The sequence below is a fragment of the Pseudomonas sp. ICMP 8385 genome, from assembly GCF_002699915.1.
Classification (GTDB): Bacteria; Pseudomonadota; Gammaproteobacteria; order Pseudomonadales; family Pseudomonadaceae; genus Aquipseudomonas; species Aquipseudomonas gessardii.
This window is the reverse complement of record NZ_LKBY01000001.1, coordinates 1-55,985: the sequence shown is the minus strand read 5'-3', so window position 1 is coordinate 55,985 and position 55,985 is coordinate 1. Positions and strand designations below refer to the sequence as shown.

Genomic DNA, 55,985 nt, shown 5'->3' with positions numbered 1-55,985 from the left:
GCCTTCGCCGGCAGCCGCGAAGAAGCCCGCGAATACATCAAGCTGGGGTTCAAGCTGGGCCTGGGCGGTGCGCCGACCTGGCCCCAGGCCCTGCGCATGCACAAGGTCATCGCTCAGTTGCCGCTGGACTCGGTCGTACTGGAAACCGACTCGCCGGATATGGCGCCCGCCATGTACCCCGGCCAACGCAATAGCCCGCAGCACTTGCCGGCGATCTGCGGGGCCCTGGCCGCACACATGGGCATCAGCCCTTCAGTGTTGGCCGAAGCGAGTACCCGCAACGCCTGCGAAGTGTTCAACTGGCCGCTCGACAACGGGGTTGACCGCCTGTAGCGTCAGGGTCATGCGATGCCGATGCCGGGCGTGGCGCAGGGTCAGGAAGTGAATCAGGATCGCCACCAGCGACACGTTCAATTGCCCGACCTTACTGATCAAGCCGACCCACTCCACCACCAGGGCCACCAACAAGGCCACGCAGGTCAGCACCAGCATGCTCGGGCGGAGCAGAGCCAGGTTGTCCAGGGACCTCAACTGACGCAGTTGCCTGGGACAATTGAGCAGCAGGACTTTGTGGCAATACGGGCAGTCAAAGGGCTCACTGATAGCAATGGCATTGAGCTGCCAGGGCTTGAGTACAAAGGTGATATCACAATGGGCGCAATGCCCTTTCACGCCTGGAGTTGTCGCGGTCATGGCCCTGCCTCCCGGAAGCGCTGGATGGGGTGTGAAACAAATTCTCACCCAATCCCGCGACAAAAAAAGCTCACACGGGAAAACAGGACATGCACTACATCACCAACAAACAAAACCTACAGACATGCCTTACACGCGAAAGGCGCCGATCAGCTTTTTCAATTCAATCACCTGCAAAGACAATTGCCGGCTGGCCTCTTCGGTCTGGTGCGCGCCTTGGGACGCGTGCTCGCCAGCCCGATTAATCTCAACGATGTTCTGGTCGATGTCATGGGCCACCGCCGTTTGCTGCTCCACTGCCGCGGCGATTTGCTGGTTCTGATCGACAATCATGCCCACTGCGCCGAGGATATTTTCCAGGGCCAACTGGACCTTTTCCGACTGCCCGACCGTACCGCTGGCCATGGTATGGCTGCTGCCCATGGCCTTCACGGCCGCGCCAACGCCCAGGTGCAACTTGGTAATCATCTGCTCGATTTCTTCGGTGGACTGCTGGGTGCGCCGGGCCAGGGTGCGTACCTCATCGGCCACCACGGCAAACCCACGGCCCTGCTCACCCGCCCGCGCCGCCTCGATGGCCGCGTTCAGTGCCAGCAGGTTGGTTTGTTCGGCAATGCTCTTGATCACTTCCAGCACGCTGCTGATCGATTGGCTGTCGATGGCCAGTTGGTTGATCACCAGCACGGACTGGTCAATCTCCGAGGCCAGTAGCGCGATGCTGCCCTGCTGGGATTGCACCAGGCCCCGCCCGTTGAGGGTTTCATCGTTGACACTGTGGGCACTGCTGACAGCCGCCGCCGCACTGCGCGCCACTTCATGGGCAGTCGCCGACATCTGGTTCATGGCCGTCGCCACCTGCTCGATCTGGCAGCGCTGGCCCGACACCGCCTGGTTGCTGCGCGCCGACACCGACTCCACTTGCTCGGCCTGATGCTCGACTTCCTGGACGGTCTGCCCGACCCGCTCGATCAGGTCATGGATTTTCGCCACGGTGCCATTGAACACCTCGCCCAATTCACCCAGCTCATCGCGACTCTGGGATTTGAAGCTGACGGTCATGTCCCCGGCGGCGACCTTATCCATCATCGCGCCCAGGTGGCGCAGGGTGGTACGGGTCGACGCGTAGAAACCGCCGTACAGATAGAAGATCAGCAGGAACACCGCCGCCAGCGCCGCGACCAGCACCACCATGTGCGTGCGGTTCTGGGCCAGGCGCTGTTGCAGTTGCTGGTCGAGGAAGGACAGAGTCGCGTCGTCCAGTTGATAGGTCTTGGCCATCAAGGCCGTCACTTCGTCATAGAAGGTCTGCCACGGGGCCTCCAGGGTTTCGGCCATCACCACCTGCTCTTCAAACAACTCGCTGGCCTGCTTGAGGCTGGCCTGGCTGGCTTGGGCCAAGGCATCCAACGAGGCATGGGCGGCCTTGCTGGAACCGAGGGCGTCCTGCACTTTCAAGCCGTATTCGGCTTGGAGTTTTTCCAATTGCTGCAGCAGTTCGTCAAAGCGCGTGCTGGACGATGAATTGAGAAAGCCCTGACCCAGGGAGTACGCGCCCATGGCCCGGCCTTCGCCCAGGGTCTGGGTGACTTGCGGGGTGACGCTGGTCACCAGTTCGCTGAGTTGGCGTACATCGCCCTGGGCATCGCGGCTCAACCCCGAGTGGCTGGCGATGATCTGGCTGAACATCTGCGCCGTGTTCAGCAATTTGCCGATCAAGGCACTTTTGCTCAACAGTGAAGATTCCGTTTGCTGGGCCTTGAAGGCAGCGATCATCTCATCGCGCTTGCCCTCGAACACCGCAACCTGCTCGGGGTCGGCGGTCATCGCCTGGAAACCCTGCATGCGCTCAAGTACGCGCTGCTCCAGGGCGGTGATGCGGCTTTCGATATCCCCCGCCTTGCCCGCCTGGCCGAGGGTGGCGTTGATCTGCACCTGATTGTTCAGGGTTTCCAGGTCGCGGCGCAGGATCAGGCTGCTGCCCAGCAGGTCCAGGCTCTGCAACTCAACCTGCGTGCCCTGGAACTCACGCCAGGAGTCGCGTACCAGGTAATAGTTGGTCACCAGCATCGGCAGGAAAAACAACACACTGATCAGGCTGAACTTCATGCCGAAGCTCAGGCGATTCATCAGGGCGATGGCGGGATAGAGCAAGCTCTTCACAGATGAACTCCCTTTTCTTTTATTTTTATTGACGGCGCAGGGCAGCGGCAGAAAGCCACTATTGGGCGCGCTGTCTGTATAGCTTAAATCGGCGGGGAGTTTTGTAACTTAAGGTTAACGCGATCAGCGGGGCCTGGCGGCCGACCGATTTTTGAAGCCACTACGGGCTCTTTGTGGGAGCGGGCTTGCCCGCGATAGCGGTGTGTCAGTACCGGATTTTTTGACTGCTACACCGCATCGCGGGCAAGCCCGCTCCCACACAAGCCCGCTCTCACAAGAGCTGTTTTTCAGGGCAAGACAGTCCAGATCGCAAACCCGGCGTACCACAACACGGCGGCGCGCAGCAGCAGTTCCCACAACCGGTCCAGACTATTGATCCCTTCGGCACCCACCACCGGCGCAGGAATTTCGCCGGCCACCAGGCCCACTTTTTCCACCAGTTGCGCCGCACTGATATCCCAGCTCAGTAGCTCATGCAGCATCACCCGGCTGACCGCGACAAAGTTGCCGACCAAGGCAAAGCTCGCCGCCAGCAACCGCACCGGCAACCAGTCGAATGCATGGCGCAATTGCCCGGCACGCTCGACCACCAGCGGGTTCTGCCCGTGCTCACTGGCCAGCGCCAGCAGGCGGTAGGCCAGGGCCACCACCGGGCCAAGGAGGAAGTACCAGAAAATTACCGCAAAAAAGCTCTGGTAGGCCTGCCACAGCAAATGGCCCTGGACCCGCTCCAGCAGTTGCTCGCCGCTGTCCGCGCCAATGCCCAGGTCACGTTCGGCAACATGTTCCGCCGCTTGCAGGTCCCCCCGGCGCCAGGCATCGCGAAACGGCCCCAACTGGCCCAGCAGATCGCCGCGGCCCAGGCTGTAGATCACCACCAGCAGGTGCACCGGCAGCGCCAGCAAGCCATAGGCCACTGGCTCCAGGGCCAGCAGCAACAGCCCCAGCAGCGCCACCGGCAGCAATACCAGCAGCACCAGGATCAGCCAGGGTTGTTTGCCCAACCGCGCGCTCGATTCAAGCCGGGCCAGTTCGCGCAACCAACGGCCATCGCGCTGTACCCGCGAACGCAAGGCCGAGAACTTCTCGATCCACACCGCCAGCACCAACACCAGGAAACTCATTGTGCATGTCCTCCATCCTGCAAGGCGCCGCGAAAACGCGCCCAATCAAAAGCCGGTCCAGGATCGGTCTTGCGTCCTGGGGCGATGTCACTATGACCGCAAATGCGCTGGAGCGTGATACCCGGGTAAGCGGCCAGCAATTGGCGACTCAGTTCAATCAGGGAGTGGTACTGGGCATCGGTAAAGGGTTGCTCGTCAGTCCCTTCAAGCTCGATCCCCAGGGAAAAGTCATTGCAGGTCTCGCGCCCCTCGAAACAGGAGACGCCAGCATGCCAGGCACGGTCCTGGCAGGAGACAAACTGCGTCACCGCACCGTCGCGCTCAATCAGAAAGTGCGCAGAAACCCGTAAGTCGGCAATGCCTTCAAAGTAGGGATGTTCCGTGACATCCAGGCGATTCTGGAAAAACGCCTGCACTTTGCCTGTGGCGAACTGGGCCGGTGGCAAGCTGATGTTATGCACCACCAACAGGGAAATCTCGCCGCCCGGGCGTTCATTGAAGTTGGGCGATGGGCAATGGGCAATGCCCTGGCACCAACCGCTGGTGGGGTCCAACTGCATACAGGTTCCTTGCGCAAGACTTGAGAGCGCTCAGTATGCCGTGATCCGCCGGGTGGTTGCGATCACTTGGCACGATTGAGTTGGCGCAGGCTGCCAATCACCGACGCCAGCGCACGGTCGAACAACAAGGCATCATCCAGGGTGCGGACCGCGCCACGCTTGAACTCCAGAGCCAGCTCGGTGCAGGTTTTCTCCAGCACCTTGAGGCCGGTACGATTGACAAATATATAGCTGTTGGCCGGCGCGATAATCGCCGTCAGCTTGCAGCGCAGGGTGTTTTCCTCATCTTCGCGAAACTCCACCCAACTGCCGATGCGCAATTGGCGGACCTTGAGCAGGTCGGGATCATCCTCCGCCAGGCTGACCGTCTCGCACGGCAGCGCCGCGTTCGAGTCCTCGCGCACCTCGACCAGCGCCACGCTGGGCAGCGTCGCCCCCTGGAACGCCTGGGTATGCAAGGCCTGTAACTGGATAAAAAACTCGCGGGTGACAAAGGAATCAAACGCCGCCTCGCTCAGCCCATCACGCAGGGCCTTGAGCAATGCGGGCAATTGCTCCAGCAAACGACGGCCGGCCTCGGTGTCCTCACTCAGGCCGACACTCCAGATCAATTCGTCCATGGCCCGCAACCGCGTCTGCCATTGCGGCGAGTGCTGCCCGTGCTTAAGGCATTCGAGCAACAGGACCTGGCTCCAGGCCTGTTGCAGGAACTGCACCACGACATGCGGCAAGACCTTACCCAGCAAGCGCTGGTTGACCGCATCGGCGACCCGCTGCCGGGCCTGCTCGGTGCGGGCGCGCCCTTCCTCGGCGTCGCGGGTACGCTGTTCCAGCAGCTCACTGCGGCGGCGCTCGTCCTGGGTAAAGGCGGTGAACTCGTGCAGGAGCACGGAGAAAATCGCCGGGTCATCGACAAAATCGTTCAACAGGCGCTGCACCACCTGCTCGATGCGCACGTACAGGCTGTCGCGCTGATAGTCGTCACGCTTGCCCCACCCCATGGCGGCGGTCCCGATTTCATTGAGCAGGCGCCGCGCCGGATGGCTGCCACGGCTGAAAAAACTCTTGTCCAGCACGGCCACTTTCAACATGGGAATCTGCAGGCGCGCAATCAGCACCTTGAGGGACTCAGGCAAGGTGCGGTCGTCGAGGATAAACTCGAACAACATGGCGATCAGGTTGATCACATCCTCGTCGGCCTCTTCCACTACCCGCGACTTGCCACTCTTGACGCTAACCCGGGTGAGCAGTTCTTCCAATTGGCGGCGCAGGTCAAAATCGTCCTCGACCGCCGGCTCCGGCACATATTGCTGCAGATGGGACAACAGGCGCAGTAGGTCGCGGGTCGAAATGGGCTGGGCCTGGGCGCTGGCCTCCAGGGTCGGGGCCACGCTGCCGCGTACCGTCAGCAGCAGTTCTTGCAGGGCGGCGAAGACTTGTTGCTCGGCCTCGTCGGCCTGGCCGGCCGCCGGGGCCGCCTCGACGGGCGGACGGGCCCGGCTGGCGCGCTCGCCGGCCCGCCGTGACGGTACGGCCTTGAGTTCAGGCAGCACGCCGGTGGCGACCAGCAACTGGTTGGCCTCGCCGTACAGCAGGTCGGCATCGCTGAGGACGTACTTTTCAAACAGTTTCAAAATGATCAGCTTGACCCGGATCTCCACCCCCAGGCTGCGTCCGGCCCGCAGGAAGAACTCGCAGAGCATCGCCGGGCCCAGGGGGTTTTCCCGGTCATCCAGGCGCTTGCCCAACAACGCGCCCAGACGGGCGGTCAATTGCCCCAGGGCCAGGCCGTCACGGTGCATGACCTTGTCGAGCATGGCCTCCAGGGCCACGGCTTTTTCCAGGTCGTCGGCCGACACACCCGGCGCCGCGTCGTAGGAGACCGTCGGCAACAGCAACTCACCCTGCCCCGCCTGCCCCAGGTTGGCGAACGCGGCAAAGAGCTGCTCCATGAACACACGCTCGAAGTTCTTGCGCTTGAGGCGCAGGTCGCGCATGGCTTCAAAGAAAATATTGTGGTCGGCACTGTTGCGGGCCTTATCGGCCATTTCAAACAGGGTGTCGTCGGCGTTATCGAACAGCTCCTGCAAACCCCGGTCGAGCTGCTGCGTGGCCTTGTCCCGCACCTGGAGCACGATCACGGGCAGGCGGGCGAGCGGCGACGGCATCGCTTGTGCGGCGATCTTATTGATCGGCACCACCTTTGCGTCATTGTGCATGCTGGCCTCCTGGAACGACGGGTTCGGTTTTGTGAACGCTCGCGGCAACCGCCGATGGAATACTGGCGGGGGCTGCGATTATCTGTAGATCACCGAGACGTCAAAGCTATGACGCCAATTGCAAGGCGCGAGATTATCTTGCAAATAGCCCCTCTAGCGCCAGCAAACTCTGTAGGCGCTTTGTAATCAGGCAGGTTATGGCGGCATACCTTGGGTTCGGCGCTGCCATGCCCCTATAATCGAGGCACTTTGTATGTGGAGCCCGCTATGCCGAATCTACGCCTCGCCGACCTCACCGCCGAAATCGAAGCCAACGTGCGCCGCGCACTGCTGGAAGACATCGGCAGCGGCGATATCACCGCGCAATTGATCCCGGCCGAACGGCTGGCCAAGGCCACGATCATCACCCGTGATACCGCCGTCATCAGCGGCACCGCCTGGGTCGATGCCGTGTTCCGCCAGTTGGACCCACGGGTTGCTGTGCATTGGCAGGTGCGCGACGGTGAACGCGTCAGCCCCAACCAGGCGCTGTTCCACCTCGAAGGCCCCGCCCGCTCATTGCTGACGGGGGAACGCAGTGCGCTGAATTTTTTGCAGCTGTTGTCGGGCGTGGCCACGCGCGCGCAGTACCTGGCGGACTTTGTCGCCACCACCCAGGTCAAGCTGCTGGATACCCGCAAGACCCTGCCGGGCCTGCGCCTGGCGCAAAAATACGCGGTGACCTGCGGCGGTTGCCACAACCACCGCATCGGCCTGTATGACGCGTTCCTGATCAAGGAAAACCATATCGCCGCCTGCGGTGGCATTGCCCAGGCCATTATTGCCGCCCACAAGATCGCCCCAGGCAAGCCGGTGGAAGTCGAAGTGGAAAGCCTGCAAGAGTTACGCGAAGCCCTGGCGGCAGGCGCCGATATCATCATGCTGGATGAGTTGAGCCTGGACGACATGCGCGAAGCCGTACGCTTGAACGGCGGCAAGGCCAAGCTGGAAGCCAGTGGCGGGATCAATGAAAGCACCTTGCTGCCCATTGCCGAGACCGGCGTGGACTACATCTCCATCGGGGCGATGACCAAGGATGTGAAGGCGGTGGATTTGTCGATGCGGCTCAGTCTCTGAGTCGCTGCACGCCTCAAGCTGCAAGCGCGCCTGGCGACACTTGCGGCTTGAAACCTGCCACTGCTTTTAGACCACCAAATCATTCATCTCGCAGTACTCTTCCCACTCGACACCCAACACCTCGGCCGCCTCTTTGTGTAGGGCCAGGCGTGCCGTCTCGAACTCTTCCGGCGTGGACGTGTACTTGAGGGTCAGTTCCCAAGGCTGGAAGCCCTGGCTCTCGGCCTCGTCCTCGAATGCCCACTGGATCTGGTCGCGCTGGTCATCAGCGCTCAGGTCCTTGATCTCTTCCTTAAGCTGCGGCGACTCCTCGAGGTACTGCTTGAGGGCTGCTGCGTGCCGCACTTCCTGGGTCATTGCTGTCGTGGTCATGTCGTTCTCTTAAGATCGAGGAATGGGGATGCATCTGGGTCATCAAGGTTGCGCAGATACAAAAGAACGGGCATGAATACCGGTTCATCTGGCCTTCAGAACCATTCTGGGATCATCTGAAAACTGTGGTGCCTTTTTGCCCGAGACAGGAATCGAACCTGCGACCTTCGCGTTACGAGTGCGCTGCTCTACCAACTGAGCTACACGGGCGGTGGGCTAAAGCTAGCACTGCATTGGGCGCCCGGCAACTTACCGGATGTGCGGCGCAATGACGCCCTGGACCCAGAAGCGTGGCTGCAGATGGCCTTTGGCAATATCGATGTAGTGTTGGCTGCGCTCGGTGGCGCCTGGCAGGTCGCGGAACACGACCAATACCAGCAACGCCACCGAGAACACCGCCGACGCCTGCCAGGCCCGGTACAACAGCGGTATCGGCTCGATAGCCGGCGTGCGCCACGGATGCAATGCCATCAACCAGCCCACCACCAGCGCCAACCAGAGTTGCGAATAGGGCATCACCATCACCCCATCGACCATGGCCTGCAGCGTTGCGCCCAGCAGCGCGGCAAACAGGCATAGGCGCAGCAGGTCTTGCGCTGACCCTACCGCCCCTTGCCGATAAATGACCATCAACGTGGCCCAACCGCCGCGCAGCGCCAGCAGCGCCACACATAGGGCCGAGGGCACGCCCCATTCGCTGGCCCACTGCAGGATTGCCTGGTGCGGGTGGGCGGCAATCGGGTTGGGGATATCAGCAAAGTGCATCGGCCCGAAACCGAGCCATGGCCGTTCGCGGATCATCTCCCAGGCTTGCCACCAGATCACTTCACGACCGGAAAGGCTGGTGGTGAGCCGGTCATTGGAAAGGCTGGCAATTTCCAGCCCCAGGTAACGCGCCAGGACCGTGAACAACAACCAGTACAAGAACAGCCCGCCGCACAGTGCAGCCAACTGCCAGATCAACCAGCGACGCCCCGCCGCCCCCAGGCAAGCCAGGACGATTGCCGCAACGCCGATGCCCAGCCAGGTGCCACGGGTACCGCCACTGATTGCAATCAACCACCAGGCACACAACAGGGCGAACACCAGCCCACGCGCCAACCGCGAGGTACTCGCAAGCAGCAGCGGCAACGCCAGCAAGGGCAAGGTAAAGGTCTGGAACTGGCCGTAGAAGCGCTTGTTGGAGAACCCGGAAAGCAGCAGGTCGGTGTCCAGTGTCGGTTCGCCACTGGTAAACGCCAGCACGCCTGCATACCCATATTGCAGGACCTTGATCAGGCACAGCAGCAACACAAACAGGATCAGCACCTGATCCAGGGTTTGATCGCCATTGCGCCGCAACCGGGCAAAAGCCGCGGCAATCACCCCGCAGGTGATCATCAGCGCCCACTCGATCAACGCCCAGAGTGGCTGGTGGGCCCACCACGCAGAGACCAGGCCCAGGCCAAACACCAGTGCCAGGCCGATAGCGGTGGGCTTGTCGACCAGCCGCCCGGCGGGAGTCGCCAGGCCATAGAGCAACGCACACACGCCGACGCCGACCTGCATCACACGCTGCCAGTCATGCCCACTGAAGGACAGGGTGATGCCCAGTAGCAAAAGGCTCAGCGCCACCACCAGGAACACGCTGCCTCGTTGTTGCACGGATAACGTCATGGGCAACCTGTACTTGGGGGCCCGTCATGCCGGGCTCCCGTCACTGATGTGGGCGGCCGGGGCTCAGTTGCCAGCAGCGCAACCCTTGGCCACATACTGCTCGTCAGCATTGGTGGTGCACGTCCAACCGTCACGGGCACTGCGTGCCAGGGTAATGAGCTTGCCCTGGATCGGAGCAGGCGCATCGAGGATCTCGCAGGCGATCGAGCCCGTCCCCGCAGCCACATCACCCGCCACGCTGATCACGCAGTTGGCGGTCGGGCTGGTGCCGCCGATCAGCGCCAGCGTGGGCACCGTGCCCTGGTTGAAGGTGTCTTCAAAGCCCGCCTTCAACGCCGAGATTTCCGCCAACCCCGCCGTGAACTTGGCCTTGGCCTGGTGCTTGGTATACATGGGCAGGCCAATGGTGGCCAAGATGCCAATGATCGCCACGACGATCAACAACTCGATCAAAGTAAAGCCGTTCTGACGCATCACACTCACTCTCCAGAATAAAACCCCATCGCAAGGCACATCCTGCGCCCTGCCCTCAACAACCGCGCCAGTGTACTCATCCACGCCGGGCCAGGCCCTCATAAGACGCACAATCTGACATTTTTCCCCTGCCCAATAGCCTGACAGACACAGAGGCCTGGCTAAGCTGTCAATCGTCACTTGCCGATGAGCTGTCGCACCCGATGAAGGATGTCACCGTGAACCCCACCGCCACCTACGCCTGGGAAGGCACGCTGCGCAATGGCCGCAAGGTGTCCGGCGAAACCCGTGGCCATAGCCCGGCCGTGATCAAGGCCCAATTGCGCCGACAAGGTATCAACCCGGTGCGGGTGCAAATGCGCTCCAGCCTGCTTGCCGGCCTGCGCGACCCCATCACCCCAGCCGATATTGCGCTGTTCACCCGTCAACTGGCGACCCTGCTGAAGGCAGGAATCCCCCTGCTGCAAGCCTTCGATATGATTGGCGAAGGCTTTGACAGCCGGGCCATGCGCACGATGGTCCAGGGATTGAAGCAGGAGATTGCCGCCGGCAACAGCCTGAGCGGCGCCCTCTTGAAACAGCCGCAGTGCTTCACCCCCCTGTATTGCAGCCTGATCGCGGCCGGCGAACAGGCCGGCACCCTGGAAACCCTGCTGGAGCGGGTCGCCACCCACCTGGAGAAGAGCCAACGCCTCAAGGCGCGGATCAAGAAGGCCATGACCTATCCGCTGGTGGTCCTGCTCGTGGCTACGCTGGTCAGCAGCATCTTGCTGATCCACGTCGTGCCTCAATTTGAAAGCCTGTTCGCCGGCATCGACACACCGCTGCCGCGCTTTACCCTGCTGGTTATCATGCTGTCCGAATTCATGCAGGGCGCCTGGTGGATGCTGTTGCTGGCCCTGGCCGCGACTGCCTGGGGGATACGCCACGGCTACCGTCGACATAGCAGTTTTCGCCTGTGGCTGGATGCTGGTTTGTTGAAACTGCCGTTGGCAGGCACACTGCTGAAAAAAACCGCAGTCGCCCGCTACGCCCGTACACTTGCCACCACCTTTGCCGCCGGCGTACCGCTGGCACAGGCACTGGACTCAGTGGCCGGCGCCGCCGGCAACGAGCGCTTCACACGAGCAATCACGCGGATGCGCCAGGACGTGGCAATAGGCATGCAATTGAATCGAACCATGAGCGCCAGTGGCCTGTTCCCAGGCATGGCGGTCCAGATGACGGCCATCGGCGAAGAGTCGGGCGCGCTGGACAGCATGCTGGAGAAGGTCGCTGACCATTATGAAACGGACGTCGACCATCTGGTGGACAACCTGACCAGCCTGATGGAGCCGCTGATCATGGTGGTGCTGGGCAGCATTGTCGGGGCGCTGGTGATCGCCATGTACCTGCCGATCTTCCAGCTTGGCACGGCGTTTTGAACATGACCCTTGGCCAACTCCTGATCCTTCATCCCTGGCTGTTCGTCTGGGCTTCCCTGGTACTGGGGCTGATCGTCGGCAGCTTCCTCAACGTGCTGGTGTGGCGCCTGCCAACCATGCTCGAACGGGACTGGCGCGCCCAGGCCCATGAAATACTCGGCCTGCCCCCCGAACCCAGCGGCCCGACCTATAACCTGCTGCACCCCAACTCCTGCTGCCCACACTGCTCGCAGCCGATTCGCCCCTGGGAAAATATCCCGGTGCTCAGCTACCTGCTGCTCAGGGGGCGCTGCGCACGGTGCCACGGCTCCATCAGCCCACGCTACCCGCTTGTCGAACTGGCCTGCGGGCTGCTCTCGGCCTTTATTGCCTGGCACTACGGCTTCGGCTGGCCGGCCGCCGGGGTGCTGTTCTTGAGCTGGGGCCTGCTGGCCATGAGCCTGATCGACGCCGATCACCAACTGCTGCCGGATGTGCTGGTGCTACCACTGCTGTGGCTGGGGCTGATCCTCAATTATTTTGAACTGTACGTAACCTTGCCCGATGCTCTGCTGGGCGCGGTCGTTGGTTACCTGAGCCTGTGGTCGGTGTTCTGGCTGTTCAAGTTATGCACAGGCAAGGACGGCATGGGCTATGGCGACTTCAAGCTCTTGGCCATGCTCGGCGCCTGGGGTGGCTGGCAGATCCTGCCACTGACGCTGCTGCTGGCCTCGCTGGTAGGCGCGATAGCCGGGGTGATTGTGTTGCGCCTGCGTCATGCGCAGACGTCGACGCCCCTGCCTTTTGGTCCCTATCTGGCAATTGCCGGCTGGATTGCATTGCTCTGGGGTGGTCAAATAACCGACTTCTATTTGCAGTCTGTCGGTTTCAGATGACCACTTCTGTCGCAACACCCTGGATTCTTGGCCTGACGGGCGGCATCGGCAGCGGCAAAAGCGCTGCGGCCCAGCACTTTATCGACCTTGGCGTGGACCTGATCGACGCCGACCACGCCTCACGTTGGGTGGTGGAGCCCGGCCGCCCGGCGCTGGCCAAGATTGCCGAGCACTTCGGCGGCGCGATCCTGCGGCCCGATGGCCAGTTGGATCGCGCGGCCTTGCGCCAGCGCATTTTCCAGGCACCGCAAGAACGCCGGTGGCTGGAGGCCCTGCTGCACCCGCTGATTGCCGACGAGATCCGCAACCACTTGGCCCGCGCCCGCTCGCCCTATGCGATCCTGGTATCGCCGTTGTTGATTGAGTCGGGCCAGTCCGCCATGACCCAGCGCATCCTGGTGATCGATGTGCCGCAAGCAACACAGATTCAGCGTACCCTGCTGCGCGATGGCATCAGCGAAGAACAGGTGCAGGCGATTCTCAAGGCCCAGGCCTCCCGGGAAGAGCGCTTGCGCCATGCCGACGATGTACTGGTCAATGACCAGGACCTGGCCTGGCTACAGGCCGAGGTCGAGCGACTGCACCACTTTTACCTTACTTTGCGTGGAGGCCGAACATGAGCCAACCCTTGACCGTCGAATGCCCAACCTGCGGCGCACCCGTGGAATGGAAAGCGACCAACCTCAACCGGCCATTCTGCTCGGATCGCTGCAAACTGATCGATCTGGGCGCCTGGGCCGCGGAGGAACACAAGATTCCGGTCAGCCCGGACGCTGAAGACGAACTGTTCTCCGAAGACCTGCCACCGCGGGCCCACTAAGGTCGCATAAAGCCGTAGTCCTGCTGGTCGTCGAGGTTTTCTGCAAGAAACAGCAACTCGTCGGCCAGGTCTTCGGCACTGCGTACGCCCTTGCTCTGCTGCACCACCGCACTGAGCAAGGCGCGCAGGCTCAAGCCCGGGTCAAAACCGATTTCCTGTGCCGCATCCTGGCTTCTGCGCAACTCCTGCCGTGCCCACTCGTACACACTCATGATCGTGCTCCTGGAAGTTTCGCAGAGCATGCGACCACTTTTGCGTCCCGCCTTTGATTTGGATCAAGGGCGTGAATTGTCATCCTTCCAGGGCGCCGAGAGGTAGCGCGTCCGGTTGAACGTCTCCAGCCACTCCGGGCAAAACACCACCAAGGCACTGATCACCATGCCGTTGATAAAGGCTTCGGGAAAGATGATCAGCCACAGGTAACCGATAAAATCCTCGATCCACTCGGGCATGGCGAAGCGGCCGTCCAGCCACAGCAGGCCCAGGCCGGCCAACAGGCACAGCAACGCCGACAAGGCGGCGGCAAAAAAACCGGAACAGAAGATATACACAAAGGGATTGCGCGGCTGCGCCCGCTCCACCAGCAGCGCGCACGTCTCGGTCACCAGTACCGGCAGCAGGACCAGCAGCGCGCCATTGACCCCGACCGCCGCCAAGTCCTGGCGCCCGAGCAGCACCAGGCCCAATTGCGCCGCCAGCCCACCGACAATTGCCAGGGGCCAGTCGAGTAGCAGGGTCACGGCGGTCATGCCGATAAAGTGGTAGGACACCCCGCTATCGAAGTCCCGGCGCACCAGCCACAACATAAACAGCGCGAACACCGTGCCAAACAACAGATGCTGGCGCCGCCGGTCGGCAAACAGCTCGACCCAGGACGAGCGCAGGATCGCCCAGACAATCACCGGTGCATACAGCAGCCAGCCCAGCCACAGGGTTTGCGGCGCCAGCATGGCGGCACTGATCACGGCTGTACCTGCTCCAGGGCCTGGCGCAGTTCGGCGGCAGAGGCGTACTCATGGCGCGCGACCAGCTTGCCGTCCTCCAACTGCAACCACAGCACTTTATCCACAGGCGCCGGATAACGCACAGCGATCCGCGCATCACGGTCGAGCATCACCCGGTAGTTATAGGCCTGCATCGCCGGGACGGCGAAGAGCTTGGCAATCAGCCTTGGCATGCGCTGGATATCGGCGACAAACACCACATGGCGTGCCTCCAGATACCCCTTGGGCTGGCCCTGCAAGGCCGCATCCACCTGCTTGGCGGCGTCCATGCTGCGCGCTACCAGCAAGACCTGCGCCTGGTTATCCAGGGTATAGGCCTGGTCGAACTGGTCGAGCAGGGTCCAGGGCGTCAGCCGCTCCCCCAGCTCAACCGCTTGGGCCCAAAGGGGCAAAAAGCTCAGCAACACCGCAACCCAAAACTTCACCGCGAACTCCTTGTGTAAACCGTCAACTGAAGCGCCAGTCTACACCGAGCCTTTTCACACGGGACTTCCTGCGGTCATCATTTGAACGCTAAGCTGCAAGCATGGATGACTCAGATTATTTGCGCCTGCTCACCATAGCGGCCGAACAAGCCAACGCGTTCCTGTCCAATGCCCGCAAATGGGAGCGTGAGCGTTGGGTCTGCCAGCGCCTGCTGCAAGGCCTGAATGTGCCCTACCGTGCCGAAGAGTTTCATGCCGCCGGTCAAGAACCGCCGGACGTGCTGTTTCGCGATGCCAGTTTCGAGGTGTTTTTTGTCCTCGACGAAGGCCGCCGCCTGAATGACGAATGGCGCGACGAACTGCTGCGCCGGCGCAGTGCTTTTTCCCTGAGCCAACTGGTACGGCGCGAGGCCAAGCCCAGGCGCATTCCCGCCCATGAGTTTCTCCTGCGCCTGGCGCCGACCTTGCGCAAGAAGGCCCATAACTACAAAGAGCGCGGCATGGACCTGGGGGAGCTGGATATCATCGCCTTTGCCAGCCTCAAGCGTGAAGTGCTGGACCTCAACAGCCATTTCCCACCGCCCACCGAATACCTGCGCCAGGGCTGGCGCTCGCTGTCATTGGTCGGCCCGACCTTTGCGCGGGTGTTATTCGCCCACCCGGACGCACCGGATTTCTTGCGCAACAACCTGGGGCGCAGCATAGTGTTCGACGTGGGTATCAGCCTGTAACGTGATCCCCCTCAGCAACGTCTACCTGACGAGGCCTTTATGACCAGCCGCCTGAACCCTGACGACCAACAACATGTCGAAGAGTACCTGCAACTGTCCCAGCACCAGGTTGAGCGCAAGCCTTTCCGGCCGTGGCTGCTCCTTGGGGTGGTACTGGTTGTGGTGATTGCCCTGGGCTTTCTGAGCCGCCTTTTGAGTTACCTGACGCTATGAGCTGCCTGGCGCTCGCTCGGGTAACCGCACCGATTTCTTTTAGCCTTGCGAGATACCCCCATGACCCATCGTATTATTATCGTCGGCGGCGGCGCCGGCGGCCTGGAGTTGGCTACCCGTCTGGGTAAGACCCTGGGCAAGCGCGGCAGTGCCAGTGTCACGCTGGTAGACACCAACCTGACCCACATCTGGAAGCCCCTGTTGCATGAGGTGGCCGCCGGTTCGCTGAACTCCTCTGAAGACGAACTCAATTATGTTGCCCAGGCCAAATGGAACCACTTCGAGTTCCAACTGGGGCGCATGAGCGGGCTTGATCGTGAACAGAAGAAGATCCAGCTGGCCGCGACCCTTGATGAAGAAGGCCGCGAGCTGGTGCCCGCGCGCGTGCTGAGCTATGACACCCTGGTGATTGCCGTCGGCAGCACCACCAACGACTTCGGCACCGAAGGCGCGGCACAGCACTGCCTGTTCCTCGATACCCGCAAGCAGGCCGAACGTTTCCACCAGCAATTGCTCAACCACTACCTGCGCGCCCACGCCGGGCAAACCGATGTGGTGGAACAGATCAGCGTGGCAATCGTTGGCGCCGGCGCCACCGGAGTCGAACTGGCCGCCGAACTGCACAATGCCGCCCACGAACTGGCGGCCTATGGCCTGGACCGGATCAAGCCGGAAAACATGCACATCACCCTGATCGAAGCCGGGCCCCGGGTCTTGCCGGCCCTGCCAGAGCGGATCAGCGGGCCTGTGCATAAAACCCTGGAAAAGCTCGGGGTGACAGTCATGACCAACTCGGCCGTGAGCGAAGTCACCGCCGAGAGCCTGATTACCAGCAGTGGCCAGGTGATTCCCGCCAGCCTCAAGGTGTGGGCTGCGGGGATTCGCGCACCGGGCTTTCTCAAGGATATCGACGGCCTGGAGACCAACCGCATCAACCAACTGCAGGTGCTGCCAACCCTGCAGACCACCCGTGACGAGAATATCTTCGCCTTCGGTGACTGCGCCGCCTGCCCGCAGCCAGGCACCGACCGCAACGTTCCACCACGGGCGCAAGCAGCGCACCAGCAGGCGTCGCTGCTGGCCAAGTCCCTGAAATTGCGCATCGAAGGCAAGGCACTGCCCAGCTACAAGTACACCGACTATGGCTCCCTGATCTCGCTGTCGCGTTTTTCGGCTGTGGGTAACTTGATGGGCAACCTGACCGGCAGTGTGATGCTCGAAGGCTGGCTGGCGCGGATGTTTTATGTGTCGCTGTACCGCATGCACCAGATGGCGTTGTACGGGTTCTTCCGCACGATGATGTTGATGCTGGGCAGCAAGATCGGCCGGGGCACCGAGCCGCGGCTCAAGCTCCACTGACAATACGGTCCCGGGTGGGGCTGCTCAATGTGGGAGGGGGCTTGCCTCTTCCCACATTTGATCGAGGTAACTTCAGCTTTTGCACAGGCAAAAAAAATCCCCGTATCTTTCGATACGAGGATTTTTAATATGGTCGGGGTAAGGGGATTCGAACTCCTGACATCCTGCTCCCAAAGCAGGCGCGCTACCGGACTGCGCTATACCCCGGTAAAAAAAAGGCGACCTTTTCAAGTCGCCTTCTTCGATCAGGACTTTTGGCCTCTGATCTTAAGATTCGATTCCAGCGTTAACTGGTCTCAAAAATGGTGGGTCGTGTGGGATTCGAACCTACGACCAATTGGTTAAAAGCCAACTGCTCTACCAACTGAGCTAACGACCCAAATATGGTCGGGGTAAGGGGATTCGAACTCCTGACATCCTGCTCCCAAAGCAGGCGCGCTACCGGACTGCGCTATACCCCGGTTTGAAATTGGCTCCGTGACCAGGACTCGAACCTGGGACCCAATGATTAACAGTCATTTGCTCTACCGACTGAGCTATCACGGAACTACATATTTCAAATGTACTACGGTGTTGCTTGCTACCTTCTCTTCGGCCCGTCCGTATCGCTACGTTCGCGTCTCTGAGGCGCGCTATTCTACAATCTTAAAAACCCCTGTCAACCCTTTAAATTGCTTTTAAGACAATGATTTGCGCTTCTTTCTGATTTCTCCTTGGGGAGAAGAAACCCGTGGGCTGACGTTGCTGCGGGGCGCACTTTACAAGCCTTTGCCTTACAGTTCAACGCCCTATCGAAAAAAAAGGCCCCGCAATGCGGGGCCTCTGCTTATAACCACCCAATCCGGGCTTAGTGGAAGACGATTTCGTCGTTTTCTACCGTGGCCTTGACGCTGGTCCCCGGCACAAAGCTGCCCGACAGGATCAGTTGCGCCAGCGGGTTCTCGATCCAGCGCTGGATCGCCCGTTTCAAAGGCCGTGCGCCATACACCGGGTCGTAGCCGACGGCGATCAGCTTGTCCAAGGCCTCGCTGCTCAGCTCCAGCATCAGCTCGCGCTCTGCCAGACGGCTGCGCAGGCGGCCCAGCTGGATCTCGGTGATGCCAGCGATCTGATCCCGCGCCAAAGGCTCGAAGATCACCACTTCATCGACCCGGTTGATAAATTCCGGGCGGAAGTGGCTGGTCAGCGCATCCATGACTGCAGCACGCTGGCCCTCACGATCCCCGACCATCTCCTGGATCTGTACCGAACCCAGGTTGGAGGTCATCACGATCACCGTATTACGGAAGTCCACGGTACGTCCGTGGCTGTCCGTCAGCCGGCCATCTTCCAGCACTTGCAGCAACACGTTGAACACATCCGGGTGGGCCTTCTCGACCTCGTCCAGGAGGATCACCGAGTAAGGCTTGCGCCGTACCGCTTCGGTCAGGTAGCCGCCTTCCTCGTAGCCCACGTAGCCTGGTGGCGCCCCGATCAACCGCGCCACGGAGTGTTTCTCCATGAACTCGGACATATCAATACGCACCATCGCCTCTTCAGTATCAAAGAGGAACTCGGCCAGGGCCTTGCACAGCTCGGTCTTACCCACACCGGTCGGGCCGAGGAACATGAACGAGCCGCTCGGGCGGTTCGGGTCGGACAACCCGGCCCGGGAACGCCGTACCGCGTTGGACACGGCCACCACGGCCTCTTCCTGACCAATCACGCGCTGGTGCAACAGGCTTTCCGTACGCAACAGTTTGTCACGCTCGCCCTCCAGCATCTTCGACACCGGAATACCGGTCCACTTGGACACCACCTCGGCAATTTCTTCCTCGGTCACCTTGCTGCGCAGCAACTGGTTTTCACTGTGGCCATGCTGGTCAACCATTTGCAGGCTGCGCTCCAGGTCCGGGATCACCCCGTACTGTAACTCGGCCATGCGGTTCAGGTCGCCTTTACGCCGGGCAGCTTCCAGTTCCTGGCGCGACTGCTCGATCTTTTGCTGGATCTGTGCGGAACCCTGCACTTCGGCTTTTTCCGAGGTCCAGATTTCTTCCAGGTCCGAATACTCACGTTCCAGGCGCAGGATTTCTTCCTGGAGTTTTTCCAGGCGTTTCTTCGCCGCGTCATCGTCTTCTTTTTTCAGCGCCTGGGATTCGACTTTCAGTTGAATCAGGCGCCGCTCCAGACGGTCCAGCACTTCAGGCTTGGAGTCGATCTCCATGCGGATCCGGCTGGCCGCTTCGTCGATCAGGTCGATGGCCTTGTCCGGCAACTGACGATCAGTGATATAGCGATGGCTCAATTTGGCCGCCGCAATGATCGCGCCGTCAGTGATCGCCACGCGGTGGTGGACTTCATAGCGCTCTTTCAAGCCACGCAGGATCGCAATGGTGTCTTCTTCGCTCGGCTCTTCCACCAGGACTTTCTGGAAGCGCCGCTCAAGGGCCGCGTCCTTTTCAATGTACTGGCGGTACTCGTTGAGCGTGGTGGCCCCGACGCAATGCAACTCACCCCGGGCCAGTGCCGGCTTGAGCATATTGCCGGCGTCCATCGAACCTTCGCCTTTACCGGCGCCGACCATGGTGTGCAGTTCGTCGATAAACAGAATGATCTGCCCTTCCTGCTTCGACAGCTCGTTGAGCAGGGATTTGAGGCGCTCTTCAAACTCGCCACGGAACTTGGCACCGGCGATCAACGCCCCCATGTCCAGGGACAGCAAGCGCTTGCCCTTGAGGCCGTCCGGCACTTCACCATTAATGATGCGCTGGGCCAGGCCTTCGGCGATGGCGGTTTTACCCACCCCAGGCTCACCGATCAGCACCGGGTTGTTCTTGGTGCGACGCTGCAGGACCTGGATGGTGCGACGAATTTCATCGTCACGCCCGATCACCGGGTCCAACTTGCCGTCTTCGGCGCGCTTGGTCAGGTCAACGGTGTATTTGTCCAGGGCCTGGCGCGACTCCTCATGGTTGGGGTCATTCACCGCCTCGCCGCCGCGCAGGTTGTTGATGGCATTTTCCAGGGCCTTTTTGCTCACACCCTGGCCCAGCAACAACTTGCCGAGCTTGCTGTTGTCATCCATGGCGGCGAGCAGCACCAGTTCGCTGGAGATGAACTGGTCACCCTTTTGCTGGGCCAGGCGATCGGCCTGGTTGAGCAGGCGCGCCAAATCCTGGGACATATTCACGTCGCCCGTCGGATTCTGGATTTTCGGCAGTTGGTCGAGCTCTTTGCTCAACTCCTTGCGCAGGCTGTTGACGTCGAAGCCCACCTGCATCAACAGGGGCTTGATCGAACCACCCTGCTGTTCGAGGAGTGCCTGCATCAAGTGCGCGGGCTCGATGGCCGGATGGTCGAGGCCAACCGCCAGGGATTGGGAATCCGATAAGGCCAATTGTAATTTGCTGGTTAAACGATCAATACGCATTAGTCACCTTCCTTTTGAGCAGGCCGGAGCTAGGTACGAGCGAGCTTGCTCGCGATTAACGCATCCTGAATGAAGAAACCTGCCAGATACCCTTATAGATGGGGTGGATTCTGGAAGATTCAAGCCGGCCATGCTTGATATGGATCAGCAGAGTCTAGCGTTCGAGCCAGATAAGGGAGGCAAATCGACCGGTGCGCGGGCTGCGCCGGTAAGAAAAGAAGCGTGGGTCGGTTACGGTGCACAAACCGCCACCGTAGACGGCAGTGATACCCCGCGCAGCCAGGCGCAGGCGCGCCAACTGGTAGATGTCGGCCAGGAACTTGCCCGGGTTGTGGCTCGGCACAAAGGCTTCGGCCGTTTGCGCAAGTTGCTGCATGAAGGCTTCACGCACTTCGGGACCGACTTCAAAGGCCTTTGGGCCGATCGCCGGACCTAACCAGACCAGTATGTCGGCAGGTGCAACATCCAGGCTGTCGGCGGCGGCTTCCAGCACGCCCGCCGCCAGGCCACGCCAGCCGGCATGGGCGGCGGCAACCCGGGTCCCGGCTTTGTTGCAAAACAAGGCCGGCAGGCAATCGGCGGTCATCGCCGTGCAGGCGATGCCGGGCGTATCGGTCCAACTGCCATCCGCCTCGGCAATCTGTCCCGGATCGGCCTCAACCACGACCACACCATGGACCTGGCGCAGCCAGGCCGGCTGGATAGCGAATGCGGCAGTGAGGCGACGACGGTTTTCCAGTACAGCCTCAGGGCTGTCCTCGACATGATCGCCTAAGTTGAGGCTGTCGAACGGCGCCAGGCTGACACCGCCCGCACGGGTGGTGACGCAGGCTTTGACCCCGGCCGGCGCAGGCCAGTCAGGAATCAGCCAGCCATTCATCCGACAAAGGCCTCGCGGTCTTGCTTGAGCAGCGACAGCAGCCAGACAAAATCGTCGGGCAGTGGCGATTCCCAACTCATCCGCTCACCGCTCGTCGGATGATCCAGCTCCAGGAAGCGTGCATGCAGCGCCTGGCGCGGGAACGATTTCAACGATTCGACCATGGTCACACTGGCGGCCGGCGGAATACGGAAGCGGCCACCGTAGGCCGGATCGCCGACCAACGGGAAGTTGATATGCGCCATATGCACCCGGATCTGGTGGGTACGGCCGGTTTCCAGCTTGACCCGCACATGGGTGTGGGAACGGAAACGCTCCAGCACGCGATAGTGGCTGACGGCCTGCTTGCCGCCCTCCATCACCGCCATGCGCTGGCGCTGCTGGCCGTGGCGACCGATAGGCGCATTGATTTTGCCACCGGCTACAACCACACCAATCACGATGCACTCATAGATACGGCTGACACTACGGCTCTGCAATTGTGTGACCAACTGCGTCTGCGCCTGGATGGTCTTGGCCACCACCATCAGGCCGGTGGTGTCCTTGTCCAGGCGGTGGACAATGCCGCAGCGCGGGACATTGATGATGTCCGGCACATGGTGCAACAAGGCATTGAGCAAGGTGCCATCAGCGTGCCCGGCCGCCGGGTGAACCACCAGGCCTGCGGGTTTGTTGATCACCAGGATGTCGTCGTCTTCATAGACGATATCCAGTTCGATGTCCTGGGCGATCCATTCTCCCTGGGCTTCCTGCTCGGCAGTCAGCTCAAGAACCGAACCGCCATGCACTATGTCTCGCGGGCGGATAACCGCTCCATCCACAGTCAGGCGGCCGTCTTTGATCCAGGCGGAAAGGCGCGAGCGCGAGTGCTCAGCGAATAGTTGTGCGGCGACTTGATCGAGGCGTTGGCCGCCCAATTCGGACGGCACCTCTGCGCGAAGTTCAATTTTATCGGACATGCTCAGACTAGGCGTGGCACAGCCTTTGGTTTCGGCTGCGCGCTTGTGGTTAAATACGGCGTCTTTTGCCCCGAGGCTTTCATCGGGGCGCTCATCATAACAGGACGGCCCCGCCCAAGACAGCGGCCGTCATAGGGACGCAAGCCGCCATGCAAGTGAAACACCTGCTGCTGATCGCCATCCTCGCCATGACTGCTGCTTGCTCGTCAACAAAGGACGTCGTCGACGAAAACCTCAGTGAAGTCGAGCTGTACCAGCAGGCTCAGGCCGACCTGGACAACAATAGCTACACAAGTGCCACGGCCAAGCTCAAGGCCCTGGAGTCGCGCTATCCGTTTGGCCGCTATGCCGACCAGGCCCAGCTCGAACTGATCTATGCGAACTACAAGAACGCCGAGCCGGAAGCTGCAAAATCCGCTGCCGAGCGTTTTATCCGCCTGCACCCGCAGCACCCGAACGTAGACTACGCCTACTACCTCAAGGGCCTGACCTCGTTTGACCAGGACGTTGGCCTGCTGGCGCGCTTCCTGCCGCTGGACATGACCAAGCGTGACCCAGGTGCCGCGCGCGACTCCTATAACGAGTTCGCCCAACTGACCAGCCGCTTCCCCAACAGCCGCTACGCGCCGGACGCCAAGCAGCGCATGATCTACCTGCGCAACCTGCTGGCTTCCTACGAAATCCACGTGGCCCACTACTACCTGACGCGCCAGGCCTATGTCGCCGCCGCCAACCGTGGCCGCTATGTAGTGGAAAACTTCCAGGAAACCCCTTCCGTGGGTGATGGCCTGGCCGTGATGACCGAGGCTTACCAGCGCCTGCACCTCGATACCCTGGCGGCTACCAGCCTGGAAACCCTGAAACTCAACTACCCGGACCACCCGAGCCTGCAAGACGGCCAGTTTGTGCCGCAGGTTGCCGAAGCGGACAACCGCTCGTGGTTGAGCAAGTACACCCTGGGCCTGATCGAGTCCCGTCCACCGTTGCCACCGGGCGAAACCCGCGCCAACCAGGACATCCTCAAGCAGTACCAGGACGCCAAGGACGCCATTCCGTCCGAGCTCAAGCCGCATAACGAGAACGGCGACGTGATCGAGGAAGAAGCCCCCGAAGCCCTGGGCAACAACCAGGATCGCTCGTGGTTCAGCTACATGACGTTCGGTGTCTTTGACTGAAGCCCCCTCTGGTAGCGCAAGAAGGAGCCCCCCGGGCTCCTTTTTTTATGGCGCGACTTTATTACCCTGTGCGCCGGCAATACCTTTGGCTAAACTGCCGGATTCCCTGTCGAGAAGCTGCCTGCCATGGTTCGTTTACTGTTCTGGATTGCCCTGATTGCTGCTGCGGTATGGTTCTGGCGCAAGTTCAAGCGCCCCGCTTCGACGCAGCAACAGCCCGGCGAACAAGGCGCTGCGCCCATGGTTCGCTGTGCGCACTGCGGCGTGCATCTGCCTCAGGACCGGGCATTGAGCCAGCGCCAGGAGTGGTACTGCACCCAGGCGCATCTGGAGCAGGGGCCGAAGTCTATCGAGCGCTGAGTACTCAGGAGCCGGGTCTATATCCGACCAGCGGGCGCATAGGGCGCCGGGTCAATCACCGGCTCATGCCCCAGCAGTAGGTCAGCAAATAACTGACACGACGCCGGCGCCAATACCAGACCATTACGGTAATGCCCGCAGTTGAGCCACAGCCCCTCAAACTCTGGCACCTTGCCGATATAGGGGATGCCCTCCGGCGAACCAGGCCGCAAACCGGCCCAATGCCCCACCACCTCGGCATCCGCCAGGGCCGGAATCAGCTCCACAGCCGAGGCCTTGAGGCTGTCCAGGGCCGACTCGGTCGGGGTCTTGTCGAAGCCTTCATGCTCCAGCGTGCTGCCAATCAGGATATGCCCGTCCCGGCGCGGGATCGCATAGCGCCCCTTCGCCAGAACCATGCAGGACAGAAAGTCCGAGGCGCACTTGTACAAAATCATCTGGCCCTTGACCGGCTCCACCGGCAGCGTCAGCCCCAGGCTGGCGAGCAACTCGCCACTCCAGGCACCGGCCGCGAGCACCACCTCATCACCCCGCACCTCACCCTGCGCGGTATTGACCCCGACAATGCTGCCGCCCTCCTGGATAAACCCCTCTACTGCGCAATGCTCATGCAGGGTCACGCCAGGTAACGCCAACAACGCCGCCTTGAGGGATTTGACCAGGCGCGGATTGCGCACATTGGCCACGTCCGCCATATAAATGGCCTGTGCAAACCCCGGCCCCAATACCGGAACCGCGTCACGGGCGGCCGAGACATCCACCTTGCTCAATGGCCGCTCCTCCCGAGCAGCCCAGGCCAGGGCATCGGCCTCGTCGTCGAGGTCCAGCCAATAGAGGCCGGTGGTATGCACCTCCGGGTCCACGCCAGTGGCGGCAAACAGGCGCTGGGCCAGTTGCGGGTAAAAATCCTGGGACCAATGGGCCAATGCCGTGACAGCTGGGCTGTAGCGCCATGGGTATAGCGGCGACACGATCCCACCACCGGCCCAGGAAGACTCCTGACCGACCGACGAACGGTCAAGCACGACCACTGCCTGCCCCTGGGTTGCCAGGTTGAATGCCGTCAACAGCCCGATAACACCACCACCCACAACCACGACTTGCTGTTGCTTGGTCATTGTTCGATCCAGCCCATAAAAAGAAAGGAGTGCCCCAGGCACCCCGTCGCCCACCCGCCTCATCGCCCCCAGCACTCCTGACGTGTGATGCCGGGTGCTGCGCCGGGATTGGCCCGTGCGCCAGTGCTGGTCAAACTGAACTCACCACAAGGATCGCCCAACATCGCAGCGGCAAAAGGCGTCGCGGTCAGGGTGAAATCCTGCGGGTTCAGCGTCACCGTGATTCTATAGCGATCATTGCCGCTGCTGATGCCGCCCGCATCAATAAAAGTGCCGTTTCTCACGTAATAGCGCTCCAGGTGCTGGGCTTGCTCCATGAGCAGCCCGACGATTTCTGTGCGGTAAGCCTTTTTCACATGGGCGGTGTACCCCGGATAAATCACTGCGGCCAAGGTGCCAATGATCGCCAGCGCGATCAGTAACTCGATCAGGGTGAACCCTTTGCTGTTGCCACTCATCGTGATGCCCACCTACTGAAGTTGTCGCCACAGGATTCGTCGAAATCGCTCATCGGCCTCAGCATCCGGGGCTACCCGCGCATAGACGCTCTCCAGAACGGTGCGCGACTGGCCGCTGATCCCCACTGCTGTGACCCGATACAAGGTCGCCGGGGTGTCGGGCGGCAAATGGGCCAACCCGCTACCGACTCCCAGGTTTTGAATGCCGTAGAAGCCCGCCTGCATGCCGACCCAAGTGACAGCCGAGACCGGATCGACACCCGGTCGGCTGATGACATACGCCTCGTTTGGCGGTGCGCAGGTAACCCATGACTGACAGGACGGCAAACCAAACCCATGCACCTGTACAGCCGACTCACCACGCCTGAGCCCGCTTTCGGCAGCCTGAAACGATTGGTTGCGATGCCAGAGGCTGCCGGCGAGCTGTTCCTGCGACGTCGCACCCTGCATCGATGACAGCCCGAGAACCGTCAACAACAGCAGCACTACCAGGCTGATCAACAGCACCATGCCGCGCTGCCTGGGGGCCGGCATCCGGCACTCGCTACTCAAGACGATTACGCACGGCGGCGACGGCGCTGTAGACCTGATCCCGCACACGCCCCGCCGGGTCGCGAAGTGTCAACGCCACACGCACACTGCGGATCAGCGACTCATCGCCGGGATGACTGTCATACCGGGTCACAACACTGGACCCAGGCCGGCCGGCCATCCCGAAGCTCAACTCGAACGTCCCCACGTTATCCACCAGCACCGCCTTGGCCGGCATTGCCGGCGTGCTGAGCTTCACCTGCCCTGACTCAAAGGTGTAGGTCAGTTTGCGCACGGGAAAAGCGATCTGCCCGGGCCCTGGCCTGGGCGGCACCCCCGAATAGGCCTGGGCGCTGTCGACACAGTTACTGAGCACAGTCCAGTCTGGACGACTGCCCTGCTCACCGACATCACCGGTGACCAACGTCAGGCTGGTCGAGGCACCATTGACCACCACCCTGACCGGCCTGGAAAAGTCAGCAGGCGCCTGGGCAATCAAAGGCAGGGACAGGCAACCAAACATCCCCGCCAGGCGAATCTCCTGAATCATCTTGCCCAGGACAAAGCGCCCATCGTCCTGCAATAACGCCGACGCGTGCTGGCTGGCAGCGGTGCTGCGGGCGGCCAGCATCACCTGGACCGCCGCCAGGACCACGATCAACCCCAAGGTCGCCGCCAGCAAGGCTTCGACCAGACCAAACCCCGCACAGGAGCGCCTCATCGTGCCGGCCTCGGGTCAACGGCGACGCGACTGGTCAGGGTGAATGTTTCACGGGTATTGCCAGCATTGGCTACACGCGAATCATCCCAGCTGATGCTGATGGTTACCTCGCGCTGGTCGAGCGCAATCGAACCTTTGGCGGTATCGCCGGCCAGTTGGCTGATATTGGCCTCGAAGTCGAGCAGATCCAGGTCCCGGACACTCGCGGCCATACTGGTGGCGGGCGCCACATCGCCGCTCTGCCAGGCGTAGTCGGCACCGAAGTTGGCGCGGATCCGGTCGAGCATGTCGTAGGCGATGAAGCTCGCCTGGCTGATCATCCTGGCACTGTCGGTGTACTTGAGCGCATTCAACTGGATCAGCCCGGCCCCCAACAGGCCAACCCCGAGAATCAACAGCGAGACCAGCACTTCGACCAGGCTCATGCCAACCTGCCGGTCAGTTGGAGGGGGTGTACAAGACGTTGCCGAGCAAGCTCGCATAACCATCGTCATCCTTGTCCAGGGTCATCAAAACGGCCGAGAGAGCCGTGCGTTACCCAAGACTAGCGCCGCTCCCGCAGCCTCGCTGCCCCTCGGAATAAAGGGAAATACTTTGGACAGGAAGGCCATCACTGCACGGGCGTAGACCGCCGCTATAACTAGTACTGCCACAGTCGAATGAACTGTCCACGGAGGGACAAGGTATGAAACAACACGGTTTCACATTGATCGAATTGCTGCTCGGCTTGCTCGTCAGCGGCATCCTGGCGCAATTGGCGGTGCCCGGCTTCAAGAACCTGCTGGACTCCCACATGCGACTGAACGCGGCGCAGACATTGGCGTCCGGCCTGCGCTACGCCCGCACCCAGGCCATTGCGCGCAATCGAACGGTGATCATCCATGCCCTGGAGGATGACTGGAGCCGAGGCTGGAGGGTGGTGGTAGACATGAATGGGCGCGGCCATCTGGACGACGACAACCCGGTACTGCTGGAGCGCCAGGACAATGGGCGGGTTCCCATCGTGGGCAATACTCCGGTGCGCACGCAGATTCGCTTCAGTGGGCTGGGCGAACCCCTGCTGTCTGCGGGAGGGTTTCGCGCCGGCACCGTGCATGTGTGCTCAACGGACCAGCCGCTGAGCCTGCATCAAGTGGTGCTGGCGCCCACCGGTCGGATCAGCCTGCGCAGCGACAAGGCCGAGCAGGCCTTGTGCCGCGGGTACGACGAACTGGGACTCAGAGCAGCGAGCGAACCCGCAACTCCTTGGGCATGGAGAAAGTGATGTTTTCTTCACGCCCCGCCAACTCGTCGGCGCCTGTCGCGCCCCACGCCTGCAATTGCTGGATCACCCCACGCACCAGGACTTCCGGCGCCGAGGCACCCGCCGTGATGCCGATGCGCTCGACACCGTCGAACCAACTGCGCTGCAAGTCTTCGGCGCCGTCGATCAGGTACGCCGGGGTGGCCATGCGTTCGGCCAGTTCGCGCAGACGATTGGAGTTGGAGCTGTTGGGGCTACCCACTACCAGCACCACATCGCACTCGTCGGCCAGTTGCTTGACGGCATCCTGGCGGTTTTGCGTGGCGTAGCAGATGTCGTCCTTGCGCGGCCCACCAATGGCGGGAAAACGGGTACGCAGGGCGTCGATGACGCGACTGGTGTCATCCATCGACAAAGTGGTCTGGGTCACGAATGCCAACTTTTCAGGGTTATGCACTTGCAACTCGGCGACGTCTTTTTCATCTTCCACCAGGTAGATCGCGCCGCCATTGCTGGCGTCGTACTGACCCATGGTGCCCTCGACTTCGGGGTGACCGGCGTGGCCGATCAGGATGCACTCGCGGCCGTCGCGGCTGTAGCGCGCCACTTCGATATGCACCTTGGTCACCAGCGGGCAGGTCGCATCGAATACTTTCAGGCCACGGCCTGCCGCCTCGGTGCGCACGGCCTGGGAAACGCCATGGGCGCTGAAGATGACGATGACGTCATCCGGCACCTGATCCAGTTCTTCGACAAAAATAGCGCCACGGGCCCGCAGGTCTTCGACCACGAACTTGTTGTGGACCACTTCATGGCGCACGTAGATCGGCGGCCCGAAGACTTCCAGGGCGCGATTGACGATTTCGATCGCCCTGTCCACGCCGGCGCAGAAGCCACGGGGGTTGGCGAGTTTGATTTGCATGCTGTGCCTCGTGTCTTTGTGGGAGCTGGCTTGCCTGCGATAACACCGCCTCGGTGTACCCGTTGCTCCAAGGCGATGCTACCGCAGCCAAGCCGGCTCCTACAGGAACCGGTTTCGTCAGTTAGAGCGCTTTAACGTCGATGATTTCAACATCAAAGGTCAAGGTCTTACCGGCCAACGGGTGGTTGAAGTCGATGGTCACCTGAGTGTCATCGAAGGTTTTGACCACGCCAGGCAGTTCGGTATTCGCCGCATCGTTGAAGATCACCAGCAAGCCTTCCGACAGTTCCATGTCCTGGAACTGCGAACGCGGGATGATCTGTACGTTTTGCGGGTTGGGCTGGCCAAAGGCGTTTTCCGGCGGGATCTGCAAGTTGCGCTTGTCGCCGGCCTTGAAGCCGAACAAGGCGGCCTCAAACCCCGGCAGCAGGTTACCGTCGCCGACCTTGAAGGTCGCCGGGGCCTTGTCGAACGTGCTGTCGACCGTGTCGCCATTCTCCAGGCGCAATGCAAAATGCAAGGTGACTTCCGTGTTCTGGCCAATACGTTGTTCGGCCAATACTTGTTCAGTCATTTACGGCTTCTCCGGGCTTGTTGCCCTTGAACATATCCAGCGCCAGCATGATTGCACCAACGCAGATGGCGCTGTCGGCAAAATTGAACGCCGGGAAGTACCAGCGGTTCTGCCAATGCACCAGAATAAAGTCGATCACATGGCCCAGGGCAATGCGGTCATACAGGTTACCCAGCGCGCCGCCCAGCACCAGGGCCAGGGCGATAGCCAGCCAAGTGTCATTGCGCCCCAGGCGCTTGAGCCAGACCACCAGCACCGCACTGACCACCACGGCGATCAGGGCGAACAGCCAGCGCTGCCAGCCGCCGCTGTCAGCCAGGAAGCTGAAGGCGGCGCCGGTGTTATAGGCCAGGGTCCAGCTGAAGTAGTCAGGAATCACCACGATCTGCTGGAACATTTCCAGGGCGCCCTCGAAGTGAGCCTTGCTGACCTGGTCGATGACCAGGACCAGCAAGCTCAATACGAGCCAACCCAGACGTCCGAAACGGCTGGTTTTAGGCATAGTGGCGAACCTCGCCGGCACCGCTGATGTTGTCGACGCAACGACCGCAGATTTCTGGATGCTCGGGGTTCACGCCAACGTCTTCACGGCAATGCCAGCAACGGGCGCACTTGGCGAAGGCCGACTTGACCACCTTGAGCTTGAGGCCCGGCACTTCGGTCGCGACCGCGTCAGCCGGGGCCTGGGCGAAGGGTGCCAGGCTGGCTGTCGAGGTGATCAGCACAAAGCGCAGTTCGTTGCTCAGCTTGCCCAGGTCGGCGCTCAGGCCTTCCTCGGCAAACAGGGTGACTTCGGCCTGCAGGTTGCCACCGACGGCCTTGGCCGCACGCTGGACTTCCAGTTCCTTGTTCACCGCAACCTTGACGGCCATCACGCCTTCCCAGTACTCGCGGCCCAGCTCGAAATCGGCCGGCAATTCGGTCAGGCCTTCGTACCAGGTGTTGAGCATCACGGACTCGTTACGCTCGCCCGGCAGGTATTCCCACAGCTCGTCGGCGGTGAAGGCCAGGATCGGCGCGATCCAGCGCACCAGCGCTTCGGTGATGTGGTACAGCGCGGTCTGCGCCGAACGGCGGGCCTTGCTGTCGGCGCCAGTGGTGTACTGGCGGTCCTTGATGATGTCGAGGTAGAAACCACCCAGCTCCTGCACGCAGAAGTTGTGGATCTTCGAGTAGACGTTCCAGAAACGGTATTCGCCGTAGTGTTCCTGCAACTCGCGCTGCAGCAACAGGGTACGGTCCACGGCCCAACGGTCCAGGGCGAGCATTTCCTCGGCCGGCAGGATGTCGGTGGCCGGGTTGAAGCCGGTCAGGTTCGACAGCATGAAGCGTGCGGTATTACGGATACGACGGTAGGCATCGGCGCTTCGCTGCAGGATCTGCTCCGAAACGGCCATCTCGCCCGAGTAGTCGGTCGAAGCCACCCACAGGCGCATGATATCGGCGCCCAGGGTGTCGTTGACCTTTTGCGGCGCGATCACGTTGCCCAGGGACTTGGACATCTTGCGACCGTTCTCGTCGACGGTGAAGCCGTGGGTCAGCAGCTCACGGTACGGAGCATGGTCGTCGATGGCGCAACCGGTCAGCAGCGACGAGTGGAACCAGCCACGGTGCTGGTCCGAACCTTCCAGGTACAGGTCGGCGCGCGGGCCGGTCTCGTGACCCATCGGGTGCGAACCGCGCAGCACGTGCCAGTGGGTGGTGCCCGAGTCGAACCACACATCGAGGGTGTCGCTGATCTTGTCGTACAGCGGCGCTTCATCACCGAGCAACTCGGCAGCGTCCAGCTTGAACCAGGCTTCGATGCCTTCCTGTTCCACGCGCTGGGCCACCACTTCCATCAGTTCGACGGTACGCGGGTGCAGCTCGCCGCTTTCCTTGTTCAGGAAAAACGGGATCGGCACGCCCCAGTTGCGCTGGCGGGAGATGCACCAGTCCGGACGGTTGGCGATCATCGAGTGCAGGCGCGCCTGGCCCCAGGCCGGGATGAAGCCGGTGTCTTCGATGGCCTTGATGGCACGCTTGCGCAGGGTTTCGCCCGCGACAGGCTCTTTGTCCATGCCGATAAACCACTGCGCGGTGGCGCGGTAGATCAGCGGAGTCTTGTGGCGCCAGCAGTGCATGTAGCTGTGCTTGATGGTTTCGGTGTGCAGCAGCGCCCCGACTTCCGACAGTTTGTCGATGATCGGCTGGTTGGCCTTGAAGATGAACTGGCCGCCGAAGAACTCCAGCGACGGCGCGTACACGCCATTGCTCTGCACCGGGTTGAGGATGTCATCGTTGACCATGCCATAGGCTTTGCAGGTCACGAAGTCGTCCACGCCGTAGGCCGGTGCGGAGTGAACCACGCCGGTGCCCGAACCCAGCTCGACATAGTCCGCCAGGTACACCGGCGACAGGCGGTCGTAGAACGGATGACGGAAGTTGATCAGTTCCAGCGCCGAGCCGGTGGTGGTGGCGATCACCGAACCTTGCAGCTCATAACGGGCCAGGCAGGCCTCGACCATTTCCTCAGCCAGCACCAGCAGGCGATCACCGATGTCCACCAGGGCGTAGGTGAATTCCGGGTGCACGTTCAGCGCCTGGTTGGCGGGGATGGTCCACGGGGTAGTGGTCCAGATCACGATGGCGGCGGGCTTGGCCAGGCTCGCCAGGCCAAAGGCCTCGGCCAGCTTGGCGTCGTCGGCGATCGGGAACGCGACGTCGATGGTCGAGGACTTCTTGTCTTCGTACTCGACTTCCGCTTCGGCCAGGGCCGAACCGCAGTCAAAGCACCAGTTCACAGGCTTGAGCCCCTTGAACACGAAGCCGCCCTTGACGATTTCGGCCAAGGCACGGATTTCCCCGGCCTCGTTCTTGAAGTTCATGGTCTTGTACGGGTTGGCCCAGTCGCCCAAGACACCCAGGCGGATGAATTCGGACTTCTGCCCTTCGATCTGCTCGGAGGCGTAGGCACGGCACAGCTCGCGGGTCTTGTCGGCGCCCAGGTTCTTGCCGTGGGTCACTTCGACCTTGTGCTCGATCGGCAGGCCGTGGCAGTCCCAACCCGGGACATAAGGCGCGTCGAAGCCCGCCAGGGTTTTCGAGCGGATGATCATGTCCTTGAGAATCTTGTTCAGCGCATGACCGATGTGAATCGTGCCGTTGGCATAAGGAGGGCCGTCGTGCAGGACGAACTTCGGACGATCCTTGCCAATCTCGCGCAACTTTCCGTACAGGCCAATACTGTCCCAGCGCTGCAGGATCTGCGGTTCGCGCTGTGGCAGGCCGGCCTTCATTGGGAAGGCGGTGTCCGGAAGGTTTAGCGTGGCTTTATAGTCGGTCATTTAAGGCTCTTCATTAGCGATGGGCGCTAGGTGCGGCTAGTGCACGGGCGGCGGCGACATCCGCATTGATCGCCGTTTTCAGCGCCTCCAGGGAGGCGAATCGCTGCTCTTCACGCAGCTTTTGGTGGAAAACCACCGTCAAACGCCGGTCATACAAATCCCCGGCAAAATCCAAAAGGTGAACTTCCAGGTGGGCCTTGCCATCACCTGCAACCGTTGGCCTGACGCCTATGTTGGCGACTCCGGGCCACGGTTGGCCGTCGATCTCGACACTGACCAGGTACACCCCGGTCAGTGGCACACGACGGCGCTTGAGTTGCACGTTGGCGGTTGGCGTGCCCAGTTGGCGCGCCAGCTTCTGGCCGTGCAGGACCCGCCCGGCAATCCGGAACGGGCGGCCGAGCAAACGCTCGGCCAAGCCGAAGTCGGCAGCCGCCAGGGCATTTCGCACCTGGGTGCTGCTCACGCGCAGGCCGTCCAGTTCGACGGTTTGCGCGGCTTCGACGGTAAACCCCTGGGTGACGCCGGCCTGTTGCAGGAAATCGAAATCCCCTACCCGGTCGCAACCAAAGCGGAAGTCGTCGCCGACCTCCAGATGCTGCACGCCCAGGCCGTCGACGAGGATACGGTCGACGAACTCAGTGGCGCTGAGGCTGCGCAAACGCTGGTTGAAGGCCAGGCACAGCACCCGGTCCACACCTTCTTCGGCCAGCAACTGCAGTTTGTCCCGCAGGCGGGCCAAACGGGCCGGGGCCGTCTCGGGGGTGAAGAACTCACGGGGCTGCGGCTCGAAAATCACCACGCAGCTGGGCACGCCCAACTCGACGGCACGCTCGCGCAGCCGCGCCAGGATAGCCTGGTGGCCACGGTGAACACCGTCAAAGTTGCCAATAGTGGCGACGCACCCCCGATGCTCGGGGCGCAGGTTGTGAAGACCTCGAACCAGCTGCATAACGCGCTTCTTGCTCATAAAGTGGTCGATTATAACCACACCCGGCCCCGGACGACAGGCAACAGCACAGGCCAAATGATGCGAATCGAAAAAACAGCCGGCTTATTGTTGATTGCGATCAATTGAGCGCCTTGCGATTGAAATCCCGCAGGCGGAAACCCAACAGCAGCAACATGCCAAAGTAAGCGATCACACCGGCCACGACCAACAGGCCCAGGCGCAGGAATCGTTCAAGCATCTGCCCCTCGCCCCACGCCGGCATCCAGTGCATCAACCCCAGCAATACCGCCGACATCACCGCCACCGCCACCAGCAACTTGAGGGCGAACAGGCCCCAGCCCGGCTGCGGCTGGTACATTTTCTGTTTGCGCAGTTGATAAAACAGCAGGCCGGCATTGATACACGCCCCGGCACTGATGGCCAGGGCCAGGCCCGCGTGCGCCAGCGGCCCGATGAAGACCAGGTTGAACAACTGAGTGACCACCAAGGTGAAAATGGCGATTTTCACCGGGGTACGGATGTTTTGCTGGGCGTAAAAGCCCGGCGCCAGGACCTTGATCACGATAATCCCCAGCAACCCCACCGAGTAGGCGATCAGGGCGTGCTGGGTCATCAAGGCGTCAAAGGCGCTGAACTGCCCGTACTGGAACAGTGAAACAGTCAGCGGCTCGGCCAGGATCCCCAAGGCCAGGGAACAGGGCAGCACCAGCACAAAGCACAGGCGCAGGCCCCAGTCGAGAATGCGCGAGTATTCCTGGCGATCCTGGCTGGCATAGGTCCGTGCCAGGGTCGGCAGCAAAATGGTGCCCAGCGCCACGCCCAGCACGCCGGAAGGCAATTCCATCAGGCGGTCGGCGTAATACATCCACGACACGGAGCCGGAGACCAGCAGCGAAGCAAACGCGGTATTGATGATCAGGGAGATCTGGCTGACCGACACCCCGAGAATCGCCGGCAGCATGTTTTTCATCACCCGCCACACGCCCGTGTCCTTGAGGTTCAGGCGTGGCAGCACAAGCATGCCGATCTTCTTCAGGTGTGGCAGCTGATACAACAGTTGCGCCAGGCCACCGGCCAGCACCGCCCAGCCGAGCGCCATCACCGGCGGGTCGAAGTACGGCGTGAGGAACAGGGCAAAGATGATCATGCTGACGTTAAGCAGGGTCGGCACAAACGCCGGCACCGAGAAGCGGTTCCAGGTATTGAGGATCGCGCCCGCCAGGGAAGACAGGGAAATCAGCAATATATAAGGAAAGGTCACCCGCAATAGATCGCTAGTCAGGGCGAACTTTTCCGGTGTGTTGGCAAAACCGGGGGCTGTGGCCCAGATAATCCAGGGCGCGGCGAGCATGCCGGCGATGGTCACCAGCATCAGCACCAGGGTCAGCAGGCCCGAGACATAGGCGACAAAGGTACGGGTGGCCTCTTCGCCCTGCTGGGTCTTGTACTCGGCCAGGATCGGCACAAAGGCCTGGGAAAACGCGCCCTCGGCGAAGATCCGCCGCAGCAGGTTGGGCAGCTTGAACGCGATAAAGAAGGCATCCGTGGCCATGCTCGCGCCAAAGATACGCGCAATAAGGGTGTCCCGCACAAACCCCAGAACCCGGGAAATCATGGTGATAGAGCTGACGGCGGCCAACGACTTGAGCAGATTCATTGAAAGAGTTTTTGCCTATAGATAAAGAGCAGGCGTACAAAGCGCCCACTTATGCGATACTGCGCGCCTGCAACAGCACAGAGCCAAAGCTCGCGAGTTTACAGGTCAAGCGCCGGAAATAAATCACCCGCCTCTTCAGATCGACCACTCAGCAGTTCGCATCAGCCGCCCTTGACAAGACTTCAACTCATCGGCATGATTCGCGGCCTATTTTGTTTGCTATTTCCTAAAAAGTCTTTCGAGGAGCTCGACGGTGGCCAACACACCTTCCGCCAAAAAACGTGCAAAACAGGCTGAGAAGCGTCGCAGCCACAACGCCAGCCTGCGTTCCATGGTTCGTACCTACATCAAGAATGTAGTTAAGGCCATTGACGCAAAAGACGCTGAAAAAGCTCAAGCTGCTTACGTTCTGGCCGTGCCAGTTATCGACCGTATGGCCGATAAAGGCATCATCCACAAGAACAAAGCTGCTCGCCATAAAGGTCGTCTGAATGGCCACATCAAGGCTCTGAACCTTGCTGCTGCAGCCTAAGCGATAAGCTTGTTAAAAAACCGACCCCAGGGTCGGTTTTTTATTGCCTGCCATTTATGCCCCACCCCATAACAAATGTGGGAGCTGGCTTGCCTGCGATGGGTATTAACATTCAACATTGATGTCGACTGTTAAACCGTTATCGCAGGCAAGCCAGCTCCCACATAAAGCAGAGCAGAGTTGCCAGGCTTATTGCGCGCTAGGCCACGGCAGGATCGGAATCGCCGTCACCGCATTCTGCGGGCTGCCTTCGATCAGACGGTCGCTGTAGACCAGGTACACCAGGGTATTGCGCTTCTTGTCGAGGAAACGCACCACCTGCATGGTCTTGAATACCAGCGAGGTGCGCTCCTTGAACACCTCATCGCCATCCTTGAGCTCACCCTTGAAGTGGATTGGCCCCACCTGGCGACAAGCAATCGATGCCTCGGCACGATCTTCGGCCAAGCCCAGGCCACCCTTCACCCCGCCGGTCTTGGCCCGCGACAGGTAGCAGGTCACACCATCCACCTTGGGATCATCAAAGGCTTCAACCACGATTCGATCGTTCGGACCGACAAACTTGAACACCGTCGACACCCGGCCAATCTCTTCAGCCGAAGCCAGCAGCGGCATGACCATCAGCAAGCCGAGCAATCCCTTCATTACACCCATCGCAGTTATCCCTTTAGACCAGAATCAGGTTGTCGCGGTGAACCAGTTCCGGCTCAGCCATATAACCCAACAGACCGACAATCGACTCAGACGACTGCCCAATGATTTTCTGCGCCTCAAGGGCGCTGTAGTTGGCCAGGCCACGGGCGATCTCGCGGCCGTCCGGCGCCACGCACACCACCATTTCACCGCGCCGGAAGCTGCCCTGGACCAGCTTGACGCCTACCGGCAACAAACTCTTGTTGCCCTGAGACAAGGCAGAAACAGCCCCAGCATCCAATACCAAAGTACCGCGCGTCTGCAAATGGCCAGCCAGCCACTGCTTGCGCGCCGCGAGCATGCCGCGCTCAGGCGACAGCAGCGTACCGATGCGCTCGCCGGCCTTGAGGCGATCCAACACACGCTCAATGCGCCCGCCGACGATGATGGTATGAGCCCCGGAACGGGCCGCCAGGCGCGCCGCGCGCAGCTTGGTCTGCATACCGCCACGCCCCAGCGCACCACCGACACTGCCCGCCACCGCATCGAGCGCCGGATCATCGGCTCGCGCTTCGTAAATCAACTGGGCATCCGGGTTGTTGCGCGGATCGGCGTCGAACATGCCATCGCGGTCCGTGAGGATCACCAGCAGATCAGCCTCCACCAGGTTGGCCACCAACGCCGCCAGGGTGTCATTGTCGCCAAAGCGGATCTCGTCGGTGACCACGGTGTCGTTCTCGTTGATCACCGGGATCACCTTGAGCTCGACCAGGGCACGCAAGGTGCTGCGGGCATTGAGGTAGCGCTTGCGGTCGGACAGGTCATCATGGGTCAGCAGAATCTGCGCCGTGTGGCGACCGTGCTCGGCAAAGCTGGACTCCCAGGCCTGCACCAACCCCATCTGGCCAATGGCAGCAGCGGCCTGCAACTCATGCATCGCGCTGGGTCGCGCGGTCCAGCCGAGGCGGCTCATCCCGGCGGCAACCGCCCCGGACGACACCAGCACCAACTCGACACCTGCCTCATGCAAGGCCACCATCTGTTCAACCCAGACGCTCATGGCTGCGCGATCCAGCCCCTTGCCATCCGCCGTCAGCAGCGCACTCCCGATCTTTACGACCCAGCGTTGCGCACCCGTCACTTTGCTCCGCATCATCTTCAACCTTAGATTGAGGGCCACGCGACCCAGCGCCGCCCATAACGTTATTCGTGACTACCGATTTCCAGATACTAAAACGCCGCTCGATTGAGCGGCGCTTAAGTTTATCGCAACAGATCAGTCACGCACGTAAATGATTTCCGGGCCATCTTCATCATCCACATCTTCCTCGTCCCAATCATCGTCACCGATATCATGGACCGACTTGACGCCACTGCGGCGCAGGGCACGCTGGTCATCCAGCGCCTGCAACTGGGCGCGCGCTTCATCTTCGATGCGCTGATCGAGGTCGGCCAATTCAGCCTTGTAGGCCGGGTCGGCAGCCAGGCGATCAGCACGATCTTCCAGGTAGCGCATGATGTCGCGCGTCAGGCGCTCAGTGCCTTCTTTGGCAATGGCGGAGATCACGTAGACAGGACCTTCCCACTGCAGGCGGTCAACGATTTCCTTGACCCGCTCTTCATGCTCTTCTTCGAGGATCTGGTCGCACTTGTTCAACACCAGCCAACGGTCACGCTCAGCCAGGGACGGGCTGAACTTGGCCAACTCATTGACGATCACTTCAGCCGCGTCCGGGGCACTGGTTTCATCCAGCGGCGCCATATCGACGAGGTGCAGCAGCAAACGGGTACGGGACAAGTGCTTGAGGAAGCGAATCCCCAGGCCCGCGCCATCGGAAGCCCCTTCGATCAGGCCCGGAATGTCCGCGACCACAAAGCTCTTCCAGCGATCGACACTGACCACACCCAGGTTTGGCACCAGGGTGGTGAACGGATAATCCGCCACTTTGGGCTTGGCCGCAGACACCGAGCGAATGAAGGTACTTTTGCCAGCGTTGGGCAGACCCAACAGACCCACATCGGCCAGCACTTTCATTTCCAGCTTCAGGTCACGCTGCTCGCCCGGCTTGCCCGGTGTGGTCTGGCGTGGCGCACGGTTGGTACTGGACTTGAATCGGGTGTTACCCAGACCGTGCCAGCCACCCTGCACCACCATCAGCTTCTGGCCGGCCTTGGTCAGGTCGCCAATCACTTCCTGGGTCGCAGAGTCGATGATCGTGGTGCCGACCGGTACGCGCAGTACCAGGTCCTCACCTTTTTTACCGGTGCAGTCGGTGCTGCCGCCGTTGGAGCCACGCTCGGCATCGAAGTGCCGGGTGTAACGGTAGTCCACCAGGGTATTGAGGTTTTCGTCGGCCATCATATAGATGGAACCGCCATCACCCCCGTCGCCGCCGTTCGGACCACCGTTTTCGATGAACTTTTCGCGACGGAAACTCATGCAACCGTTACCGCCGTCGCCTGCTTTTACTCGGATGGAAACTTCATCAACGAACTTCATAACAAAACGCCTCTCGCCGCATGGACGAGCTTAAGAAACCAAGACATAAGACTCTTGCAAAAATGAGCGCAGCGACCTCAATTAAACGACCGCAAATCCAGCGCTTGAGCCCATTACAAACAGCTTTGCAAGAGACTCACCCCACAAACGAAAAAGCCCCGTCGCAAGACAGGGCTTTTCCAGCGAGCTCGCAATTAAGCCGAGACAACGCTCACGTAACGGCGGTTGAACGCGCCTTTTACTTCAAACTTGATCACGCCTTCGATTTTCGCGAAGAGGGTGTGATCTTTACCCATGCCTACACCGTAACCGGCGTGGAATTGGGTGCCGCGCTGACGCACGATGATGTTGCCCGGAATGATTTTCTGGCCGCCATACATCTTAACGCCAAGGCGTTTGGCTTCTGAGTCGCGACCGTTACGGGTACTACCACCAGCTTTTTTGTGTGCCATGAGTCAATTCTCCTAGTGAGGAATTAGGCTGAAATTAAGCCTGAATACCGGTGATTTTGATCTCGGTGTACCACTGGCGGTGGCCCATACGCTTCATGTGGTGCTTACGACGACGGAACTTGATGATGCGGACTTTATCGTGACGACCTTGGGAGATCACTTCAGCCACAACGGTAGCGCCAGCAACAACTGGAGCGCCGATGTTCACGTCATCGCCATTGGCGACCAACAGAACGCGATCAAAAGTAACGGATTCGCCGGTAGCGATTTCCAGTTTTTCGATCTTCAGGTATTCACCTGGGGCGACCTTGTATTGCTTGCCACCAGTAACAATTACTGCGTACGACATGGTATTTCTCCGATAATCCTGCTCACCCAGCGCTTTATAAGAAGAGGTATTGGCTGGCATGGCTGCATGGGATGGACGTCCCGAATGCAATTGCGTAAGGCAGGTGCTGCCCAGGAAGTTCAGGGTGCGCGATTGTACGCAAGCTGTGGAAGGCTTGCAAGTAGCCGTCCATCGCGCCTTGACACCCAGGGGCGCGGGTCCTAGCATGCCGCGCAACCCTTCTGGAGCGACTGTCGCTGATGCAACCCCAAGCTTTCTACCGCGCGGTGGCGGACGATTTTAGCGCCGTCGACGGCATCATCAAGAAGCAGCTGACTTCTAAAGTGCCACTGGTCTCCAAAATTGGTGACTATATTACTTCGGCCGGCGGTAAACGCCTGCGTCCTTTATTAGTGTTGCTGTGTGGCAAGGCCCTGGGCCGCGAAGGCGATGACCTGCGCCTGCTGGCCGCCACCATCGAGTTCCTGCATACCGCCACCTTGTTGCATGACGACGTGGTCGACATGTCCGGCATGCGCCGTGGCCGCGAGACCGCCAACGCCATGTGGGGCAACGCGCCCAGCGTGCTGGTGGGCGACTTCCTGTACTCGCGCTCGTTTGAAATGATGGTCGAGCTGGGTTCGATGCCGGTGATGAAGATCCTGTCCCAGGCCACGCGCATCATCGCCGAAGGCGAAGTGCTGCAACTGTCCAAGGTGCGTGACGCCAGCACTACCGAAGAAACCTACATGGAAGTGATTCGCGGCAAGACCGCGATGCTCTTTGAAGCCTCGACCCACAGCGCCGCCGCCCTGTGCGAAGCGACCGCCGAACAGGCCGAAGCCCTGCGCACCTTTGGCGATCACCTGGGCGTGGCCTTCCAGTTGGTGGATGACCTGCTCGATTATCGCGGCGACGCCGAAACCCTGGGCAAGAACGTCGGTGACGACCTGGCCGAAGGCAAGCCGACCCTGCCGCTGATCTACACCATGCGCGAAGGCACACCGGAACAGGCGGCACTGGTGCGCAAGGCGATCCAGAAAGGCGGTATCGAAGACCTGGAAAGCATCCGCGCCGCCGTGGAAGCCTCGGGCTCGCTCGACTACACCGCACAACTGGCCCGTGACTACGTGGCCCGCGCCATCAAATGCCTGGAAGCCCTTCCAGCCAGCGAATACCGGGATGCCCTGGTGGAGCTGAGTGAGTTTGCGGTCGCCCGTACTCACTAACCCACTGTGGGAGCTGGCTTNCGCCCTCCACCGCGGCAAAGCCAGCGCCGACATTGAGACCACATCGCCCCCTGCCCCGGCAAAACCCTATATAATGTGCGACTTTTAGCCATCCTGACTTTCAAGGAGCTTTAGTGAGCACGTTGCCACCCTGCCCAAAATGCAATTCCGAATACACCTACGAAGACGGCGCCCAGCTGATCTGCCCGGAATGCGCCCATGAGTGGTCCGTCGGCGGCGAAGCCGAGGCAGCCAGCGATGAAACCGTGAAGAAAGACTCTGTCGGTAACGTCCTGCAAGACGGCGACACCATCACCGTGATCAAGGACCTCAAGGTCAAAGGCACCTCGCTGGTGGTCAAGGTCGGCACCAAGGTCAAGAATATCCGCCTGTGCGATGGCGACCACGATATCGATTGCAAGATCGACGGTATCGGCCCGATGAAGCTCAAGTCCGAGTTCGTGCGCAAAGTCTGAATCTGCTGTTTCCATCCCGCGCCCGCCGCGGGATGGCGTTTCGCCCTCCCGTTGATCGAACGCAATCCCCATCCAGAAAAAACCTGAAACCGCCAATAGGCACTTGCTATTCTATGAATAAGAATTATTCTCATTGAAACCCATCAAGGAGATGCGACCCATGACTTATTTGATAGATGCCTGGCTGGACCGTCCACATCCTTACCTGCGGATCCTTCATCGGGAAACCGGGGAAGTGTGCGCAGTACTGGAAGAAGAAGCGCTAAACGAACTGCAGGACCAGGGCGACCTGGACGTCAACGGCCTGAGCTCCAGTGAACCTGGGGTTTTGAAGGAGGTGGTGAGGAATCTGTTTCTGTTCTGCTATGCCCGAGCGTTGCGCCCGGTGACGGAGCTGCATGGCAAGTTTCACCCATGAGCAATTACGTACAACCCTGTAGGCGCGAGCGGGCTCGCGCCTACAGGTGATTTCAGCAGAAGGTCTTACAGAACGTCGAGCAGCTCGACGTCGAATACCAGGACGCTGTGCGGCGGGATGCTGCCAACGCCTTGTGCGCCGTAGGCCAGTTCGCTCGGCACGTACAGGCGCCATTTGCTGCCGGCATTCATCAGTTGCAGGGCTTCGGTCCAGCCAGCGATCACGCCGCCAACCGGGAATTCTGCCGGCTGACCACGCTCGTAGGAGCTGTCGAACACCGTGCCGTCGATCAGGGTGCCATGGTAGTGGGTACGCACCTGGTCTTCACGGGTCGGCTTGGCGCCGTCACCGGCGGTCAGCACTTCAAATTGCAGGCCGGAAGCCAGGGTGGTGATGCCGTCACGCTTGGCGTTTTCAGCCAGGAATGCCAGGCCAGCGCCGGCGGCGGCTTCAGCCTTGGCTGCGGCTTCGGCTTGCATGATGTCGCGGATCACTTTGAAGCTGGCCGCCATTTGCTCTTGGTCAACACGGCTTGGCTTGCCGCCGAACGCATCGGTCAGGCCAGCCAGGATCGCGTCCAGGCTGACGCCCGGTGGCGGGTTGTCGCGCAGTTGGTCGCCCAACTGACGGCCAATGCCGTAGCTGACGCGGGTTTCGTCGGTGGACAGATTGACTTCGGACATGGAAAGGCTCCGCTGTAGGACAACCGCAAAAACCCGCAAAAACGCAGTGTCTTGCCGATCATCCAAACTAAAAGGGCGAGCAGACTAGCACACTCGCCCTACGCTTGATCAGCCCAAAATCCCGGGCCAACAGGCGCCAGGCGCGGATCAATGCTTGGTCAGTTTATCCAGGTAACCCATGGCAAACGCAGAGATCACGAAGGTCATGTGAATGATCACGTACCACATCAGGTGCTGTGGATCGACATTCTTGGCGTCCATGAAGATACGCAGCAGGTGGATCGAGGAAATCGCCACAATGGACGCCGCCACTTTCATCTTCAGCGACGAAGAATCCATGGTGCCCAGCCAGTTGAGCTTTTCCTTGTTGTCATCAATATCCAGTTGCGAGACAAAGTTCTCGTAGCCGGAAATCATCACCATCACCAGCAAGCCCCCCACCAGCGCCATGTCGATCAACGACAGCAGCACCAGGATCAGCTCTGACTCGGCCATTGCAAAGACATTGGGCAGCAGATGGATCACTTCCTGGAAGAATTTCAGCGCCAACGCCAGCAGCCCGAGGGACAAGCCGAAATAGATCGGCGCCAGCAGCCAGCGGGAGGCATACATTGCATTTTCGATAAAGCGTTCCATGGAATCTCACACAGCTTGACTAGAAATGGCGGCGAGTATATCAGCCACACACATTGCGCCATAACCACCCGGAAAACTGACCTGTAGCGCTTCTGTAAGACCATTTTTCTGCTAGTGTCGGGTTCATCAATGTGGCTCGATGCTGCCGGACAGGAACCTCAAATAATGGATGTGCGATCTCCCTTGGCCAGTCTTGGCCTGTGTGTGGCATTGCTGGCGGCCAGCGGCTGCTCCCCCAGCGACGAGCACAAGCAAGCCAGTCTCGAAGAAAAAACCGCCCAGTTCGAGCAGTCCCTGGACACCATCCAGGATCCCCGCCTCAAAGAGGCCGTCGCCGAGCTGGGCGGCTCGCTGCTGTTGCTGGAGCGTGCGCGCATCAAGCTCGACACCAAGCCTGTCGAGACCGAGTACGGGGAAAACACCCTGGCCGCGCTCGCGCACTACCCTACGCCGCAAGCACTGGTGGATACCTACATCAACGGGCTGTTCGTCCTGCGCAAGAACTCGCACTCGGACTACCTGACCGATCTGCAACCGGTGTTCCCGTTCAGCTTCAATATGCCGGACCCATTCCCCTTTCCCCATGGCCTGGAATGGCAATCGGTGACCCTGAGCAACAACAAGACCATTGCATTCCAACCGGAATGGTCGGAAACCGACCCCGGCATCCAACTGAGCCCCAGCAGCTCCAACCTGACCAACCCGGACGACCTGACTGTCACCTATCCGTTTATCGAAGGCATCGAGACGGATAACAAGAGCCAGCCCCAGCCCGTCACGCTCAAGGGCCAGATCGAGGTGATCGCCCCCCGTAAAGTCCTGACCTTCGAGCTGACCCGCAGCGACGTGGGCCACAAGCGCACCCAGGAAAACGTCACGGTGACCCTGCTGGCCCTGGAGAAAAACCACGCCGAAATCGAACTGACCAACACCGCCGCCCTGGCGCCGCAAGTGGCCGATGACTCGCCCAACCCGCTGCTGATCCAGGCCCGGGACACCACCGGGCAGTTCCTCTCACGCTCCGGCTCGATCAACGAGAGCGCCACCCAGGTGGCCTTCTACGAGCAGCAACTGGCGCAGATGCGCAAGCAGAAAACCTGGTCCGAGGCCTTTGAAAAACAGCTGGAAGACGAGCAGAAAGCCTTTGAACACAAACAGGCCAGCCATTACGCCAAGGTCTACTTCAACGGGGTGATCGATAACCTGCAAGTCAATGTGCTGGATTTTTCCGAGGCCACCGTCACCCGCAAGGCGCTGGAACTGCCGATACGGCGCTTCGACAAAAACAGCCTGGAAAAAACCGTACAGGCCCTGCCCATGCCAGTCACGGTGTATGACGACCAGGCTGCGCAATGGCTTCAAAGCGCCAGCCTCTCCGAAGACCAGTTGAAAAGCAGCGTCACGATCAGCCAGTCGGTGGAGGATGCCAGCGCCGCCCGCATCGCCTTTGACCATCCCTTCACGTTCAATGACGACCTGATCGGCTCGACCCGCGCCAGCAGCGACGCCCCGCTGACCTTCTTTGCCGCCGATGACGCAGGCAAGCGCGGCGAGCCCATCGAGTTGCCTACCGAAGCCTTTGACATCGAGCCATGGCGCGGCACCATCACCTACGATCTCAATTTATTCCCGGAAAACCCGGCGTTTGCCGTGGGATCGATCCCGATGTTCCTGGCCACCATCGAAAAAAACACGGTCAACACCACACAATTGCCCAAGGGCCTGTCGATCAAGGACAACGCGCTGATTGTCGACCAGGCACTCTTCCCTTCCGACAGCTGGCGGTTCTTTGCCAAGGACGCCAGTGGTCATTACCTGAAGGAAATCCTTGGGGTCAGCCACCGCGCTGCGGAATACGGCACCGCGCTGTTTGACGTGCATTACTTTTATGGCCAGCCGACCGTACTTGAAACCTATCAGCGCACGGCGTTGAACACCGTGCAATATGGCTTTGAGGTCAAACTGGACAAGCCTGAAACCAAATAAACCGTGGCCCTACAGGTGAACCGCCTGGGGCTGCCCGCCATTGAGCTGGCGCAGGTGGGCCTGCAGGTGCAGGCACCAGATCTGCGGGTCGTCGGCCAGCTCGTAGCCGTGCAGGGTCAGGCTTTGCACAATGGATTCAAGCATGTTTTCCGCCACGAACGGCCCATGAAAGGGCCCTTGGGACTTGATGGTCGAGGGCTGCTCGCCCGTCATGCCGGCGGCAAACAACAGCGTCCACATCCCGGTATCCCCCGCAAGAGGGCGAATGGAACATTCAATTCGAGTGACCAGGCCCAGGCACTGGCGGGTGAGGCAAAGGTTGCGCGGCATGGCGGCGACCCTCGGTAGATCCGGTGTTCAGCCTCCAGACACAAGGCTGTCTCTATCCCATGACTCCTACAGATATCCTTGCTCTGAGAATAGAAGAAAACCGCTATAAACCAAGGTTGTAGAGACCAACGGTGGTTTGCCACGAAAACCCAGTCAAAATCATGACACGCTTTCTGTAGGAACGAGCTTACTCGCGAAGTTCTCAAGTACAACGCGTTAATCCGGAAGGCACGCGTTATCGTTGACGATCTTCGTGAGCAAGCTCGCTCGTATCAGGTGGGCTTGGCCTCAGCCAACGCCTGCTGCGCCAGCTCCTTTTCCGCTTCCTTGAGGTCTTCTTCGCTGATCATCTCGGCAATGGCCCGCAAGCGCTCAACCACGCGGGCGTTGACGCTGCCCTCGGGGAATTGCCCTTCGGCATCCGGTTCACCGGCCGGTTCCCCCACCAACAGGCTCAAGGCCTCGTCGGCCTGGCGCACGGCATACACATGGAACTGCCCTGCCCGCACGGCCTGCAACACCTTCTCATCAAGCATCAGCGTCGCGACGTTGGCCTGGGGAATGATCGCGCCCTGCTCGCCCGTCAAGCCACGGGCCTCGCACAGGCGGAAGAAACCTTCGATCTTCTCGTTGACCCCACCCACCGCCTGCACTTCGCCAAACTGGTTGATTGAGCCGGTAATGGCAAAGCACTGCTTGAGCGGCGTCTTCGACAAGGCCGAAATCAACGTGCAGGCCTCACCCAACGAGGCGCTGTCGCCGTCGACGTACCCGTAGGATTGCTCCAGGGCAATGCTCGCGGAGATCGCCAGGGGGAACTCCTGGGCATAGCGGCTGCCCAGGTAACCGGTCAGGATCATCACGCCCTTGGAGTGGATCGGCTGGCCGAGGTTGACCTCACGTTCGATATCGACAATGCCGCTGCCGCCCGGGTACACCGTGGCCGAAATCCGCGCCGGCACGCCGAATGCCGAATCACCGACCTCCAGCACCGTCAGCCCGTTGCACTTGCCCACGGCCGCGCCGGCGGTGTCGATCAGGATGACCCCGGCGAGCATGTCGTCGAGGATCCGCGCCGAAACCCGCCCGGTACGGGTAGCCTTGGCCTTCAGCGCGCGCTCGATATGCCCGGCATCGGTGCGCTCATCACCCGCCAGGTGACGAATGAAATCCGCCTCGCTGACCAGCTGGAACAGGTCGCCGATCCGCGCCGACAAACGCCCCTGGTGTTCCGCCAGCCGTGCGCTGTAGGTCGCCAGGCGCGCCACCGCATCGGAGGTCAGCGGTGCCATGCCCTCTTCCGAGGTCCGGGTTTTCAGCAACTGGGCGAACTGTTCCAGGCTTTCATCGACCATCGGGATGTCTTCATCGAAATCCACCAGCACCCGGAACATCTCCTGGAAGTCCGGATCCAGGTCTTGCAGGGTGTAGTACAGCGAACGGGCGCCAATGATGATGACCTTGACCTGCAACGGGATCACTTGCGGGTTGAGGGTCACGGTAGCCAGGCGGCCCAGCTCGCCCAGGGGCGACTCCATCTTCAGCTTGCGCGATTGCAGGGCCCGCTTGAGCGCGTCCCAGACAAACGGCTCGCTGAGCATTTTCTCGGCTTCGAGGATCAGGAAACCGCCGTTGGCACGGTGCAACGCCCCCGGGCGCAGTTGCCGGTACGTGGTGTAGAGCGCGCCCTGGTCGGTGCTGTACTCGATCCGGCCAAACAGGTTGTCGTAGGTCGGGTGCGGCTCGAACACCACCGGTGCGCCGCCATTGAGCGGATGGCCCACCACCAGGCTCGGGCAGTATTGCTCCTCGAGCAACTTGCGCGCCTGGGCGTCGGTTTTCGCGTCATCCACCAGCAGCTCGACCACGGTCTTGAGCAGATAGACCTGCATCGCCTGCAGGTAGCCGCAGACGCCGGCGTTCTCGGCGTACTTCTCGGACAACGGCGCCAACAACGGCTGCAAGGCCAGGGTGATGGTCTCTTCGTTGAACTGGCGCATCTGGTTGTTGGACTCGCGCTTCCACTGCGGCAGGCTGGCGAGTTCTTCGTTGAGGCGCTCTTCGAGCTCGGAAATATCCGTGTGGAAACGCTCGCGGTCGACTTCCGGCAACTGCGAGAACTCGGCCTCGTCCAGGGCCTTGCCATCGAGCATCGGGGTAAAGGCGATGTTGGTGCTGTCGCGGTACAGCGCCACGTCCTTTTCCAGGGCCAGGCGCTCGATCACATCCAGGGCGCGGTCGTAGCGCTGGTTGAAGGCGCGGTCGATCGCACTTTTGCGTTGCTGGTACGTCGGGTGCTCGAACACCGCCGGGAAGGTGGCGACCAGGTTGTCGATCAGGCCGCTGATATCGGCGATAAAGGGCGCCGCGCCGCCCGCTGGCAACTCCAGGGCGCGGGGCTCGCGCGGCTCATCGAAATTATTGACATAGACCCAGTCTGCCGGGGTCTGCAGGCGTTTGCCTTCGGCCTTGAGGTAGCGTTTGACGAACGAAAAGCGGCCGGTACCGGGCTCGCCCATGACAAACACGTTGTAACCGGGGCGTGGCATGGCCACACCGAACTGCAAGGCTTCAACCGCGCGTTCCTGGCCAAGCACACCGCGAAAGGGCTCCAAATCATTGGTGGTCGAGAAGCTGAACTGTTCAGCGGAGAAAGGGCGGGTCAGCGCTTCGGGCGCTAGACGCAAGCTGGCAGCAACAGGATCAGGCATCGGGCTTCCTTACATCAGGCGGGGCAATGGCGGCATTCTGGCGCCGTGCGTAGCCGGCTGGCAAGGCACGACTGAGGTAAAGCATAGACACGGGATGGCGCCTGCAAAAAAACCAGTCTGCACTGATTGTTTTACAAAAAACCACGGAACCCTTGGAACATGCCTAAACTCCAAACTGCGCGGGTTGGACTAAATAACTGGCCCCTAGGGCGTCTTGAGGCGCCTGAACCCTTGTCCATTGGTTTGCACACTAAGAGAACAAAGCTATGAAACGGATCCTTCTCGGTACTCTCTTCACCGTTGTCTCCCTCAATGCAATGGCCGAAGCGCCAGGTGGCCCGAACTGCGGTTGGGGCAACATGCTGTTTGAAGGCCAGCGCGGCACGCCAGCCCACTTCCTGGCTTCTACCACCAACGGCACCTCCGGTAACGCCACCTTCGGCATGACCTCGGGCACCAACGGTTGCAGCACCAACAGCGCGCTGACTTACGGCGGCAAATCGTGGATTGCCATGAATGGCATGATGAACGAGCTGTCCGAAGACATGGCCAAAGGCAATGGCGAAGCACTGACCACCTATGCCGTGGTCCTGGGCGTTGCTCCTGAAGACCGCGACCACTTCGCCGCGGTGACTCACGAACACTTCCAGCAAATCTTCAGCAAGGCTGACGTGACCGCAGAAGACGTGCACTCCAACACCATCGCTGTTCTCAAGGGCGACGCCCGCCTGGCGAAATACGCTACCCAGGCTTAAGCTCGACCTGCCCGCGCCCTTACCCGGCGCGGGTTTTATTTTTTGGACCTGCCCCTTTCCCGGGTCTTTATTTATTCCGACTTAAGTTGCCCCCTATGCTCAAACGCCTTGCCTGCCTGGCACTCTTTGCCTGCGCCCCGCTATCTGCGGCACCGCACCTTGATGATCAACGTTTGCAGCAACTGGCCAATGATCCGTTCTGGCTCTCGCTGGGGCACTACGAAGCCGGCAAGCTCAAAGGCTGGCGCAGCTATGTCAGCGACCAGAAGTTCTTCCTCGCCAAAGACGGCGCGCACCACCCGGACGACGAGCTCAAGGCCACCGTGGATGCGCTGTACGCCCCGGCCAACCTCGGCGAAAAACATACCCAATGCGTGTACCCGGCCCGCACCCGCTGGCTCAAGGACCAGTTGCACCTGACTGACCTGCCCGCCGTGGACTGCGCCGAGTTCAAGCAGTGGTTCAAGGACGTCGCGCCCCACAGCGCGGTGGTGATCTTCCCGGCGGCCTATCTCAACAGCCCGTCATCGATGTTCGGCCATACCTTGCTGCGCATTGACCAGGCTGACGTGCAAAGCAACAAGACTGCGCTGCTCAGCTACGCGATCAACTTCGGTGCCTATATCGAAGGGTCGGACAACAGCATCCTCTACGCCTGGAAAGGCCTGATGGGCGGTTATCCCGGCCTGTTCGCCCTGGTGCCCTACCAGGAAAAACTCTCGGAATACCGCAGCCTGGAGAACCGCGACCTGTGGGAATACCGCCTGAACCTGACCCAGGTCGAGACCGAGCGCATGGTCGAGCACGTGTGGGAACTCAAGCAGATCCAGTTCGACTACTTCTTCTTCGACGAAAACTGCTCGTACCGCCTGCTGGAACTGCTGCAAGTGGCCCGCCCCGGCCTGCGCCTGACCGAACAGTTCCCGCTGACTGCCATCCCCACCGACACGGTAAAGGCGGTGAAAGACGCGGGCCTGGTGGAAAAGATCGACTACCGCCCATCCCGCGAGCGCGAGTTGCTGGAGCGCGCCAAGCCCCTGGACAGTGCCGAGCAGCAATGGGTGCTGAAGATCAGCGATGACCAGAAGCAACTGCAAGACCCGACGTTCAAAAGCCTGGGCAAAGACCGCCAGGCCCTGATCATCGACGCCGCCTACCGCCTGGGCCGCTATCGCGCCAACGGCCTGGAGCGCGACAGCGAACGCTCCCAGCGCAGTTTCGAGTTATTGCGGGCCATCAACCAGAACCCGGCGCCCGACCTGCAGATCGAGCGCCCCGGCCTGCCGGAAAACGGCCATGAATCGCGGACCTGGCAAGCCGGTATCGGCACCCGTGGCGACAAGGCCTTCGGCGAATACGGCCTGCGCATGGCCTACCACGACCTCAACGACAACGCCGAAGGCTTCCCCCTGGGCGCGCAGATCGAAATCCTGCAGATGAAACTGCGCCAGTACGAAGGCAACAACTGGCAATTGCAGCAACTGGACCTGGCGACCATCCGCTCCCTGACCCCACGCAATGAGCTATTGCAGCCGCTGTCCTGGCAAGTCACCGGCGGCCTGGAGCGCGTACCGGGCAAGCATGACGACGAAACCCTGGTCAGCCACGTCAACGGTGGCGCCGGCGGCACCTGGCAATTGCACGACGACATGCTCGGCTTCGCCCTCGGCACCGTGCGCGTGGAACATAACAATGACTTCAACGAATTCATCTCCCCCGCTGCCGGCTTCAACACCGGCCTGCTGTGGAAAAACCCGCTGGGCAACCTGAGCCTGGAGGCCAAGGGCGACTTTTTCACCAATGGCGAGGTACGGCGTAGTATCAGCCTCAATCAACAGTGGGAAGTGTCACGTAACCTGGGTGTACGCCTGAGTGCGCAGCGCGAGTTCAGCCACTTGGCGACGCCGGTGAACGAAGTGATGCTTGAGCTGAAGTGGTATCACTACTGAGCGACCCCAAAGGCCACTGAAATTCCAGTGTGGGAGCGGGCTTGCCCGCGATGACCAAGGGTCAGCTAGCACACGTGTTAACTGACACACCGCCATCGCGGGCAAGCCCGCTCCCACATTTTTAACATCCAGGAGTTCTTACGACATGGCCGTTACCTGCACCAGCCTTGAACACGTCCGGGAAAACATCGACCGCCTTGACCGCCAGATCGTCGCCCTGCTGGCCGAGCGCGGCAGTTTCGTGTCCCAGGCCGCCCGCTTTAAAAAAGACAGCGATGGGGTCAAGGCGCCCCAGCGCGTCGAACAGGTCATCAGCAAGGTTCGCGATTTGGCGCAAACCCTTGGCGCCAACCCCGACGTCACCGAGCAGGTGTATCGCGCGATGATTGCCGCCTTCATCCAGCAGGAACTGGCCGAACACGCTGCACTTGTGCAACCCACGACATAACCTGCGCTCGCCACAGAAAATTTGCCGTTCAAACAAATTGCTCACCCGGCCTTCACATCTCCCCGACGAATCCCCTTCTAGACTTCCCATAGGGGCCACTTAATGGCCAGGGAGTATGAGATGTGGCGGTTCGCGGTGATGCTGGGGGTGGTGATGGCGCTTTCAGGCTGCCAATCCACCCATGATGAGTTACTGGCCAAGGGGTATCCACCGGCCTTCGCCGACGGGTTTGACGATGGCTGCACCAGTGGGCGCCAGGCCGCCGGGGTGATCACCGGGACGTTTCGCAAAAACGTCCCGCGCTATTTGAAAGACCGTACCTATGCCGAAGGCTGGGAAGATGGCTTTCGCCAGTGCAAGGCCATGCGTGAGAGCGAAGACCGCAATGAGTATAGGGAACGCCATTGGGATGAGCGCGAACGCGCCTGGCAGCAGGAGAAGGATCGCGACGCGGCACGGGCCTATCGCAGCCAGTAACGAATGTGGGAGCTGTCGAGCCCCAGCGAGGCTGCGATTGCGCTGGGCCAGGCAGTCAACCTGTAACTGACCTACCGCTATCGCAGCCTCGCTGGGGCTCGACAGCTCCCACAAGGGATCATCGGTGTCGCTCAGGTCGCACCTTAGACAATGCCCTGCGCCAGCATCGCATCCGCCACTTTCACAAAACCGGCAATGTTCGCGCCTTTCACGTAGTTGACCCGGCCGTTTTCTTCACCGTAGTGCACGCAGGCATGGTGGATCGACTGCATGATGTTGTGCAGCTTGCTGTCCACTTCACCGGCGGTCCACAGCAGGCGCATGGCGTTTTGCGACATTTCCAGGCCACTCACGGCCACGCCGCCGGCGTTCGACGCCTTGCCCGGGGCGAACAGGATGCCCGCTTCGATAAAGATATCCACAGCCTCCAGGGTGGTGGGCATGTTGGCGCCTTCGGCCACGCAGATGCAGCCGTTGCGCAGCAGGGTGCGGGCGGCTTCGGCGTCCAGTTCGTTCTGGGTCGCGCATGGCAGGGCGATGTCGCACACCAGTTCCCAGGGGGCCTGGCCGGCACGGAATTCCAGGCCGAAACGCGAGGCCAGTTCGCTGATGCGTCCGCGCTGCACATTTTTCAGCTCCAACAGGGCCGACCATTGTTCCTCGGTCAAGCCGCTCTCGCAGTACAGGGTGCCTTCGGAGTCGGACAGGGAAATCACCTTGCCGCCCAGGTCCATGACCTTACGTGCCGCGTATTGCGCGACGTTGCCTGAGCCGGAAACCGCCACACGCTTGCCTTCGACGCGCTGGCCCTGGCGCTTGAGCATCTCCTCGGCAAAGTACACACAACCAAAACCGGTGGCTTCCGGGCGGATCAGGCTGCCGCCGTAGCTCATGCCCTTGCCGGTAAATACCGAGGTGAATTGGTTGCTCAGGCGCTTGTACTGGCCAAACAGGAAACCGATTTCCCGGGCACCCACGCCGATATCGCCGGCCGGTACGTCCACGTCCGCGCCAATATGGCGGTACAACTCGCTCATGAACGACTGGCAGAAACGCATGACTTCGGCGTCGCTCTTGCCCTTGGGGTCAAAGTCCGAGCCGCCCTTGCCGCCGCCCATGGGCAGCGAGGTCAGGGAGTTCTTGAAGGTCTGCTCGAAAGCGAGGAATTTCAGCACCCCCAGGTTGACCGATGGGTGGAAGCGCAGGCCGCCTTTATAGGGGCCGATGGCGCTGTTCATCTGGATACGGAAACCGCGATTGACCTGGACCTTGCCCTGGTCATCGACCCACGATACCCGGAAGGTAATAGCCCGTTCCGGCTCGCAGATACGCTCCAGAATGCCCGAGGTCAGGTAGTGGGGATTGGCTTCAAGAAAAGGCCACAGGCTGCGTAGGACTTCTTCTACGGCTTGGTGGAATTCCGGCTGGTCCGGGTCGCGTTTTTTGAGGCGGGCAAGGAAGGATTCGACGGATTCGATCATGAAAAGTCTCGGCAGATTTATTGTCGTTAATGGCGATTTGCCCAGGACTTTATCAATTCATGTCGCACCGTGACAGGGCAAAATGTCGCTTTTGTGAATTTAAATGGTGCAATAGATATAAATAACCCTGATTTTCTGCCCTCCAACAGGGATTTCAATGCCAGAGATGCACCAATAGTTAAACCGCTATCGCAGGCAAGCCAGCTCCCACATTTGACCGTGTCGTAGCAGAGGTACGCGATCTGATGTGGGAGCTGGCTTGCCTGCGATGAAGTCACCTCGGCCCCTCTCTATTGCGCCAAAAAAAACGGAGCCCGAAGGCTCCGTTTTTTTCAAACCAACCCGGTTCAGGCCAGTTTCTTGTGGCGTACCCGGTGCGGCTGGGCAGCGGCTTCGCCCAGGCGCTTCTTGCGATCGGCTTCGTACTCGGTGTAGTTGCCTTCAAAGAACACCGCTTGCGAGTCGTCTTCGTACGCCAGGATGTGCGTGGCCACGCGGTCAAGGAACCACCGGTCGTGAGAGATCACAATCGCGGCGCCCGGGAAGTCCAGCAGGGCTTCTTCCAGGGAACGCAGGGTTTCAACGTCAAGGTCGTTGGACGGTTCGTCGAGCAGCAGGACGTTGCCGCCCTCTTTCAGGGTCAGGGCCAGGTGCAAGCGACCGCGCTCACCACCGGACAGGTCCTTGACGAACTTCTGCTGGTCGCCGCCCTTGAAGTTGAAACGTCCCACGTAGGTGCGCGACGGGATTTCATAGTTGCCGATACGGATCTGGTCGGAACCGTCGGAAATCTGCTGGAACACGGTCTTGCTGCCGTCGAGGTCTTCCCGGCTCTGGTCCACGCAGGCCAACTGCACGGTTTCGCCGACTTCGATGGTGCCCGAATCCGGTTGTTCCTTGCCCATCAGCATGCGGAACAGCGTGGATTTACCCGCGCCGTTACCGCCGATCACGCCGACGATGGCGCCTTTAGGCATGGAGAACGACAGGTTGTCGATCAGCACGCGGTCGCCATAGCCCTTGCAGACGTTCTTGAACTCGATGACCTTGTCACCCAGGCGCGGACCGGCCGGGATGTAGATTTCGTTGGTCTCGCTGCGCTTCTGGAATTCCTGGGACTGCATTTCCTCGAAGCGTTGCAGGCGGGCCTTGGATTTCGACTGGCGGGCCTTGGCGCCTTTGCGCACCCATTCCAGTTCGTCCTTCATGGCCTTTTCATGGGCCGACTGCTGCTTGGATTCGGCCGCCAGACGGTCGGACTTGGCTTCCAGCCAACCGGAGTAGTTACCCTCGTAAGGGATACCGGCGCCACGGTCGAGTTCCAGGATCCAGCCGGCGACGTTGTCCAGGAAGTACCGGTCGTGCGTGATCGCAACCACGGTGCCCGGGAAGTCATGGAGGAAGTGTTCCAGCCAGGCCACGGAATCGGCGTCCAGGTGGTTGGTCGGTTCGTCGAGCAGCAGCATGTCAGGGGCCGACAGCAGCAAGCGGCACAGGGCCACGCGGCGCTTTTCACCACCGGACAGGTGCTCGACCTTGGCGTCCCAGGCCGGCAGGCGCAGGGCATCGGCGGCGACTTCCAGCTGGCGCTCCAGGTTGTGACCGTCGCCGGCCTGCAGGATGGCTTCGAGCTTGGCCTGTTCGGCGGCCAGTTTGTCGAAGTCGGCATCCGGCTCGGCGTAGGCGGCGTAGACCTCGTCCAGACGGGCCTGGGCGTCCTTGATCACGCTGACGGCTTCCTCGACCACTTCACGCACGGTCTTGGACGGATCCAGGATCGGCTCTTGCGGCAGGTAGCCGATGTTCAGTTCGGGCATCGGGCGGGCTTCGCCTTCAAATTCGGTGTCGACGCCGGCCATGATTTTCAGCAGCGTGGACTTACCCGAACCGTTGAGGCCGAGCACGCCGATCTTGGCGCCCGGGAAGAAGGACAGCGAAATGTTTTTCAGGATTTCCCGCTTCGGTGGAACAACTTTGCCCAACCGATGCATGGTGAAAACGTATTGAGCCAAAATGTGGACCTCGTAAAAAGATGAGAACAGGGCCTGCGTAGCGTCATGGCGCTGTACGTAGCACATCGAATGATCAAGGTTAACCTAAGTCAGCGGCGGCGGGCAGATTGACAGGCGCTTTTGAGCCGCGCTTTTTCCGGCTGTAGCCCAGATAGAGCACAATACCCGGCAACGCGCCGCCCAAAAAATGGGCAATTCGTCATGCAATTCACGGCGGTGGTGATCCCCGTTGGCTGCGCCTGGGTGCTGTTCGGCGCGCGCCTCAGACGCAGCGGGCATGCCTGGCTGACGCCGCGGACAATAAACCGCACAGCTTCTGTGGTTATCAGTTGCTTTGCACTAGGGATGGTCTGAAGTAGCCATGTATTTCCCCGGCATACCACCTAGCGCAACTTTTAAACTCGCCAAATGATCAAAAAACAATCAATTCGACGAG

The 55,985-nt window shown here is 60.8% G+C and carries 57 protein-coding genes and 5 tRNA genes (1 of these 62 running past the window's edge); 21 read left to right on the top strand and 41 right to left on the bottom strand.

Annotated features, from left to right (window positions below):
• A protein-coding gene (locus AO268_RS00315) for a TatD family hydrolase (RefSeq protein ID WP_099167531.1) crosses the window boundary here: on the top strand, positions 1–333 show its 3' end. The gene continues 471 nt to the left of window position 1, outside the view; 333 of the gene's 804 nt are visible here — the last part of the coding sequence; its start codon lies off the left edge, out of view; its stop codon occupies positions 331–333.
• Here the strand turns inward: AO268_RS00315 and AO268_RS00310 are convergent.
• From AO268_RS00310 to AO268_RS00290, 5 genes are all read right to left on the bottom strand, one after another.
• Positions 253–693, bottom strand: a complete 441-nt coding sequence (locus AO268_RS00310) for a hypothetical protein (RefSeq protein ID WP_099167529.1) — start codon at positions 691–693, stop codon at positions 253–255. The two genes, AO268_RS00315 and AO268_RS00310, sit on opposite strands and share 81 nt — an antisense overlap.
• 129 nt (positions 694–822) lie before the next feature.
• Positions 823–1,527, bottom strand: a complete 705-nt coding sequence (locus AO268_RS33605; RefSeq protein ID WP_373562103.1) for a methyl-accepting chemotaxis protein — start codon at positions 1,525–1,527, stop codon at positions 823–825.
• 1,613 nt (positions 1,528–3,140) lie between these two features.
• Positions 3,141–3,977, bottom strand: coding sequence for a regulatory signaling modulator protein AmpE (gene ampE, locus AO268_RS00300; protein ID WP_099167525.1), 837 nt, complete (start codon positions 3,975–3,977; stop codon positions 3,141–3,143).
• Positions 3,974–4,537 carry a 1,6-anhydro-N-acetylmuramyl-L-alanine amidase AmpD gene (gene ampD / locus AO268_RS00295; protein WP_076963606.1) on the bottom strand — a complete coding sequence of 188 codons (564 nt, stop codon included), beginning with the start codon at positions 4,535–4,537 and terminating at the stop codon, positions 3,974–3,976. The genes ampE and ampD overlap by 4 nt, the downstream gene beginning before the upstream one ends.
• Positions 4,538–4,599: 62 nt before the next feature.
• Positions 4,600–6,756, bottom strand: a complete 2,157-nt coding sequence (locus AO268_RS00290) for a DUF1631 domain-containing protein (protein WP_099167523.1) — start codon at positions 6,754–6,756, stop codon at positions 4,600–4,602.
• Positions 6,757–7,023: 267 nt separating this feature from the next.
• Here AO268_RS00290 and nadC point away from each other — a divergent pair, with 267 nt between their 5' ends.
• Positions 7,024–7,872: a carboxylating nicotinate-nucleotide diphosphorylase gene (nadC, locus tag AO268_RS00285; protein ID WP_099167521.1), complete on the top strand. Its 849-nt coding sequence runs from the start codon at positions 7,024–7,026 to the stop codon at positions 7,870–7,872.
• A 66-nt stretch (positions 7,873–7,938) separates the two neighbouring features.
• On the opposite strand, the gene AO268_RS00280 is transcribed toward nadC, so the two are convergent.
• The 4 genes from AO268_RS00280 to AO268_RS00265 all read right to left on the bottom strand — a co-directional run bounded on the left by AO268_RS00280 (position 7,939) and on the right by AO268_RS00265 (position 10,374).
• Entirely contained in the window at positions 7,939–8,244 is a 306-nt protein-coding gene (locus AO268_RS00280; protein WP_076963603.1) for a DUF6388 family protein, read from the bottom strand.
• Positions 8,245–8,381: 137 nt separating this feature from the next.
• Positions 8,382–8,454 (bottom strand) — tRNA-Thr (locus AO268_RS00275).
• A 39-nt stretch (positions 8,455–8,493) separates the two neighbouring features.
• Complete coding sequence (locus AO268_RS00270) at positions 8,494–9,900, bottom strand: O-antigen ligase family protein (protein WP_099167519.1); 1,407 nt, start codon at positions 9,898–9,900, stop codon at positions 8,494–8,496.
• Positions 9,901–9,963: 63 nt separating this feature from the next.
• Positions 9,964–10,374: a pilin gene (locus AO268_RS00265; RefSeq protein WP_076963601.1), complete on the bottom strand. Its 411-nt coding sequence runs from the start codon at positions 10,372–10,374 to the stop codon at positions 9,964–9,966.
• A 218-nt stretch (positions 10,375–10,592) separates the two neighbouring features.
• Between AO268_RS00265 and AO268_RS00260 the strand changes: the two genes are divergently transcribed.
• From AO268_RS00260 to yacG, 4 genes are read left to right on the top strand one after another with little or no spacing between them, the layout of a single operon-like run.
• Positions 10,593–11,798 (top strand): type II secretion system F family protein, encoded by a 1,206-nt coding sequence (locus AO268_RS00260; protein ID WP_373562102.1) that lies wholly within the window; start codon positions 10,593–10,595, stop codon positions 11,796–11,798.
• 2 nt (positions 11,799–11,800) lie between these two features.
• Entirely contained in the window at positions 11,801–12,673 is an 873-nt protein-coding gene (locus AO268_RS00255) for a prepilin peptidase (protein WP_099167515.1), read from the top strand.
• Positions 12,670–13,293: a dephospho-CoA kinase gene (gene coaE / locus AO268_RS00250; protein ID WP_099167514.1), complete on the top strand. Its 624-nt coding sequence runs from the start codon at positions 12,670–12,672 to the stop codon at positions 13,291–13,293. Before AO268_RS00255 ends, coaE begins: the two co-directional genes overlap by 4 nt.
• A complete protein-coding gene (yacG, locus tag AO268_RS00245; protein ID WP_032861907.1) occupies positions 13,290–13,493 on the top strand; it encodes a DNA gyrase inhibitor YacG in 204 nt (67 codons plus the stop codon). Before coaE ends, yacG begins: the two co-directional genes overlap by 4 nt.
• Here the strand turns inward: yacG and AO268_RS00240 are convergent.
• The 3 genes from AO268_RS00240 to AO268_RS00230 form a co-directional block, all read right to left on the bottom strand.
• Positions 13,490–13,705 (bottom strand): hypothetical protein, encoded by a 216-nt coding sequence (locus tag AO268_RS00240; RefSeq protein WP_076963597.1) that lies wholly within the window; start codon positions 13,703–13,705, stop codon positions 13,490–13,492. The genes yacG and AO268_RS00240 overlap by 4 nt on opposite strands.
• Positions 13,706–13,768: 63 nt before the next feature.
• Complete coding sequence (locus AO268_RS00235) at positions 13,769–14,458, bottom strand: energy-coupling factor ABC transporter permease (protein ID WP_076963596.1); 690 nt, start codon at positions 14,456–14,458, stop codon at positions 13,769–13,771.
• Positions 14,455–14,922, bottom strand: a complete 468-nt coding sequence (locus AO268_RS00230; RefSeq protein ID WP_076963595.1) for an FAD/FMN-containing dehydrogenase — start codon at positions 14,920–14,922, stop codon at positions 14,455–14,457. The genes AO268_RS00235 and AO268_RS00230 overlap by 4 nt, the downstream gene beginning before the upstream one ends.
• 101 nt (positions 14,923–15,023) lie before the next feature.
• Between AO268_RS00230 and AO268_RS00225 the strand changes: the two genes are divergently transcribed.
• From AO268_RS00225 to AO268_RS00215, 3 genes are read left to right on the top strand one after another with little or no spacing between them, the layout of a single operon-like run.
• Positions 15,024–15,653 (top strand): DUF1780 domain-containing protein, encoded by a 630-nt coding sequence (locus AO268_RS00225; protein ID WP_029292005.1) that lies wholly within the window; start codon positions 15,024–15,026, stop codon positions 15,651–15,653.
• A 39-nt stretch (positions 15,654–15,692) separates the two neighbouring features.
• On the top strand, positions 15,693–15,866 hold the full coding sequence (locus tag AO268_RS00220) for a DUF3094 family protein (RefSeq protein WP_076963594.1): 174 nt from the start codon (positions 15,693–15,695) through the stop codon (positions 15,864–15,866).
• Between the two features lie 60 nt (positions 15,867–15,926).
• Positions 15,927–17,225: an NAD(P)/FAD-dependent oxidoreductase gene (locus AO268_RS00215; protein ID WP_099167512.1), complete on the top strand. Its 1,299-nt coding sequence runs from the start codon at positions 15,927–15,929 to the stop codon at positions 17,223–17,225.
• Between the two features lie 130 nt (positions 17,226–17,355).
• Here AO268_RS00215 and AO268_RS00210 read toward each other — a convergent pair.
• From AO268_RS00210 to rluD, 7 genes are all read right to left on the bottom strand, one after another.
• Positions 17,356–17,432: transfer RNA gene (locus tag AO268_RS00210), tRNA-Pro, on the bottom strand.
• A gap of 96 nt (positions 17,433–17,528) precedes the next feature.
• A tRNA-Lys gene (locus tag AO268_RS00205) sits at positions 17,529–17,604 on the bottom strand.
• A 5-nt stretch (positions 17,605–17,609) separates the two neighbouring features.
• Positions 17,610–17,686, bottom strand: a tRNA-Pro gene (locus tag AO268_RS00200).
• Between the two features lie 9 nt (positions 17,687–17,695).
• Positions 17,696–17,771: transfer RNA gene (locus tag AO268_RS00195), tRNA-Asn, on the bottom strand.
• 301 nt (positions 17,772–18,072) lie between these two features.
• Positions 18,073–20,637, bottom strand: a complete 2,565-nt coding sequence (clpB, locus tag AO268_RS00190) for an ATP-dependent chaperone ClpB (RefSeq protein WP_099167510.1) — start codon at positions 20,635–20,637, stop codon at positions 18,073–18,075.
• A gap of 154 nt (positions 20,638–20,791) precedes the next feature.
• Positions 20,792–21,517 carry a peptidoglycan editing factor PgeF gene (gene pgeF, locus AO268_RS00185; RefSeq protein ID WP_076963589.1) on the bottom strand — a complete coding sequence of 242 codons (726 nt, stop codon included), beginning with the start codon at positions 21,515–21,517 and terminating at the stop codon, positions 20,792–20,794.
• Positions 21,514–22,476, bottom strand: coding sequence for a 23S rRNA pseudouridine(1911/1915/1917) synthase RluD (gene rluD / locus AO268_RS00180; protein WP_029292014.1), 963 nt, complete (start codon positions 22,474–22,476; stop codon positions 21,514–21,516). The genes pgeF and rluD overlap by 4 nt, the downstream gene beginning before the upstream one ends.
• A gap of 149 nt (positions 22,477–22,625) precedes the next feature.
• Between rluD and AO268_RS00175 the strand changes: the two genes are divergently transcribed.
• Together AO268_RS00175 and AO268_RS00170 are read left to right on the top strand one after the other, a co-directional pair.
• On the top strand, positions 22,626–23,651 hold the full coding sequence (locus AO268_RS00175) for an outer membrane protein assembly factor BamD (protein ID WP_076963588.1): 1,026 nt from the start codon (positions 22,626–22,628) through the stop codon (positions 23,649–23,651).
• Between the two features lie 126 nt (positions 23,652–23,777).
• A complete protein-coding gene (locus AO268_RS00170) occupies positions 23,778–24,011 on the top strand; it encodes a PP0621 family protein (protein WP_057958399.1) in 234 nt (77 codons plus the stop codon).
• Between the two features lie 17 nt (positions 24,012–24,028).
• Here AO268_RS00170 and thiO read toward each other — a convergent pair whose 3' ends face one another.
• From thiO to pilV, 5 genes are read right to left on the bottom strand one after another with little or no spacing between them, the layout of a single operon-like run.
• Entirely contained in the window at positions 24,029–25,129 is a 1,101-nt protein-coding gene (gene thiO, locus AO268_RS00165) for a glycine oxidase ThiO (protein WP_076963587.1), read from the bottom strand.
• Between the two features lie 59 nt (positions 25,130–25,188).
• A complete protein-coding gene (locus tag AO268_RS00160) occupies positions 25,189–25,587 on the bottom strand; it encodes a type IV pilin protein (protein ID WP_076963586.1) in 399 nt (132 codons plus the stop codon).
• A 12-nt stretch (positions 25,588–25,599) separates the two neighbouring features.
• The gene (locus tag AO268_RS00155; RefSeq protein ID WP_083743073.1) at positions 25,600–26,097 is read right to left on the bottom strand and encodes a pilus assembly PilX family protein; all 498 of its coding nucleotides are present in this window, start codon (positions 26,095–26,097) and stop codon (positions 25,600–25,602) included.
• 34 nt (positions 26,098–26,131) lie between these two features.
• A complete protein-coding gene (locus AO268_RS00150) occupies positions 26,132–26,839 on the bottom strand; it encodes a PilW family protein (RefSeq protein ID WP_099167508.1) in 708 nt (235 codons plus the stop codon).
• On the bottom strand, positions 26,836–27,321 hold the full coding sequence (gene pilV, locus AO268_RS00145; RefSeq protein WP_076963583.1) for a type IV pilus modification protein PilV: 486 nt from the start codon (positions 27,319–27,321) through the stop codon (positions 26,836–26,838). Before pilV ends, AO268_RS00150 begins: the two co-directional genes overlap by 4 nt.
• Before the next feature lie 203 nt (positions 27,322–27,524).
• On the opposite strand from pilV, the gene AO268_RS00140 reads away from it, so the two are divergent.
• Positions 27,525–28,103: a GspH/FimT family pseudopilin gene (locus tag AO268_RS00140; RefSeq protein ID WP_076963582.1), complete on the top strand. Its 579-nt coding sequence runs from the start codon at positions 27,525–27,527 to the stop codon at positions 28,101–28,103.
• Here the strand turns inward: AO268_RS00140 and ispH are convergent.
• The 6 genes from ispH to murJ all read right to left on the bottom strand — a co-directional run bounded on the left by ispH (position 28,057) and on the right by murJ (position 35,513).
• Positions 28,057–29,004, bottom strand: coding sequence for a 4-hydroxy-3-methylbut-2-enyl diphosphate reductase (gene ispH / locus AO268_RS00135; protein WP_032861885.1), 948 nt, complete (start codon positions 29,002–29,004; stop codon positions 28,057–28,059). The genes AO268_RS00140 and ispH overlap by 47 nt on opposite strands.
• Before the next feature lie 121 nt (positions 29,005–29,125).
• Entirely contained in the window at positions 29,126–29,563 is a 438-nt protein-coding gene (fkpB, locus tag AO268_RS00130) for an FKBP-type peptidyl-prolyl cis-trans isomerase (RefSeq protein WP_169851210.1), read from the bottom strand.
• A 7-nt stretch (positions 29,564–29,570) separates the two neighbouring features.
• Complete coding sequence (lspA, locus tag AO268_RS00125; protein WP_099167506.1) at positions 29,571–30,080, bottom strand: signal peptidase II; 510 nt, start codon at positions 30,078–30,080, stop codon at positions 29,571–29,573.
• Positions 30,073–32,904, bottom strand: coding sequence for an isoleucine--tRNA ligase (ileS, locus tag AO268_RS00120; RefSeq protein WP_076963579.1), 2,832 nt, complete (start codon positions 32,902–32,904; stop codon positions 30,073–30,075). The genes lspA and ileS overlap by 8 nt, the downstream gene beginning before the upstream one ends.
• Before the next feature lie 13 nt (positions 32,905–32,917).
• On the bottom strand, positions 32,918–33,856 hold the full coding sequence (gene ribF, locus AO268_RS00115) for a bifunctional riboflavin kinase/FAD synthetase (RefSeq protein ID WP_099167504.1): 939 nt from the start codon (positions 33,854–33,856) through the stop codon (positions 32,918–32,920).
• Positions 33,857–33,974: 118 nt separating this feature from the next.
• Entirely contained in the window at positions 33,975–35,513 is a 1,539-nt protein-coding gene (murJ, locus tag AO268_RS00110) for a murein biosynthesis integral membrane protein MurJ (RefSeq protein ID WP_099167501.1), read from the bottom strand.
• A 253-nt stretch (positions 35,514–35,766) separates the two neighbouring features.
• Here murJ and rpsT point away from each other — a divergent pair, with 253 nt between their 5' ends.
• On the top strand, positions 35,767–36,045 hold the full coding sequence (rpsT, locus tag AO268_RS00105; RefSeq protein ID WP_003215870.1) for a 30S ribosomal protein S20: 279 nt from the start codon (positions 35,767–35,769) through the stop codon (positions 36,043–36,045).
• A gap of 189 nt (positions 36,046–36,234) precedes the next feature.
• Here rpsT and AO268_RS00100 read toward each other — a convergent pair whose 3' ends face one another.
• From AO268_RS00100 to rplU, 5 genes are all read right to left on the bottom strand, one after another.
• Complete coding sequence (locus AO268_RS00100; RefSeq protein ID WP_076963576.1) at positions 36,235–36,699, bottom strand: CreA family protein; 465 nt, start codon at positions 36,697–36,699, stop codon at positions 36,235–36,237.
• Positions 36,700–36,712: 13 nt separating this feature from the next.
• A complete protein-coding gene (gene proB / locus AO268_RS00095) occupies positions 36,713–37,831 on the bottom strand; it encodes a glutamate 5-kinase (RefSeq protein ID WP_032861877.1) in 1,119 nt (372 codons plus the stop codon).
• A gap of 123 nt (positions 37,832–37,954) precedes the next feature.
• Entirely contained in the window at positions 37,955–39,178 is a 1,224-nt protein-coding gene (cgtA, locus tag AO268_RS00090; RefSeq protein WP_029292050.1) for an Obg family GTPase CgtA, read from the bottom strand.
• A gap of 194 nt (positions 39,179–39,372) precedes the next feature.
• Positions 39,373–39,630: a 50S ribosomal protein L27 gene (rpmA, locus tag AO268_RS00085; RefSeq protein ID WP_029292052.1), complete on the bottom strand. Its 258-nt coding sequence runs from the start codon at positions 39,628–39,630 to the stop codon at positions 39,373–39,375.
• Between the two features lie 34 nt (positions 39,631–39,664).
• On the bottom strand, positions 39,665–39,979 hold the full coding sequence (gene rplU, locus AO268_RS00080) for a 50S ribosomal protein L21 (protein WP_003176051.1): 315 nt from the start codon (positions 39,977–39,979) through the stop codon (positions 39,665–39,667).
• Between the two features lie 239 nt (positions 39,980–40,218).
• On the opposite strand from rplU, the gene AO268_RS00075 reads away from it, so the two are divergent.
• The 3 genes from AO268_RS00075 (at position 40,219) to AO268_RS00065 (ending at position 42,081) form a co-directional block, all read left to right on the top strand.
• Positions 40,219–41,187, top strand: a complete 969-nt coding sequence (locus AO268_RS00075; RefSeq protein WP_032861875.1) for a polyprenyl synthetase family protein — start codon at positions 40,219–40,221, stop codon at positions 41,185–41,187.
• 134 nt (positions 41,188–41,321) lie between these two features.
• A complete protein-coding gene (locus AO268_RS00070; RefSeq protein WP_032861873.1) occupies positions 41,322–41,663 on the top strand; it encodes a zinc ribbon domain-containing protein YjdM in 342 nt (113 codons plus the stop codon).
• A 160-nt stretch (positions 41,664–41,823) separates the two neighbouring features.
• On the top strand, positions 41,824–42,081 hold the full coding sequence (locus tag AO268_RS00065; RefSeq protein WP_029292069.1) for a PA4570 family protein: 258 nt from the start codon (positions 41,824–41,826) through the stop codon (positions 42,079–42,081).
• A gap of 65 nt (positions 42,082–42,146) precedes the next feature.
• Here the strand turns inward: AO268_RS00065 and AO268_RS00060 are convergent, their stop codons facing one another.
• Positions 42,147–42,764 carry an FKBP-type peptidyl-prolyl cis-trans isomerase gene (locus AO268_RS00060; RefSeq protein ID WP_038443496.1) on the bottom strand — a complete coding sequence of 206 codons (618 nt, stop codon included), beginning with the start codon at positions 42,762–42,764 and terminating at the stop codon, positions 42,147–42,149.
• A gap of 147 nt (positions 42,765–42,911) precedes the next feature.
• Positions 42,912–43,400: a TIGR00645 family protein gene (locus tag AO268_RS00055; protein ID WP_057441112.1), complete on the bottom strand. Its 489-nt coding sequence runs from the start codon at positions 43,398–43,400 to the stop codon at positions 42,912–42,914.
• 165 nt (positions 43,401–43,565) lie between these two features.
• Here AO268_RS00055 and AO268_RS00050 point away from each other — a divergent pair, with 165 nt between their 5' ends.
• Positions 43,566–45,386 (top strand): hypothetical protein, encoded by a 1,821-nt coding sequence (locus tag AO268_RS00050; RefSeq protein WP_099167498.1) that lies wholly within the window; start codon positions 43,566–43,568, stop codon positions 45,384–45,386.
• A gap of 9 nt (positions 45,387–45,395) precedes the next feature.
• On the opposite strand, the gene AO268_RS00045 is transcribed toward AO268_RS00050, so the two are convergent.
• Both AO268_RS00045 and AO268_RS00040 read right to left on the bottom strand, forming a co-directional pair.
• Entirely contained in the window at positions 45,396–45,716 is a 321-nt protein-coding gene (locus AO268_RS00045) for a PA4575 family protein (protein ID WP_076963574.1), read from the bottom strand.
• A gap of 272 nt (positions 45,717–45,988) precedes the next feature.
• Positions 45,989–48,427, bottom strand: a complete 2,439-nt coding sequence (locus AO268_RS00040) for a Lon protease family protein (protein ID WP_076963573.1) — start codon at positions 48,425–48,427, stop codon at positions 45,989–45,991.
• Positions 48,428–48,693: 266 nt separating this feature from the next.
• Here AO268_RS00040 and AO268_RS00035 point away from each other — a divergent pair, with 266 nt between their 5' ends.
• The 4 genes from AO268_RS00035 to AO268_RS00020 all read left to right on the top strand — a co-directional run bounded on the left by AO268_RS00035 (position 48,694) and on the right by AO268_RS00020 (position 52,056).
• On the top strand, positions 48,694–49,182 hold the full coding sequence (locus AO268_RS00035) for a DUF3015 domain-containing protein (protein ID WP_029292080.1): 489 nt from the start codon (positions 48,694–48,696) through the stop codon (positions 49,180–49,182).
• 95 nt (positions 49,183–49,277) lie between these two features.
• Positions 49,278–51,131: an Lnb N-terminal periplasmic domain-containing protein gene (locus tag AO268_RS00030; RefSeq protein WP_099167495.1), complete on the top strand. Its 1,854-nt coding sequence runs from the start codon at positions 49,278–49,280 to the stop codon at positions 51,129–51,131.
• Between the two features lie 145 nt (positions 51,132–51,276).
• The gene (locus AO268_RS00025) at positions 51,277–51,579 is read left to right on the top strand and encodes a chorismate mutase (protein ID WP_099167492.1); all 303 of its coding nucleotides are present in this window, start codon (positions 51,277–51,279) and stop codon (positions 51,577–51,579) included.
• A gap of 120 nt (positions 51,580–51,699) precedes the next feature.
• Complete coding sequence (locus tag AO268_RS00020) at positions 51,700–52,056, top strand: hypothetical protein (protein ID WP_099167489.1); 357 nt, start codon at positions 51,700–51,702, stop codon at positions 52,054–52,056.
• A 143-nt stretch (positions 52,057–52,199) separates the two neighbouring features.
• Here the strand turns inward: AO268_RS00020 and gdhA are convergent, their stop codons facing one another.
• Both gdhA and ettA read right to left on the bottom strand, forming a co-directional pair.
• Complete coding sequence (gene gdhA / locus AO268_RS00015) at positions 52,200–53,537, bottom strand: NADP-specific glutamate dehydrogenase (RefSeq protein WP_076963568.1); 1,338 nt, start codon at positions 53,535–53,537, stop codon at positions 52,200–52,202.
• A gap of 347 nt (positions 53,538–53,884) precedes the next feature.
• Complete coding sequence (gene ettA / locus AO268_RS00010) at positions 53,885–55,549, bottom strand: energy-dependent translational throttle protein EttA (RefSeq protein ID WP_029292090.1); 1,665 nt, start codon at positions 55,547–55,549, stop codon at positions 53,885–53,887.
• Between the last annotated feature and the right edge of the window lie 436 nt (positions 55,550–55,985).

Coding starts and splice junctions, on each gene's coding strand:
- AO268_RS00075 (WP_032861875.1), top strand. CDS start 40,219: ATGCAACCCCAAGCTTTCTACCGCGCGGTGGCGGACGATTTTAGCGCC.
- AO268_RS00150 (WP_099167508.1), bottom strand. CDS start 26,839: ATGAGGCGCTCCTGTGCGGGGTTTGGTCTGGTCGAAGCCTTGCTGGCG.
- AO268_RS00140 (WP_076963582.1), top strand. CDS start 27,525: ATGAAACAACACGGTTTCACATTGATCGAATTGCTGCTCGGCTTGCTC.
- murJ (WP_099167501.1), bottom strand. CDS start 35,513: ATGAATCTGCTCAAGTCGTTGGCCGCCGTCAGCTCTATCACCATGATT.
- AO268_RS33605 (WP_373562103.1), bottom strand. CDS start 1,527: ATGTCGGCGACTGCCCATGAAGTGGCGCGCAGTGCGGCGGCGGCTGTC.
- rpmA (WP_029292052.1), bottom strand. CDS start 39,630: ATGGCACACAAAAAAGCTGGTGGTAGTACCCGTAACGGTCGCGACTCA.
- gdhA (WP_076963568.1), bottom strand. CDS start 53,537: ATGATCGAATCCGTCGAATCCTTCCTTGCCCGCCTCAAAAAACGCGAC.
- AO268_RS00220 (WP_076963594.1), top strand. CDS start 15,693: ATGACCAGCCGCCTGAACCCTGACGACCAACAACATGTCGAAGAGTAC.
- AO268_RS00035 (WP_029292080.1), top strand. CDS start 48,694: ATGAAACGGATCCTTCTCGGTACTCTCTTCACCGTTGTCTCCCTCAAT.
- coaE (WP_099167514.1), top strand. CDS start 12,670: ATGACCACTTCTGTCGCAACACCCTGGATTCTTGGCCTGACGGGCGGC.
- AO268_RS00255 (WP_099167515.1), top strand. CDS start 11,801: ATGACCCTTGGCCAACTCCTGATCCTTCATCCCTGGCTGTTCGTCTGG.
- AO268_RS00050 (WP_099167498.1), top strand. CDS start 43,566: ATGGATGTGCGATCTCCCTTGGCCAGTCTTGGCCTGTGTGTGGCATTG.
- AO268_RS00175 (WP_076963588.1), top strand. CDS start 22,626: ATGCAAGTGAAACACCTGCTGCTGATCGCCATCCTCGCCATGACTGCT.
- pilV (WP_076963583.1), bottom strand. CDS start 27,321: ATGCGAGCTTGCTCGGCAACGTCTTGTACACCCCCTCCAACTGACCGG.
- proB (WP_032861877.1), bottom strand. CDS start 37,831: ATGCGGAGCAAAGTGACGGGTGCGCAACGCTGGGTCGTAAAGATCGGG.
- AO268_RS00065 (WP_029292069.1), top strand. CDS start 41,824: ATGACTTATTTGATAGATGCCTGGCTGGACCGTCCACATCCTTACCTG.
- ampE (WP_099167525.1), bottom strand. CDS start 3,977: ATGAGTTTCCTGGTGTTGGTGCTGGCGGTGTGGATCGAGAAGTTCTCG.
- pgeF (WP_076963589.1), bottom strand. CDS start 21,517: ATGAATGGCTGGCTGATTCCTGACTGGCCTGCGCCGGCCGGGGTCAAA.
- AO268_RS00170 (WP_057958399.1), top strand. CDS start 23,778: ATGGTTCGTTTACTGTTCTGGATTGCCCTGATTGCTGCTGCGGTATGG.
- ispH (WP_032861885.1), bottom strand. CDS start 29,004: ATGCAAATCAAACTCGCCAACCCCCGTGGCTTCTGCGCCGGCGTGGAC.
- AO268_RS00265 (WP_076963601.1), bottom strand. CDS start 10,374: ATGCGTCAGAACGGCTTTACTTTGATCGAGTTGTTGATCGTCGTGGCG.
- ribF (WP_099167504.1), bottom strand. CDS start 33,856: ATGCAGCTGGTTCGAGGTCTTCACAACCTGCGCCCCGAGCATCGGGGG.
- rplU (WP_003176051.1), bottom strand. CDS start 39,979: ATGTCGTACGCAGTAATTGTTACTGGTGGCAAGCAATACAAGGTCGCC.
- nadC (WP_099167521.1), top strand. CDS start 7,024: ATGCCGAATCTACGCCTCGCCGACCTCACCGCCGAAATCGAAGCCAAC.
- lspA (WP_099167506.1), bottom strand. CDS start 30,080: ATGCCTAAAACCAGCCGTTTCGGACGTCTGGGTTGGCTCGTATTGAGC.
- AO268_RS00290 (WP_099167523.1), bottom strand. CDS start 6,756: ATGCACAATGACGCAAAGGTGGTGCCGATCAATAAGATCGCCGCACAA.
- AO268_RS00055 (WP_057441112.1), bottom strand. CDS start 43,400: ATGGAACGCTTTATCGAAAATGCAATGTATGCCTCCCGCTGGCTGCTG.
- AO268_RS00270 (WP_099167519.1), bottom strand. CDS start 9,900: ATGACGTTATCCGTGCAACAACGAGGCAGCGTGTTCCTGGTGGTGGCG.
- AO268_RS00225 (WP_029292005.1), top strand. CDS start 15,024: ATGGATGACTCAGATTATTTGCGCCTGCTCACCATAGCGGCCGAACAA.
- rluD (WP_029292014.1), bottom strand. CDS start 22,476: ATGTCCGATAAAATTGAACTTCGCGCAGAGGTGCCGTCCGAATTGGGC.
- AO268_RS00025 (WP_099167492.1), top strand. CDS start 51,277: ATGGCCGTTACCTGCACCAGCCTTGAACACGTCCGGGAAAACATCGAC.
- AO268_RS00240 (WP_076963597.1), bottom strand. CDS start 13,705: ATGAGTGTGTACGAGTGGGCACGGCAGGAGTTGCGCAGAAGCCAGGAT.
- AO268_RS00020 (WP_099167489.1), top strand. CDS start 51,700: ATGTGGCGGTTCGCGGTGATGCTGGGGGTGGTGATGGCGCTTTCAGGC.
- AO268_RS00100 (WP_076963576.1), bottom strand. CDS start 36,699: ATGGGTGTAATGAAGGGATTGCTCGGCTTGCTGATGGTCATGCCGCTG.
- AO268_RS00280 (WP_076963603.1), bottom strand. CDS start 8,244: ATGACCACGACAGCAATGACCCAGGAAGTGCGGCACGCAGCAGCCCTC.
- AO268_RS00215 (WP_099167512.1), top strand. CDS start 15,927: ATGACCCATCGTATTATTATCGTCGGCGGCGGCGCCGGCGGCCTGGAG.
- ileS (WP_076963579.1), bottom strand. CDS start 32,904: ATGACCGACTATAAAGCCACGCTAAACCTTCCGGACACCGCCTTCCCA.
- clpB (WP_099167510.1), bottom strand. CDS start 20,637: ATGCGTATTGATCGTTTAACCAGCAAATTACAATTGGCCTTATCGGAT.
- thiO (WP_076963587.1), bottom strand. CDS start 25,129: ATGACCAAGCAACAGCAAGTCGTGGTTGTGGGTGGTGGTGTTATCGGG.
- yacG (WP_032861907.1), top strand. CDS start 13,290: ATGAGCCAACCCTTGACCGTCGAATGCCCAACCTGCGGCGCACCCGTG.
- AO268_RS00155 (WP_083743073.1), bottom strand. CDS start 26,097: ATGGTGCTGTTGATCAGCCTGGTAGTGCTGCTGTTGTTGACGGTTCTC.
- AO268_RS00310 (WP_099167529.1), bottom strand. CDS start 693: ATGACCGCGACAACTCCAGGCGTGAAAGGGCATTGCGCCCATTGTGAT.
- AO268_RS00045 (WP_076963574.1), bottom strand. CDS start 45,716: ATGCCGCGCAACCTTTGCCTCACCCGCCAGTGCCTGGGCCTGGTCACT.
- AO268_RS00040 (WP_076963573.1), bottom strand. CDS start 48,427: ATGCCTGATCCTGTTGCTGCCAGCTTGCGTCTAGCGCCCGAAGCGCTG.
- AO268_RS00030 (WP_099167495.1), top strand. CDS start 49,278: ATGCTCAAACGCCTTGCCTGCCTGGCACTCTTTGCCTGCGCCCCGCTA.
- cgtA (WP_029292050.1), bottom strand. CDS start 39,178: ATGAAGTTCGTTGATGAAGTTTCCATCCGAGTAAAAGCAGGCGACGGC.
- AO268_RS00160 (WP_076963586.1), bottom strand. CDS start 25,587: ATGAGTGGCAACAGCAAAGGGTTCACCCTGATCGAGTTACTGATCGCG.
- AO268_RS00060 (WP_038443496.1), bottom strand. CDS start 42,764: ATGTCCGAAGTCAATCTGTCCACCGACGAAACCCGCGTCAGCTACGGC.
- ampD (WP_076963606.1), bottom strand. CDS start 4,537: ATGCAGTTGGACCCCACCAGCGGTTGGTGCCAGGGCATTGCCCATTGC.